Genomic DNA, 57489 nt, shown 5'->3' with positions numbered 1-57489 from the left:
CAGATAGCGGCCGCCGCCGATCACCCCGGCCACGGCGGCGAACACCGACAGGGTCTGGGCCCAGATCGGCAGGTGAGCCACCAGGCTGCCCTCGCCATGGCCGCCGCCGCCCGCCGCGTGGCTCGCCGCGCCCGTGGCCAGCAGTGGCAGCAGGGCGAACATCGGAATGACCGCCAGGTCCTGCAGCAGCAGCACCCCGAAGGCGGCGCGCCCGACGGGGCCTTGCCGGAGCCCCTTCTCGTCCAGGGTCTGGAGTACGATCGCGGTCGAGGACATGGCCAGGACCAGGCCCACCGCCAGGGCCGTCTGCCAGGGCAGGCCCAGGGCGTAGGCGGCGGCGGCGATGGCCAGGGCCGTGCCCAGCACCTGCGCCCCGCCCAGCCCGAAGATGGCCTTGCGCATGTCCCACAGCATCGAGGGCTGCACCTCAAGGCCGATCAGGAACAGCAGGATGACGACGCCGAACTCGGCGAACTTCATGACGTCGGCCTGGTCGCCGACCAGGGACAGCGCGAACGGGCCGATGACCACGCCGGCGATCAGGTAGCCCAGCACCGAGCCCAGCCCCAGCCGCTTGGCGATCGGCACCGAGACGACGGCCGCGCCCAGATAGACGAGAGTCTGGGTGAGGAAGTTCTCCATGCGCCTTACGCCTCCGCCTTGCCCGAAACCCGCGGCGCCGGCAGCAGCGAGGCCACCCGCGCCTTGTAGCGCTCGGCCTCGGCCTTCAGGGCCGCGTCGTCCTTCACGGAGGCGCCGTGCACGACGAACGGCGTCTCCCATTCCATGCCGCACAGGTGGGCGGTCTGCTCCAGCGGTCGCAGGAACTCGTCCATGCTGAACCGGTTGTAGCCATGCATGTGGTAGGCCTTGGCGCTGGCGCCGGTGGAGCAGGCCACGAACAGCTTCTTGCCCTTCAGCGCGACGCCGTCCTCGCCATAGGCGAAGCCGTGCAGCCAGACCAGGTCCAGCCACTCCTTCATCAGGGCCGGGGTCGAGTACCAGTAGAGCGGAAACTGCAGGGCGATGACGTCGTGGGCCAGCAGGGCCGCCTGCTCGGCCTCGATGTCGACCGCGAAGTCCGGATAGATCTCGTAGAGATCCTTGAAGGTGACGCCCGAGAGGCCCTTGGCCGCCTTGGCCAGGGCGCGATTGGCGCGAGACCGTTCAAGCGCCGGGTGGGCCAGCACGAGGAGCACGCCAGAGGTGGCGGGCGTCATCGAGCCGGTGCTAGCGTCGGTCATCAGGCGACCCTTCCGGAAAATAATTCATCAAGGGTTGAATTTTTTCGCGGCTCGGGCGACACGGTTCGCCAAGAGCCAAACAGGTGCGGCGAGGCAGCCTTTTCATCCGCTACGGATAAACAGGCCGACCCCGTTCGGGATAGCCCGCGAGCTCGGGAATAGGGAGACACCATGGTCGACAAGGTGAAGAAGGACGCCGTCGAGGCCCTCGCCGGGCTGTTGTTCGACGGCATGACCATCATGGCCGGGGGCTTTGGCCTCTGCGGCATTCCGGAGAACCTGATCGCGGCGATCCGCGAGGCGGGGACGAAGGATCTCACGGTCATCTCCAATAATTGCGGCGTCGACGGCTTCGGCCTGGGGATTCTCCTCGAAAACCGTCAGATCAAGAAGATGGTCTCGTCCTATGTGGGTGAGAACAAGCTGTTCGAACAGCTCTACCTCAGCGGCGAACTGGAACTGGAGTTCAATCCGCAGGGCACGCTGGCCGAACGCATCCGTGCGGGCGGGGCGGGCATCCCGGCCTTCTTCACGCGCACCGGCTACGGCACCCTGGTGGCCGAGGGCAAGGAAGTGCGCGAGTTCGACGGCGAGATGTATGTGATGGAGCGCGGCCTGACCGCCGACCTCGCGATCGTTAAGGCCTGGAAAGGCGACGCCGAGGGCAACCTGATCTACCGGAAGACCGCCCGCAACTTCAATCCGATGATGGCCACGGCCGGCCGGAAGACCGTCGTCGAGGTCGAGCAGCTGGTCGAGATCGGCGCCTTGGACAAGGACGCCATCCATACCCCCGGCATCTATGTCGATTTCATCGTCACGGGCGCTAGGTTCGAGAAGCGCATCGAGCGGGTGACCACCCGCCCCAAGGAAACCGCCGCCGCTGGAGTTGAAGTCTGATGGCCTGGACCCGTGACGAAATGGCGGCCCGCGCCGCCAAGGAGCTGCAGGACGGCTTCTACGTGAACCTGGGGATCGGCATCCCGACCCTGGTGGCCAACTACATTCCCGAGGGCATGTCGGTGACGCTGCAGAGCGAGAACGGCATGCTGGGCATGGGCCCCTTCCCCTACGAGGGCGAGGAGGACGCCGACCTGATCAACGCCGGCAAGCAGACGATCACCGAGCTGGACTCGAGTTCGTATTTCAGCTCGGCCGACAGCTTCGCCATGATCCGCGGCGGCCACATCGCCCTGTCGATCCTGGGCGGCATGCAGGTGTCCGAGACCGGCGACCTGGCCAACTGGATGGTGCCCGGCAAGATGGTCAAGGGCATGGGCGGAGCCATGGACCTGGTCGCCGGCGTCAAGCGCGTGGTGGTGGTCATGGACCACTGCGAGAAGTCCGGCGCGCCGAAGCTTCTCAAGCAGTGCTCGCTGCCGCTGACCGGCGCGGGTGTCGTGGATCTGCTGATCACCGAGCTGGGCGTCTTCGAGATCAACCGCGGCAAGACGCCGGTGAAGCTGATCGAACTGGCCCCAGGCGTCACCGTGGACGAGGTCAAGGCCAAGACCGAGGCGGCGTTCGAGGTCGCGGTCTAGTCGCTCTGAGATCCCCATCCCCGCCAAGGGGGGCGTAGCCGCTACCGAGGCTTCTTCGGCTCCGGCGGCAGGCCCGTCACGGGATCCCGGGGCAGGGGCGCGAAGCCCTCCGCGATGAACAGGTCGATGCGCCGCGAGCGCTTCTTGTCGAGGCGCACGCGGCTGATCTGCATGCCGGAGGTCGCCTTGAAGTCCTGCTCGATCTCGGGCCGGTAGCCGCCTTCCAGGCTGACGATCAGGGCGCGACGGCCGTAAGATGCGTCGAGCGGCGCCTCGGTCTCGGCCTGGTTCTGCGGCTGGGCCTCGTGCACCCACATGCGCAGCGGCGGCGCGCCGGGCTGGCCGAAATAGTCGCGGCCGTAATAGGCGGCGGCGTTGTAGACGAAGCGGTCGTCCATCGCGACGGCGCTGAGCGGGCCGCGCAGGGCCTGCTCCTCGCGCGAGCGCTCGATGATCGCCTGAACGGTCTGATCCCAGCCGCGCACGCGCTTGAAGCCGTTCGACAGGCCCACGGCGTCGGCGGCCTTGGGGTTGACCATGCAGACCATGAAGAAAACGGCGAACAGGGCCTCGAAGACCAGGCCCGCGATCAGCCAGCGGCGGGCGTTCCAGCGCAGCAGCCAACCGGCCGACAGCACGGAGCCGGAGACGAAGGCGGCTCCGGCCCAGTTGGCGTTGGCGCGCGAGACGAAGGCCTCGCCGGCCACGATGATCAGCGGCGGGGCGCAGAAGCACAGCAGCAGAAGATCCGGCGACTGAAGCTTCTTCTTCACGCCCAGCCAGACCGAACCGCCCAGCAGCACGGCGAACGGCACGGGACCGAACACGCCGAACTGGGAGGCCACGAACTCGATCAGCTCACGGAAATTGAACAGCTGGTGCGAACCCCAGTTGGCGTTCGAGGCCGTGTGCTTGACCGTCGCGAAATGGTGGCTGGCGTTCCAGGCGAAGTTCGGGGCCAGGGTCAGGACGAAGGCCGTGACGAACAGCACCGCCGCGGCCGGGCACCAGCGCTTGCGGGCCTCCTTCGAGATGGCGAAGTGGATCACGATGCTGCCCAGGGCGTAGACCGCCGCGTATTTCGACAGGAAGGCCAGGCCCAGGGCCACGCCCATGCCCGCGGCGACGAAGTAGCGGCGCGGCGCGGTCTCCTCGGCCAGGGCGACATAGGCCCAGATCGTCAGCGACAGGAAGAACAGCAGCGGCGCGTCGGTGGCCATCAGGCCCGACGATAGCACCACGCCCGGCATCAGGCTGTAGATCGCCGCCGCGACCAGGCCTGCCCAGCCGCCGTAGAGCTTGCGGGCGATGCGGTGGACCACCAGGGCGGTCGCGCCGTGCAGGAGCGGCGCGGACAGCCGCACCCAGGCTTCGGCGTCGCCGCCGACATGGGTCGTGGCCCAGATCAGCCAGGCGATCATCGGCGGCTTGGAGAAGTAGCCGAACGCCAGCTCGCGCGACCACAGCCAGTACTGAGCTTCGTCCGGGTACAGCTCAAGCGGCGTCGAAAACAGGGCGATCAGTCGCGCCAGCGTGAGCGCGGCGACCATCATCAGCGTCAGGCGCCAGGCGCGGGACTCGATCGAAATTCTCGAAGATTCGTGTGCGGTTGCCATGACGCCTAATTAGCCAAGTAAGAAAAATATGACCAATTCTTCCGCGATATCCGTCCTTTATGACAGTTTGGGAGAGGGCGTGGCCTTTCCGTCACCAAACCTTCTAAAACTTTCGCTAAACGGCCCTCAACGATGCTCATCCATGCCGTCCGCGGCAGGCGTGTCGAATAATGAGGGGATCTTCAAGATGAATATGAGAAATTTCGCCCTGGCGACGACCGCCCTGGTCGGTTGCCTGGTGGCCGCCAATGGCGCCATGGCCCAGTCGACGGGCTCGCAAGCTAACGAAGTCGAAAACGTCGTCGTCACCGCCGCTGGCCAACGCGCTATCGCCGGCCAGATCGTCGAGACGCTGCCGAAGTCGCGCGCCTCGGTGGACGCCGCTTTCCTGGCTTCGCAATCGACCGGCCAGAACGTCTTCCAATCGCTGAACCTGCTCCCCGGCGTCAGCTTTACCAACAACGACCCGTACGGCTCGTCGGGCGGCAACCTGCGCCTGCGTGGCTTCGACGGCAACCGCGTCTCGGTCACCTTCGACGGCGTCCCGCTAAATGATACCGGCAACTACGCCGTGTACCCCAATCAGCAACTGGACGCCGAGCTGATCGACCGCGCCAGCGTGAACCTGGGCACGACCGACGTCGACAGCCCGACCGCTTCGGCCACCGGCGGCACGATCAACTACGTGACCCGCAAGCCGGGCAACGAGTTCGGCGGGATCGCCGACGTGTCGATCGGCGAGAATAACTATCGTCGCGGCTTCCTGATGCTGGACTCGGGTCGCTTCGGCCCGTGGGGCACCAAGGCCTTCGTGGCCGGCTCCTGGCAGAAGTACGACAAGTGGAAGGGCAAGGGCACGCTTGAAAAGAAGCAGTTCAATGCCCGTATCATGCAGGACCTCGGCGACCGCGGCGACTTCATCAGCCTCGCCGCGAACTACAACGAGAACCGCAACAACAACATCCGTTCGCTGACGCTGGCCGACTTCCGCAACTTCGGCAAGAACTACGACTTCGACAGCGTTTGTAACCCGGCCGCCGTCAGCGGCGTCGTCGTTCCAGGCAACTGCTCCAACTACTATGGTCGTCAGGTCAACCCGTCGAACACCGGCAGCATCCGTGGCTCGGCCTTGTTCCACCTGGCCGACAACGTTCGCCTGACCGTCGACCCCTCGTTCCAATATACCCTGGCCGACGGCGGATCGCAGTTGGGCACGATCTCGGAGACCGACGGTCGCGTGCGCGGGACGAGTGGGCTTGCCGGCAAGGACCTGAATGGCGACGGCGATATCGCCGACACGGTCGCGTTCTTCGCGCCGAGCGTCACCAACACCCGCCGCTACAGCGTCACCAGCTCGCTGATCTGGGATCTGAATGACGATCACCGTATCCGCGTGGCCTACACCGGCGACTACGGTCGTCACCGTCAAACCGGCGAGTTCACGACGCTGGACGCCCAAGGCAACACGACCAACGTGTTCGGCGGCAAGGACGGCCACGGCGTCAAGGTCGCCACGGCTGACGGCAGCTTCCTGCGCAACCGCGACCGCTTCTCGATCGCCCAGCTGAATCAGGCCGCGGCAGAATATCGCGGCAAGTTCATGGATAGCCGCCTGATCGTGAACCTCGGCGTCCGCGCGCCCTTCTTCAAGCGCGAGCTGAACCAGTACTGCTACACTCTGAACGCCTCTTCGCTGGCTGGTGTGGTCTCGGGCTTCAACGTCAGCTGCACCACCCAAACGCCGGTCGTCACCAACGCCGACGGCAGCGTCCAGTTCGTCACCGGCACGGCTGCGAACCTGAAGTACATCAAGCCGTACAGCTCCACCCTGAAGTACGACAAAGTTCTGCCGAACGCGGGTGTCAGCTACGATCTCGGCGCCGGCAGCACCGTCTACGCCAGCTACGCGGAGGGCTTCTCCTCGCCGCGTACCGACAACCTATACACCGCCACTCTGGTGAACGGTAAGGGCGAGCCGGCCGACACCCGCCCGGAAACCACCAAGACCTACGATCTGGGCTATCGCTTCTCCAGCCCGACCCTGATGGCCACGGCCGCTCTGTGGAAGACGGACTACGCCAACCGCATCGTGCAATCGTACGATCCGGACCTTGGCATCAGCATCGACCGCAACGTCGGCGCAGTGAAGGCCTATGGCTTTGACTCTCAAGCCGCCTGGCAACCGGAAGAGTATCTGACGGTCACCGCTTCGTTCTCGTACAACAAGAGCGAAATTCAGCAGGACCTCGTGAATGGCGCCGCCGCCGGCAACGTGATCCCGCTGAAGGGCAAGCAGATCGTCGAAACCCCGAAGTACACCTTCGGTGGCCGCGTCGATTGGGACATCACCGAGGCTCTGAGCGTTGGCGTTCAAGGCAAGTACACCGGTCAGCGCTTCTCGACCGACGTGAATGACGAAGTTGCTCCGCGCTACACTGTGTGGGACCTCGAACTGCGTTACGATCTGCCGTTCGCCAAGAGCACGTACGCTCAGCTGAACGTGAACAACCTGTTCAATGAAACCTACTTCGGTTCGATCAGCTCGCGCACCAACGCGCTGCCGATCGCCGGCGTGACCGGCACCGGCGCTCCGACCTACTATATCGGCTCGCCGCGTACCGTGCAGTTCACCCTGCGCACCGAGTTCTAGGGACTAGGCGCTGGGAACAGCGAAAGATTGGACGAGGGCGGCCCGATCGGGCCGCCCTTTTTCTTTGTCACGTAGGTTTGCTAACTAGGCGGCGCTTGACCTCGGGCTTCCGAGGGGCCATCTGCGCCCCCTTTCGTTTTTCCCCGTCTCCATTGGGCCTTCGAATGACCGTCACCGTCCCCGCCGAATGGGCTCCGCACCGCGCCATGTGGGTGGGTTTTCCCAGCCACGCCGAGCTGTGGCAGGAAGACCTGGAGCAGGCCCAGCAGGAAGTGGCCGACCTGGCCCGCGCCCTGGCCGGCCCGGGCGGCGAGCGCGTGCGCCTGATGGTCGTCGGCGACGAGGCCGAGGCCGCCGCCCGCGCCCTGCTCTCCGACACCACGGTCGAGATCGTCCGCGGTCAGTTCGGCGACATCTGGCTGCGCGACACCGGTCCGATCTTCGTCGACCGCAACGGCTCGGCTTCCGCGGCCGGCTTCCAGTTCAACGGGTGGGGCGGCAAGTACAGCCTGGAGGGCGACGACATTGTCGCCGAGCAGATCGCCGCCGCCTCGGGCGCGCCGCTGGTCCGCAACACCTTCATCCTCGAGGGCGGCGCCCTCGACCACGACGGCCTGGGCACGATCCTGACCACGCGCCAGTGTCTGCTGAACGCCAACCGCAACACCGGCTGGAGCGAGGCCTCGGCGACGACCGCGCTCGCCGACGCGCTCGGCGCCAAGAAGGTGCTGTGGCTGGGCGATGGCCTGCTGAACGACCACACCGACGGCCACGTCGACAACCTGGCCCGCTTCGTCGCGCCGGGCGTCGTCGCCTGCCCGATGGCGTACGGCGCCAACGATCCGAACGCCGAGGTCTATGCCGAGACCGCCAGGCTGCTGGCCGGCATGACCGACAGCCGCGGCTCGCCGCTGCAGGTCGTCCGCATCCCGTCGCCCGGCCTGATCCTGGACGAGGATGGCGAGCCCATCCCGGCCTCGCACATGAACTTCCTGATCGCCAACGAGGCGGTCATCGTGCCGATCTACGCCGAGGAGTCGGGCGCCTTCGCCGTCGAGGTGATCAAGGGCGTGTTCCCGGAGCGTCAGGTCATCGGCCTGCCGTCCACCGCCATCTTGACCGGCGGCGGTTCGTTCCACTGCATCAGCCAGCAGGAGCCCGTCTAATGGCCCGCACGCTCAGCGTCGCCGCGATCCAGACCGCCTACGGCATGGACCTGCAGGCCAATATCAGGAAGACGGAAGCCTTCATCCGGGAAGCCGCCGCCAAGGGCGCGCAGGTCATCCTGCCGTCCGAGCTGTTCCAGGGCCCGTACTTCTGCGTCGCCCAGGAGGAGCGCTGGTTCGCCGAGGCGCATCCGTGGCGCGAGCACCCGGTGGTGAAGGCCATCGCGCCGCTGGCCGGCGAGCTGGGCGTGGTGATTCCGATCTCGATCTTCGAGCGCGAGGGGCCGCACTATTTCAACAGCCTGGTCATGGCCGACGCTGACGGTTCGCTGCTGGGCGTCTATCGCAAGAGCCATATCCCCGACGGTCCGGGCTATATGGAGAAGTACTACTTCCGGCCCGGCGACACCGGCTTCAAGGTCTGGGACACGCGCTTCGGCCGGCTTGGCGTCGGCATCTGCTGGGACCAGTGGTATCCGGAGGCCGCCCGGGCCATGGCCCTGATGGGCGCCGAGGCCCTGTTCTATCCGACCGCCATCGGCAGCGAGCCGCATGACGCGAGCCTGGACACCGCCCTGCCTTGGCGGCGGGCCATGCAGGGCCACGCGGTCTCAAACGTGATCCCGGTGGTCGGCGCCAACCGCATCGGCTTCGAGCCGTGGGACGGCTATCCGAACGGCGGCCAGACCTTCTACGGCTCGTCGTTCATCGCCGACCATCGCGGCGACCTGGTCTCGGAACTGGGACGCGCCGACGAGGGCCTGGTCAACGCCACCTTCGACCTGGACTTCCTGACGACCCACCGCGCCGCCTGGGGCTTCTTCCGTGATCGTCGCCCGGAGTTCTATGCCGCCCTGGCCACCGGCCGCCCGGCGTGATCGCGACCGACCGCCTGGTCCTGCGCCCGGCGGTCGACGCCGACCGCGACGCCATCGCCGCGCTCAACGCCCATCCTCGGGTGGGAGAGTGGCTGGGCGGCGTGCGCGACCGCGCCGAGAGCGACGCCTTCGTCGACCGCGTCCAGGCGCATCAGGCCGAGCACGGCTTCGGCTTCTGGGTGGTCGAACGCCCGGCGGACGCGCGCGTCGTGGGCATGACGGGCATCTGGTGGGTTCCGGAAGAGATGGCCATGGGCCGGATCGTCGAGATCGGCTGGCGGTTTCTTCCAGACGCCTGGGGCCAAGGCTACGCCACCGAGGCGGCCAAGGGGGCGCTCGCCCACGGCTTCGAGGCCTTGGGGCTGCCCGAGATCATCGCCTTCACCGCGCGCGCGAACCTGGCGTCCCAGAGCGTCATGCGTCGGATCGGCATGAGCCATGATCCGACGCGCGACTTCGATCATCCCGGCCTGGCGGAGGACCACCCCCTCCGTCCGCACGTCGTCTACGTCGCCAGACCCTAGCCCACGCAGCCCGTCGGCGCGCCCTTGGCCTTCGACGCCGCCACTTCCGCCCGCGCCTTGGCCAGATCGTCCATGAAGCCCGGATCGTCGTGCAGGCGCGTCACCAGCGCCGAGCCCAGGTAGCGCCCGGCCTCGACATCGCTCTGGAAGTGGACGCCGCAGACAATGCGGCTGTCGCCGAACGCCTTGCCGCGCGCCAGGATCGGGCTGGCCTTTTCCGGCACGAGCTCGGCGATCACCGAGGCCCAGGCCCAGCCGATCAGGCCATGGCCCGAGGGGTAGGAGCCGTCCGTGTTGATCCAGGCCTCGCGCGGCGCGCAGATCGGCGCGGTGTTGCCGACCGGCGGGCGGGGACGCTGATAGATCGACTTGGCCGGCTGGTAGATCTTGGCCGCATCGTCGGTGAGGCGCAGCAGCATGTTGGCCAGGGTCGGGGTCGCTTCGGCGCTGAGCGTGACGCCGGCCGCGCATGAGAAGGCCTTCATGCCGTTCTTGCCCGATAGATCCGCGTCGGCGATCGCCTGGCTCCAGGCATCGGTATTGGCCAGCTTGCGGGTCTCGTCGAACTGGGCGCGCTCGGCCTTGGCGCGCGCGCTGTCAGGGGCCGGCGGCGGGCCGATGATGGTCGCCGCGTCGATCGCGCCGGCGGGCAGGTAGCCGGGGGGCGGCTTCACCCAGCCGGCCGAGGGCGCGGTGGTGGCGACTTGCGCCGACCCTGGCGTCGCCGCCGCCGCGCCGTGCGGGAAGGGATTGGGCAGGCCGTCGATGGCCGAACAACCCGCCAGGGCCAGGCCCAGGGCGGCGGCGACGATGAGCGAAAAACGGGTCATCGGGTGCATCCGTATGGTCATTCGCCCACAGAGCGGCGGGAAAGTCGCGCGTCAAGCGAAAGCGGATTGACGAATAGATATGTTATTTCATAACACTTCTTGCGGCCGCTCCCCCGGCCAAGTTTCAGTCGTTTCAGGACCGCCCATGCTCCGTCGCGTCGCCTTCTCCGCCGCGAGCCTCATCGCGCTCGCCGCCGCCGTTTCCGCCCACGCCGAGGCTCCGGCCGCCGCGACGCCGCCTTCGGAAAGCGACCAGGCGGCCAATCAGGTCGACAAGGTCGTCATCACCGCCGCGCCCTATGCGGTGTCGCTGGACACGGTGACCAGCAGCGTCAACATCGTCACCCGCGACCAGCTGGACGTCGCCCCGCCCGCCGGCCTGGGCGACATGCTGAACGGCCAGCCGGGCCTGCGCTCGACCTTCTACGGCCCCGGCGCCAGCCGCCCGGTGATCCGTGGCCTGTCGGGCCCGCGCGTGATGGTGCTGCAGAACGGCGTCGGCCAGGTCGACGCCTCGTCCCTGTCGCCCGACCACGCGGTGGCCTCCGATCCGGGCGAGGCCTCGCGGGTTGAGGTGCTGCGCGGTCCCTCGACCCTGGCCTATGGCGGCTCGGGCATCGGCGGCGTCGTGAATATCATCGACGACCGGGTGCCGTCGTCGGCCCCGGCCAACGGCTTCGAAGGGCGCCTGGCCGGCTCGGTCTCTTCGGTCGATGACGGCAAGTCGATCAACGGCTCGGCCAAGTTCGGCAAGGGCCCGCTGGTGTTCGCCATCGACGCCGATCACCGGGAGAGCAGCGACTACGACGTCCCGACCGCCCCGGTCTCGGCCCGTCTGGCCAAGGCCGAAGGCCTGACCGTCGATCCCGACAAGACGGTCAAGAACAGCGACGTCGAGGTCGACGCCTATGGCGCCGGTGTCAGCTATGTTCACGACAGCGGCTTTTTCGGCGTCTCGGTCAAGAAGATCGATACGACCTACGGCGTGCCCTACGAGCAGATCCTGGCCCCGATCGATCCGGACGCCGAAGGCCCGGTGTCCATCCACCTGCAGCAGACCCGCTATGACGTGCGCGGGGAGCAAGACGTCGATCTGGGCCCGTTCGACAAGGTCCGGCTGTCGGTCGGCCACGCCAAGTACGAGCACGCCGAGATCGGCGTCGACAGCGGCGAGGTCGGCACCCGCTTCCTGTCCGACGGCACCGAAGGCCGAGTCGAGCTGGTGCAGAAGGAGCGCGACGGCTGGCAGGGCGCGGTGGGCTTCCAGGCCCTGAAGCGCCACTTCGAGGCCATCGGCGACGAGGCCTTCGTGCCCTCGACCGACATCAAGGAATACGGCGTCTTCACCCTGCAGCGCCTGGACAAGGGCGCCTGGGGCGTCGACGCGGGGCTGCGCTTCGACAGCCGGCAACTGAAGACCAGCTTCGCCGACAAGACCTTCGACAATGTCTCGGCCTCGCTGGGCGTGTTCTACAAGCCGGCCGAGCACCAGTTCGTGGCCCTGACCGTGTCGCGCAACGGCCGCGCGCCGACCGAGGCCGAGCTGTTCGCCGACGGCCCGCACCCGGGCACCGGCGGCTATGAGGTCGGCGACGCCGACCTGAAGTCCGAGAAGGTGGTCTCGGTCGAGGCGACATATCGCTACACCGGCGATCGCCTGCGCGCCGAAGCCCACCTGTGGGGCGCCCAGTACGACGGCTTCATCGAGGAAGCCCGCACGGGCGCCGTCGAGGACGGCCTGCCGGTGTTCCAGTACAGCCAGACCGACGCCAAGTTCCACGGCGCCGAGGCCGAGGCCTCCTACGTCGCCTGGCGTAGCGGCGAGCGGTCGCTGAAGCTGGAAGGCTCTTACGACTGGGTGCGCGGCTCGACCGATCTGGGCGTGCCGGCCCGCGTGCCGCCGTGGGCCGTCACCGGCCGCGCCATCTGGAGCACCGCGCGTCTCGAGGTTCAGGGCGAGGTCCGCCGCGTGGCCAGCCAGAACCGCGTCGCCGTCTTCGAGCTGCCTACCGACAGCTACACCCAGGTCAACGCCATGGTGACCTACAAGCCGATCGCCGACTCCGGCCTTCGCGTGTTCATCGACGGCCGCAACCTGACCAACGAGACCATCCGCGAGCACGTCTCGTTCCTGAAGGACTTCGCGCCCTCGCCGGGCCGATCGGTTCGCGCCGGTTTCGCCTGGCGCTTCTGATCCTCGAAGCGTCCCGGGCGGCGAAGCCGCTCACACGTTCGCCTGGCGCTTCCAGCCCAGCCGAAGAGCGGGCCTCTCAGCCAGCCCCCAGAGAGGTTCCGCCGTGGTCCGGAGCCTGGCGCCTTGCGCCGGGCTCCGGATAGCGTCTCGCTCCGCGAGGCGGATATCAAGCTTAACCGCTCCCGCGCCCGGTGAATAACGGTCGTCGCGTGTCGCCATGACCGCGGTCCAGATTGCCGGTTCTCCTCGGATCGGCTAGAACGCCGGACCCTTTGCGGTCGTCTTGAAGCGTTCGAGCGTCCGTTTCTTATTTTGTCGCAGAGCTCTTCATGGAAACGACCCAGTCCGCCGGCCAGATCTCCGGCAACGTCCTGTTCTACAATTCGCCGGAGCCGCTGAACCGCGAACAGCACGCCAAGCTGGCCCTGGTCCATAAGGACAAGCCGTACGCCTTCGCCGCCGCCGGCACCGCCGTGCCGCTGACCGTCTCGGAATTCGGTCCGGCCGCCCTGACCTTCCCGGTGATCTTCGCCGGCGAGGACCGCGTGCCGCTGGCCGTGATGGGCCTGAACAACGCCGAGAACCTGTTCATCAGCGCCGACGGTTCGGTCGAGCCGAACGTCTATATCCCGGCCTATATCCGCCGCTATCCGTTCGTCCTGGCCAATGACGACACGCAGGACCGCCTGATCGTCTGCATCGACCGTGGTTCGGAGCTGCTGAGCGAGCAAGGCCAGACCCCCCTGTTCGACGCCAAGGGCGAGCCGACCGAATACACCCAGCAGTGCATCAAATTCTGCGATGATTTCGAGCTGGAGCGTCGCCGCACCGACTCGTTCATCGCCCTGCTGAAGGAGCTGGACCTGTTCGAGCTGAAGAAGGCCACCTTCCAGCCGCAGGATGAAACCGGCGCCGCCGCCGGCGAACCGGTCACCGTCGCCGAATACTACGGCGTCTCGGAAGAGAAGCTGAACAAGCTGTCGGCTGAAAAGCTGAAGGAGCTGCAGGAAAACGGCGCGCTGGCCCAGATCTACGCGCATCTGGTGTCGCTGCTCGGCTGGGACCGTCTGGTCAACAAGACCATGATGCGTCAGGTCGAAGCCGAGACCGCCGCCGCGGCCGCCGCGAACCTGAACTAAGGTTCGGCGAACGCTGAAGACAAGAGGGCGGCGGGGCTTCGGCTCCGCCGCCCTTTTTCTTGGCTGAAACTACCGCGCGAAGATGCTGCGGGTCAGGCAGGAAAAGACCAGGCGGCCGGCCTCGTCGAGCAGGTCGTGCTGGGCGATGACGATGCCCTTGCCCTCGCCGACAGGGTCCTTGCCCATCACGGTCATGCGACCGCGCAGCAGCTCGCCGACCGGCGGGTTACGCATCCAGCGCAGCGCGTCGACGCCCAGGCGCTTGGTCTGCGGCCAGGCGGCGCTGGCCTCGGTGTCGAGTCGCGTCCAGATCGCGAAGACCATGCCGTCCGGCGCGCCATTCTCGACCGGCCAGCCGGGGGTGAAGGCGGCGATGAAGGCGTCCAGCGCCTTGCCGTCCACGGCCCGCGAGCCCAGGTTCACGACCTGGCCGATCTCGATGTCGTCGAACGCGGCGGGCATGGGTCTCTCCGGGTGATTCCGTATTCGACTGTCGGCTGCGTCTTCGCCATTGTCGAGCCGGCTAGGCCGGGCCATGTGTTCGTCCGCAGACTTTTCCTCCCGGACCCGCGCATGTTCCTCAAGAGAGCCGTCCTCGCCCTGCAAGCCTTGCTGGCCGCGAGTCTTCTGGCCGGCGCCGCCCTGGCCGGGCCGGTGGTCAATTCCGGGCATATCCAGTCCGAGCTGGTCGCCCAGGAGACGGGAATCGCGCCGGGTGGCACGGTCTATGTGGCCCTGCGCCAGAAGATCATTCCCGGCTGGCACACCTATTGGCGCAATCCGGGCGACGCGGGCGAGGCGACCAAGATCACCTGGACCCTTCCGGCCGGCTGGAAGGCCGGCGACATGGTCTGGCCGACTCCGAAGACCGCCAGGCTGGGTCCGTTGCTGGACTACGCCTATGAGGGCGAGGTCTTTATACCCGTGCCAATCACCGCGGCGGCGAACGCCCAGGTCGGGACGACGATCAGCCTGACCGCCGACGTCTTCTATCTGGTCTGCGAGCAGGTCTGCGTCCCGGAGGAGGCCAAGCTATCCCTGTTGTTGCCGGTGGTGGCGGCGCCCGCCGCAGATCCCAAGTGGGGGCCGGTCGTCGGCGAGGTGCTGGCCAAGGCCCCCAAGCCGGCGGGCCTGAAGGCGGTGTTCAAGCTGGATGGTCAGACCCTGAAACTGGCTGTCACCGGCGGCCCGCTGAGGGGCGCCGACATGGCCGGGGCCTATTTCTTTCCCTATTCGCCCAAGGTCATCGAGCACGCCGCCGACCAGGTCGTCGATCGCGGTCCGGAGGGCCTGACCCTGTCGCTGAAGCCGGGCTACGACTTCGTCGGCGGCGGGACCGCGCCGACCGAGATGGCCGGGGTCATCGCGACCCAGGCCGGGGCCTGGGAGATCACCGCGACGCCGGGCGAGCCGCCGGCGACCGCCGCGGGGATGGGGCCGCCCCCCGCCGAGAAGGCCGCCGCCGACGGCAAGGCCTCGGGCGGACTGGCGGGCGCGCTGCTGTTCGCCTTCGTCGGCGGGCTGATCCTGAACCTGATGCCGTGCGTCTTCCCGGTGCTGTCGATGAAGGCGGCCAGCCTGGCCGGCCATGCCCACGACGCCGGCAAGGCCCGCCTGCAGGGGCTGGTGTTCCTGCTGGGCGTCGTCTCGACCTTCCTGGCCCTGGCCGGCCTGCTGCTGGTGGTGCGGGCCGGCGGCGCGGCGGTGGGCTGGGGCTTCCAGCTGCAGTCGCCGTTGGTCATCGCGGGCTTGAGCCTGCTGATGCTGCTGGTCGCCCTGAACATGTCGGGCGTCTTCGAGATCGGGACCTCGGTGCAGAACGTCGGCTCGAGCGCCTCGGCCCAGGGCGGGGCCACCGGGGCGTTCTTCACCGGCGCCCTGGCCGTCGTCGTGGCCGCGCCCTGCACCGCGCCGTTCATGGCCGGCGCCCTGGGCTACGCCCTGACCCAGCCGCCGGTCGTGGCGCTGGCGGTGTTCCTGGCCCTGGCTCTGGGCTTCGCCGCCCCGTTCGTGGCGGTGGCCTTCATCCCGGGTCTCCTGAAGCTGCTGCCGCGTCCCGGCGCCTGGATGGACGTGCTGAAGAAGGGGCTGGCGTTCCCGATGTACGGCGCGGCCCTGTGGCTGGCCTGGGTGTTCGCCCAGCAGTCGGGTCCGATCGCCCTGGGCCAACTGCTGGCCGCCGGCGTCCTGGCCGCCTTCGGCGCCTGGCTCCATGGCGTCGCCCAGAACCGCCGCGCGGCGGGCAAGGGGGGAATGGTCTCGACGATCATCGCCTTGCTCGCCGTGGCCGGCGCCATCGCCCTGGCCGCTTCCGGCGCTCTGGCCGCCCAGCCGCCGCGCGCCGCCGGCGCCGGTGAGGCCGCGCCCTCGGGGCCTGGCCTGACCGCGGAAGCCTGGTCGCCGGAGAAGGTGAAGGCGCTGCAGGCCGAGGGGCGGCCGATCCTGGTCGACTTCACCGCCGCCTGGTGCGTGACCTGTCAGGTCAACGAAAAGGTCGCCCTCTCCGGTTCGAAGGTCGCCGAGGCCTTCAAGGCTCGGAACGCCGTCTATCTGAAGGCCGACTGGACCAATCGCGACCCGATCATCGCCAAGGCCCTGGCCGAGTTCGACCGGGTCGGCGTGCCGCTCTACGTGGTCTATCCAAAGGGGGGCGGCGCGCCGGTCATCCTGCCCCAGTTGCTGACCGAGGGCCTGGTGATCGAGGCGATCGAGAAGGCGGGGGCCTGAAGCGTCCTACTTCTTCTTGTCGTTTCCGAACGGCAGCCTGTCCTTGACCTTGTCCAGCGGGGTCTTGGTGACGACCACCGGCGGCGGGATCACCGGCGCGGCGGTCTTGATCGGGTAGGCGCGCCAGCCGGTCTGGATCAGGGCGCCGAACCCCTGGCACTTGGGCAGGTATCGGACCATGCCGGTGCGCGGCTTGGCGAACGGGGCCGGCTGCACGAGATCCTGGCGCTTGGGATCGACAAAGCGCCAGTCGGTCGGCAGGCCGTAGCCCTTTTCGCCGCCCAGCCGCACCGCCTGATAGGCGAGATTGGCCTGGAAGGGCGTGACGCCGTATTTCAGCATCGCCCGCAGGAAGATCTGGTCGGCCTCCTCGCGCTTGCCCGGCTCGCCGATCGTGTAGAGCCAGTCGTGGACGATGGCGGCGCGGGCCGTCGGTCCCTGCGGATCGACGAAGCCCTGGCCGTACCAGGGCACGCTGGCGAAGTCGGTGACGTACCAGCGCGGCACCACGATCACCTTGCCCGTCTCGACGTCGCAATAGGGGAACTCGGCGTCCAGGGTGAACAGCTTGCGGCCGTCCTTGGTCTGGTTGAACAGCATGATCGGCTGCGGCGTCAGCGAGCTGGGAAGCACCGGCGCTACGACCGGCACGAAAACGGTGGTGTTCGTCTCGCTGGCGCAGGCGGCGAGGAGCAGTCCGGAGCCGAGGACGGCGGCGAGGGTCTTGGTGCGGGACATCGAGCCGGGGAGAGCAGGGAGGATCAGGGCGACTTCTGAGCGCCCGGCGGTCAACTATCAAGCGACCGTGGCGAAGTTTCGACCCTTGGGCCGCCAGCTCCTAGGCGGCGGGTTGGGGCGGGGCGGTGATCACTTCGACATTGTCGTTCAGCAGATAGACCATGTCGCGCAGGGCCAGGTCCTGGGCCTTGATCGTCGTGGCCGCGCCGACGGCGGCGAGCTTCTCGGGCAGATCCTGGCTGATGCCGCGCAGGATGCATTTGAGATCGTCGACCGCGCCGCGTTCCTTGAGGGTCACATGGCCCTTCATGTCCAGCGCCGAGAGGTCGGCGATCCGGGTGGAAAAGGCGTCGAAGCGCTTCAGTTTCGGGGCGTTCCCCGCCGGGTCGGCCTTGGCCAGCGCCTGGCGATAGGCCTCGGTCTCGGCCTTCAGCTGCCTGGCGCGCTTGACGATGTCGAGGAACAGCGGCTCGCCGGCCACGGACTGCGGGGCGGCCGGCTGCTGCAGCACCGCCGGAGTCGGTCCAGCGGCCTGCCCCGGATTGAACGAAGCCATCCAGAGCATGGCGGAAAAGGCGACGGCGTCACAGGACATGGGGACTCCCGCAAAAAACGTCATTGGTCTGCCATGACGTGGCGGCAGGCGTTTGATAAGCCCGGTTTCGTAAACGCCGATTTACCACGTTCGAAAGAAGGACTGCTCATGGCCGATCTCGACGCCGCCTGGACCCGCCTGGAAACCGCCGCCAAGGCCGCTGGCGAACAGCGCATCGTCGACTTCTTCGCGGCCGAGCCGGACCGCCTGGATCTCCTGACCCTGGACGTCGCCGGCCTGCACCTGGATCTGTCCAAGCAGGCCTGGGACGAGGCCGGTCTGGAGGCCGCCCTCGATCTGGCCCACGCGGCCGATGTCGAAGGCGCCCGGGCTCGGATGTTCGGCGGCGAGGCGATCAATTCGTCGGAGGGGCGCGCCGTGCTGCACACCGCCTTGCGGGCTCCGGCCGACTCCGACTTCAAGGCCCTGGGCCAGCCGGTGATGGCCGAGGTCGAGGCCGTCCGCCAGCGGATGAAGGCCTTCGCCGAGGCCGTCCGCTCGGGCCAGATCAAGGGCGCGACCGGCAAGCCGTTCAAGGCGATCCTGCATATCGGCATCGGCGGGTCGGACCTGGGGCCGCGGCTGCTGTGGGACGCCCTGCGGCCCGTCAAGCCGAGCATCGACCTGCGCTTCATCGCCAATGTCGACGGCGCCGAGTTCGCCCTGACCACGGCCGACATGGACCCGGAAGAGACCCTGGTCATCGTGGTCTCCAAGACCTTCACGACGCAGGAGACCCTGGCCAACGCCGGCGCCGCGCGCGCCTGGCTGGTCGAGGCCCTGGGCGAACAGGGCGCCAATCAGCACCTGGCCGCCATCTCGACCGCGCTGGACAAGACCGCCGCCTTCGGCGTTCCCGACGAGCGGGTGTTCGGCTTCTGGGACTGGGTCGGCGGCCGCTATTCGCTGTGGTCGTCGGTCAGCCTGTCGGTGGCCGTCGCGGCCGGATGGGACGCGTTCCAGGGCTTCCTGGACGGCGGCGCGGCCATGGACGCCCACTTCCGTTCCGCGCCGCTGGACAGGAACGCGCCGGTGCTGGTGGCCCTGGCCCAGATCTTCAATCGCAATGGCCTGGACCGCCGCGCCCGCTCTGTCGTGCCCTATTCGCACCGCCTGCGCCGCCTGGCGTCGTTCCTGCAGCAGCTGGAGATGGAGTCGAACGGCAAGTCGGTCGGTCCCGATGGCCAGCCCGCCCGACGCGGCACGGCCACGGTGGTGTTCGGCGACGAGGGGACGAACGTCCAGCACGCCTATTTCCAGTGCATGCACCAGGGGACCGACATCACGCCGATGGAGCTGATCGGCGTCGCAAGGTCCGACGAGGGGCCGGCCGGCATGCACGAGAAGCTGCTGTCGAACCTGCTGGCCCAGGCCGAGGCCTTCATGGTCGGTCGGACCACGGAGGATGTCGTCGCCGAGCTGACGGCCAAGGGCGTGCCGGAGGCGCAGATCGCCACCCTGGCCCCGCAGCGGACCTTCGCCGGCAACCGGCCCTCGACCCTGCTGCTGCTGGAGCGCCTGACGCCCCAGACCTTCGGCGCCCTGATCGCCCTCTACGAGCACAAGACCTTCGTCGAAGGCGTGATCTGGGGGATCAACAGCTTCGACCAGTGGGGCGTCGAGCTGGGCAAGGTGATGGCGAACCGCATCCTGCCCGAGCTGGAGAGCGGAACGACGGGCCAGCACGACCCGTCGACCACGGCCTTGATCCGGCGGCTGAAGAAGTAGCCGCCGCCGCTAGAACGTCTTCCTCACCCGCAGGCTGACGAAGGTCCGCGGGTTGATGGCGCGGTCCTCGACATAGGCCACGGCCCGTTCCGGCGCGCGGTTGGCGAACACCGTGCGACGGATGGTGAAGTCGTCCCAGAGGTTCAGCTGGGCGCGGATCGCCAGGGTCGGGGTCGGCTTGTATTCGGTGAAGAGCTCGTAGTAGTTCGCGCCGCGCCAGACGTTGGTCTGGTCGACGTCGTAGGTGCCCTGGCCCAGCAGCGGCAGCCAGTTGATCCCCCACTGGATGCGATGCCTGGGCAGGTCCTGCTGGAAGCCGATATTGGCCTGGGTCGGGCGCACCTGGGTGATCGGACGATCCTTGCCGGTCGTCGGATCCTTCACATGGGTCTCGTTCCAGTCGTTCTTGAACGTGAACCGGCCGCCTTTGATACCCAGCTTGTCGGTCGGCACCACGATGTTCAGCGACAGGCGGTCCAGGGTGCCGTCGCCGATATTGCCGGTGGCCGACAGGTTGTCCGGCAGCGGCAGGCGGTCGATCACGCCGATGATCTCGTCGTGGCGATAGGTGATCGAGACGACGCCCTCGCCCCAGAAGCGGCGCTCGTAGCCGATCTCGCTGATCCAGCGCTGCTCGGGCTTGAGGTCGACATTGCCGCCATAGACGGTCTCGTCCTCCAGGTCCGACGAGGCGGCGAAGTCCTCGAAGTCCAGCTGGCCCAGCTCGCGCTCGAACCGCACGCGCAACTGGTTGTTGGCCACCGGCGTCCAGGTCGCCAGGAAGCGGGGCTTGGCGTAGAAGAAGCTCTTCTCGTTGCTGGCGTCGCCCGACTGCTTGATCGTCGACTTCTCCAGCCGCAGGCCGCCTTCCAGCGTCAGCTTGGGGTTCACCCGCCAGGTGGCCTTGGTGAAGGCCTCGCCGCGCAGCTCCTCGACCTTGACCGAGGCGCTGGGCAGGGGCACCGGGGTTCCGCCGACCGAATAGGCCTGCTTCACGTCCAGCATGTTGTAAGCGACTTCCGCCCCGGCCTCGATCGTGATGGCCTTGTTGTAGTCGTGGCGCAGCAGGCCGCGCAGGATCGACTCGGAGTCGTCGCCGTCGGCGGTGAAGCGCTGCTGCGGATTGGCCGCGCCGTTCAGGGTCTCGTCGCTGGTCGAGGCGTTGTCGAAGTTCTCGAACGAGTACATCGCCCGGGTCTCGAGGATCCAGCGGGGCGCCAGGGGGCGGGTGTAGGTCAGGCCCAGCTCGCCCGAATGGCTCTCCTCGGCATAGTCGCTGCGGCGCAGGGCGACGGGCGAGCTCAGCTGCTGCCACTGCTGCCAGTCGTTGACGCCGAAGCGGGCCGTGGTCTCCAGCTTGCCGCCCTTGAACGGGGTCGACAGGTTGCCGCGCACCGAGCGCCCGCCGCCATAGCCGTCGTTGAGGAATTTCTCGTCGCGGATCAGCTTGCCGGTCCCGTCGTGGCGCACATTGGTGCCCGGGCCGTTGCTGTCGCTGCTGCCCATGCCGTCGCTGAGCGTCACGCTCCAGGTCTTGTCGCCATTGGTGGCGGTGAACTGGTAGCTGCCGCCGTAGATGTCGTGGCCGCCGTCGAACAGCATGGCGTTCCAGGTCAGGATCGACTGCCGGCTGACGCCCTTCTTCAGGATCACGTTCACGATCACCGAATAGCCCTGCATGTCGACGCCCGGGGCGCCGCCGCGGATCAGCTCGATGCGCTCGACCCGGTTGGCCGGGATGCGGCCCAGCACGTTGGAGCTGGTGTCGTTCTTCGAGGCCGGGCGGTCGCCGTTGATCAGGATATTGCCGACCGCGCCCTCGAAGCCGCGCGTCCCGGCGCCGTCGTTGATGATGAAGCCCGGCACCCGGTTGACCATGTCCTGGGCGGTGTTCGGACGCTGGGCGGCGAAGAACTCCGGCTGGAACACCAGCACCCCGCGCTGGCTGGCGTCGTCCAGCGGCGCCTTGTCGGTCGGGCCCGTCGGGACCGGGTTCTGGGCGGCTTCCTGTGTCGCCGTGGGGCCGGTGGGCGCGGTGGTCGCCTTGTCGGCGTCGCCGGCGTGAGCCGCACTGGCGATGCACAGCATGGCCGCGGTGGCCATCAGCATGGTCTTGGTCATCAACGGTTCCCCTCAGTACGGGAAGCTGTGACGGCGTAGGATCTTCATCTCAAGTTACAAGACCGAAAGGTGCATTACTTCGCGGTTATATTACAGCGCGTTCATCTTTCTATACCGGCGGCCCGTGGGGATAAATCTGGCCGCGCCCCGTGTTCCACTTAAGAAATCATTTACAGGACGGGGGCGGCTCGAGACTGAACGGCGATTACTTGGCCCGTTGGCGCGCCTCGGTCGCCAGGCGATCCAGCACCGGCGTGCGGCTGGGGGCCAGCAGCTCGGCCCGGCCCTCGGCGAAGATCCGCCGGTTCTCGGCGCAGGTCGCCCGCATGATCGCCAGCTCCGCCGGCGGGACCTTGTCGGCCAGCGCCTCGGTCTCGCGCTCGGCCTGGGCCGTGATCCGCTCCAGGTCGTCATAGAAGTCGAGCAGCGACCGGGTGCGCGAGACGACGTGACGGGGGCGCTTGCGACGCGGGGGCTTGGACTTGGGCATGGGGTTCTCCTGTCTCTTGCTGCTCCGCCCCTTGCGGGGGCGGACGACCGCGCGGCGGTCAGGTGGGGGCAAGGGGGATCGGCTTCACGCGGCCGGGCCGCTGAAGGCGTGTGGGGAGGCGACGGAGCGGCCGGGCGAACCCGGGGACCGTGAGGTTTGTTTTTGTTTCGGCTCGCTGACCGCTCCGCCAGGCTGTTCTTGCCCGTGAGGTCGGGAGGCGTGAGCGTTGTCTGCTCGGGTCCCCGTTTACCCCCGGACGGGCGCGGACCAAGTCGATCGGCTACATCCGTCTCGACCCCGACGATCCACGATAGGCGGCTTATACGATCACCGCCCTGTCGATCCGCTGATGGCTTTGGCCGCGGAGACTGCCCGTTCGCCAGCCGATCCGCCTAAAGAGTACGGACGGGGCGACTTTCGAGCCTCCGGGAACCGCCAGCGGCCCCGCTCAACCTACCCCCGCCGCCGTATTGGGCCGGATCCAAACGCCCTCCCCCGCGACGGGGATGGCTTTGATTATCGCGGTGGATTCAACGCGGATCATTCAGCGGCGCGTAAAATCGACAAGTCTTTGATTTCGTGGGGTTCGATGTCGCGAACGCCGGGGATAGAGCCCCCTCAATCCCCGTAGATCCTCCCCCGCGTTGCGGGGGAGGTGGCCCAGAGGGCCGGAGGGGGCCAGCTGGACCTATGCCGCGCTAGCCCCCTCAGTCGCTTCGCGACAGCTCCCCCGCATCGCGGGGGAGCATCTGGGGTGCCCGCCCTCTTCCGCCCCTCGCCGCCGCCCGACCCCCGAGGTCGGAGCCATCCTTACATCTCACGGCGAGACGATCGCAGGGCTGTAGGGGTTGCTCAAGGACGACGCTGCGCGTCGCCGCGCGCGGCCGCCGGAGGCGGTCCTTGACCAACCCCTACAGCCCTGCACGCTGCAGCCTCCAAGAGATTTAAGGATCGCCCCGACCAAGGTCGGCTGGCGACGGGCGCGGAAAGCCGCCGGAAGTCTCCGCGCTCCTCCCCCTCTTGGGGGAGGGGGACCGGCGAACGCCGGTGGAGGGGGCTGGCGCCCCGCGCCGCCTCGCCACCCCACCCTCGTCATTCCCGCCCTCGTGGCGGGAACCCCTCTGTCCGCCGCAGGTGCGGAGATGTGGCGGGCCAGCCCGCCAAGGCGTCTCACGTGTCAGCTCAACCAGAGGTTCCCGCCACAAGGGGGGGGAGGGGGGCTACCTACGGACACGTTTTGGCATTGTCATCTCAGAGGCTGGTTAACCATAGGAGGAAACCCAATGGGTGGTACCAAGCGACTGATGGAAGAGCGCGAGGAAGACGAGTCCTATGGCACAGGCCTGCTTGTGAATGCTGGCGCGGCGAAGCGTTGTGAAGTTCACGGGTATCTTCTGGACAGGGAAGACTCGGGTGCCGCCGAGGAAGTTGTCGAGGAGTTTGCGGAAGAGCGCGGGCGTGATGAGGCTGAAGAGCGTGTGAAAGCGGCGCTAGCGAATGCGGGGATGGAGTGTCCCGGCTGTCATCGTAAATAGAGCTTCTGAAGCTGCGTAATTATTGTTCCGTTACGCCGCAGAGCTTGAAGTTGGTGCGGCGATTTTCTCGCCGCACCTTTATAAGAATTCGTTATTTTGCCTCGATGTGGGGGGCAATTTGTTTCGGAACGAGTGCTGCAATGGCCTGTTGGGCTTTCAAGCCGCCGACTGATCCATCGGAAAATTTTGAACTCAGATATTTCGGCAGCTTTTCGGGTAGATATGTCTTGCGAACCCAGGAGCGAAATTCAGGTAAAGCCTCATCGGGATATACCCAGGCATCTTGTGGATTTGATAGGGCTTGTGGGAAATTTGAAGGATAATAGTGTGGTACTTTTGTGCGCGGCCCATAGACGTTATCTAGATTTCCATTTGACCAATGTCGCCCCCAATGCTGGCCAAGGCTAATATCTGGGATAAACTTGTCGCCGAGCTCAACGCCTTGCTTGATGAGCACTACGATAATGTCGGAAATCTCTTTGAATACGCTGAAATACCCATCGGGAACCTGATGGTAATTTAGTGTTACTCGGTCGTGGAATTGTTTCCAGGCAACTTTCGAGGTGCCATCCGGATTGTAGCCTACTTGAGCGTATACAAAATCGTTGAACCCTTTGCGGGCCAAAACGCGGTAACTATTTGCTGCATGGTCGTTCTCGCCTCGGGCCTCGAAGGCGTAATACTCTAGTACTGCCATGCAGACCGGTCCGGGAACGATGTGATGGATCGTTCCGGCTCGGGAAACGGCATGAAAGGCTACGCTGTCATCTACGCCTTGAACGCGGACGAGTTCGCGGATTTTTGCTTCGCGTGGCTTAAGCGGGGAGGCGTCCCAATCATTTGTGATGCGAACGATCTGTGAGTGATCGACGCCACACATCGCGGCTAGGCCGCGAAGATTGAGGTATGGTGTGCCATCGGAAAGCACTCCCATACCTACGCCATTAATTTCCTGCTCTACGGCGACCTCAAGACGAAGCTCGAGCTGCGTCTCGCCGGTGTTGAGTGATGAAAAATTTGTCATATTGTCCTTTGAATTCAGTTGCTTGAGGTGGTGTTCAACTGAACTGGACGAGGGTATAACCCGACGATAGGTTGGGCTTGCGAAATACGACTGCCCAGTTCAGGATGCAGGGGTTGCAAGGTTGCGACTCTGGCATCCTGAAAACCTTACCAAAAATCGTTGTTATGCTCAAGTTGCCCGTCGGTTTGACGTGCAAGAGCTTGTTGCTTTGAGCTGAGCGTTGTGAAGGCGTGCATACCCCTTCCCCCACCGCCCCTCATCCGCTACACCCCCACCCGCAATGACCCGCCCGCCGCACCATCACGGCCGCCACCACCATCCGACCTCGCCTCGCGGGATCGGCCGGGTCCGCGCGCTCTAAGCCGAGCGACCCAGCCAGAGCCCCGCCTAGCGGATGGGGCTTAAGCGCAAGCGCCATCCGTCGAAGCCTTGAAGACTAAGGACCGACGATGACCGACGACTCTGTGAACACCCCGCAAGACTTCCGCCCCGAGGCCCGCGCGCCGCGCGGCTTCGCCGACAAGCGCGCCCGGGACCTGCGGGCCGAGCGGGCGATCCTGGAGGCGGTGTCGGCGGTCTATGAGCGCTACGGCTTCGAGGCCCTGGACACCGGGGCGTTCGAATATGCCGACGCCCTGGGCAAGTTCCTGCCCGACAGCGACCGACCCAACGAGGGCGTGTTCGCGCTGCAGGACGACGACGATCAGTGGATGGCGCTGCGGTATGATCTGACCGCGCCGCTGGCCCGGTTCGCGGCCCAGCACTGGGAGACCCTGCCCAAGCCGTTCCGCCGCTACGCCTTCGGGCCGGTGTGGCGCAACGAGAAGCCGGGGCCGGGGCGCTTCCGCCAGTTCATCCAGTGCGACGCCGACACGGTGGGCTCGGCCCGTCCGGAGGCCGACGCCGAGATCATCGCCATGGCGGTCGAGGGGCTGGAGGCGGCCGGCCTGCCGCGCGGGGCGGCGGTGCTGAAGATCAACAATCGCAAGCTGCTGAACGGCCTGCTGACCTCCGCGGGGGCGGAAAGCGCCGGCCAGAAGCTGGCCGTGCTGCGCGCGGTCGACAAGCTGGACCGCCTGGGCGTCGAGGGCGTGCGCCTGCTGCTGGGCGAGGGACGCCTGGACGAGAGCGGCGACTTCACCAAGGGCGCGGGGCTGAAGGGCAAGGCGGTCGACTCGGTGCTGGACTTCGTCCAGGCCGGGGCGGGCGGTCGTTCGGCGACCCTGGACAATATCGCCAAGGTGATCGGCGGCTCGGCCGAGGGCGACGAGGGCCTCCTGGAGCTGTCGCGGATCGACGCGGCCCTGACCAGCCTGGGGATCGCCGACGACCAGGCCTTCATCGATCCGTCGATCGTCCGGGGGCTGGAATACTATACCGGCGCGGTGTTCGAGGCCGAGCTCTTGCTGCAGACCACGGACGAGAAGGGCAACAAGGTCTCGTTCGGCTCGATCGGCGGCGGCGGACGCTATGACGACCTGGTGGCGCGGTTCACCGGCGCCGTGACGCCGGCGACGGGCTTCTCGTTCGGCGTCACCCGCCTGGCGGCGGCGCTGCGGGCGGCCGGACGCGAGCCGGGCGGCGCGGCGCGCGGCCCGGTGGTGGTGATCGCGTTCGACCAGGCGCACATGGGCGAGTACTTCTCCGTGGTCGGACAGTTGCGCGGGGCGGGCATTGCGGCCGAGGTCTATCTGGGGACCTCGGGCATGAAGCCGCAGATGAAATACGCCGACCGCCGGGGCGCGCCGGCCGTGGTCATGCTGGGCGGGGACGAGATCGCCGCCGGCACCGTGACCATCAAGGACCTCGACGCCGGCCGCCAAGCCGCCCAGGGCCTGGCCGACAACGCCGCCTGGAAGGCCGAGCGTCCGGGCCAGCAGACCATTCCGCGCGATCAGCTGGTCGCCGCGGTCCGCAAGATCATCGAGGGCTAGTGATGAGGCTCGAGCGTTCCATTCCGGCGGAGGCGCTCGACGCCATCCGCGCGCCGCTGCTGGCCGCCGGCGCGGCCCTGACCGACGCCCCGGTGCTGCAGCCCCTGGGCCTGCTGCTGGACCTGACCGGCGAGGCCATGCGCTCGCGGCTGTTCGTCGTTTCCGGCGACGGCGGCGAGGAGGCCTGCCTGCGCCCGGACTTCACCGTCGCCGTGGCCCGCCAGCACTTCGAGAACGGCGGCCAGCCCGCGCGTCGCCGCTACGAGGGCAAGGCCTTCCGCGTCGCCCCGCGCGGCTCGGACCGGGCCGAAGAGTTCCTGCAGATCGGCGTCGAGGCCTTCGAGACCGGCGACCCCGTGGCCGCCGACGCCGAGATCGCCGCCTTGGCCTGGGCGTCTTCCGCCGCTGGCGGACGCTCGGACCTGTCCCTGATCCTCGGCGACGTGTCGCTGTTCGCCGCCTTCGTCGACAGCCTGGACCTGGCGCCGCCCCTGGCCGCCCGGCTCAAGCGCGCCTTCGCCAAGCCGCGCCAGCTGAAGGCCGAGCTGGACGGCGACTCGTCGGCCCTCTCCAGCGAGCAATCGCGCATCGCCTCCCTGCTGGCCGGCCTGCCCGAGACCGAGGCGTCGGCCGTGCTGCAGGAGCTGTGGTCCCTGGCCGGGATCGAGCCCGTCGGCGGTCGGCGTCCGGCGGAGATCGCCCACCGCCTGGTCGAGCGCGCCGAGGCCGCCAAGGCCGGTCGTCTGGACGCGGCGCAGGCCGACAAGGTCCGCGCCTTCCTGGCCGTCTCGGATCGTCCGGACGCGGCGCTGGACGCCATCGCGTCCCTGGCGGGGCCCCATGACGGGAGCCTGAAGGCCGCTATCGCCGCCTGGCGCGCGCGCCTGTCGGGCATGGTCGAACGCGGCGTCCCGCTGGACCGGGTCACCCTGGCCGCCGCCTTCGGCCGGGCCTTCGGCTATTACGACGGCTATCTGTTCGAGGTGCATTCGGCCGCGCTGGGCGCCGAGCGGCCCGTAGCCGCTGGCGGCCGCTATGACGGACTGCCCCTAAAACTAGGAATGGCCAAGCTGGGCGTCTCCACCAACACCGGCGCGGTGGGCTGCATGGTCCGTCCGGCGCGCGCCTATGCGGGAGGCGGCGAATGAGCGCCCCCCAAGAGAAGAACGAGCCGATGATCTTCGCCATCCCTTCGAAAGGCCGCCTGAAGGACCAGGTCGAGGCCTGGCTGGCCGACTGCGGTTTCCGGCTGGAGATGACCGGCGGCGCGCGCGGCTATTCGGCCGAGCTGGCCGGCCTGCCGGGCGTCTCGGTGCGTCTGCTGTCGGCGGGCGACATCGCCGCCGGCCTCGACAGCGGCGACCTGCACCTGGGCGTCACGGGCGAGGACCTGCTGCGCGAGCGCGGCGACGACATGGACAGCCGGGTCATGCTGCTGCGGGCCCTGGGCTTCGGCCGCGCCGACCTCGTCGTGACCGCGCCCAAGAACTGGCTGGACGTCGACACCATGGCCGATGTCGACGAGGTCGGGCACCTGCACCTGGCCAAGACCGGCCGCCGCCTGCGCGTGGCGACCAAGTACGTCACCCAGACCCGCGCCTTCTTCGCCCGCCACGGCGTCGCCGACTACCGCATCGTCGAGAGCAGCGGCGCCACCGAGGGGGCGCCCGCCGCCGGCGCGGCCGAGCTGGTGGTCGACATCACCACCACCGGCGCGACCCTGGCCGCCAACGGCCTGAAGATCCTGTCGGACGGCGTGATCCTCAAGAGCCAGGCCCAGCTGACCGCCTCGCTGATCGCGGCGTGGTCGCCGTCGCAGCTGGACAGCCTGAAGCGGCTGCTGGCCGTGGTCGAGGCCAAGGGCCGGGCCGGCAAGCTGGCCGCGCTGGTGTGGCCGGCCGAGCAGGACGCGGCGGGCCAGGCGGCCGTGGCCGACTTCGTCGCCAGGGGCGGTTCGCGCCGGGCCAACGGCGCCCTGCTGGCGACCGCCGACCTGTTCGACGCCGCCGCCGCTCTGGCCGCCGCCGGGGTCGAGCCGGTCACCGTGTCGCGTCCGGACTATGTGTTCGAGTCGCGCTCGGCCGTGCTGGATCGGTTCGTTGACGTACTCAAAAGTCAGTTTTGACGAAACTGTAAAAATAGAACATCGATTCACGGCGTAAAATCGACTTTCCGGTCCAAACTACGTCGCTCGCGTCAAAAATTCGGCGAAACCTTTGCGAAAAAGGGATTTGCCGCGTTGACACCGTCATGAATTTGACGTTTCTAGACGATGCAAGGACGAAACGAGCCCAACAGAGAGCTCCCGTTCTTCGGCGTTTCGGGGAGGAAACGCCCGCCTAGATCGAATGATCGAGAAAATAGCCAGCCCGTCGCGATTATCCCCCGCGGCGGGTTTGGTGTATCTGGGCCCCGGTTATAAGTTTTGACGCAAGAGTTAAAACTTATTCGAAAGCCTGAAAGCGCTTCCAGATGCTCCGGACGCGGGAAGCGTCAATGCCCCACCCAGCAGCCCCGCCTTGCACGGATCAAGGGGTCAACCGCGCGCCGGATGCCGTTCGGCCATGTAGCGGCCCGGTGACGCGCCAAGCGCCTTTCGAAACATGGTCACGAAGCTGGGCGTGCTCTCATAGCCAAGGTCGGCGGCCACCGCCTGGATCGAAGCGCCCTCGGCCAGCCACTTCACGGCCAGCACGACGCCGAGCTGCTGGCGCCAGCGGCCAAAGCTCATGCCGGTTTCCCGGGCGATCAGGCGCATCAAGGTTCGGCCGCTCAGGCCGGCGCGTCTGGCCCAGCTGTCCAGGGTTCCGCGCGCGGCCGGCGCGGCCATCATCGCGTCGACGATCTTGCGCAGGCGAGGGTCGGTCGGCATCGGCAGGTGTAGGTCCTCGACCCTGGCGTCGGCCAGCTCGTCGAGCAGCACGGCCACCAGTCGCGAATTGGCGCCGCCTTCCTCGTACAGGTACGGCAGATGCGCCGCGCGGGTCAGCAGTTCGCGCAGCAGGGGCGTCACCGACACCGTGCAGCATGTCTTGGGCAAGGCCGCGCCGACGTCCGGATCGATGAAGGCGTTGTAGCCGACGAGGGCGCCGCTGGCCTTGATGGCGTGCAGCGCATCGCCGGGGATCCAGATGGCGCTGCGCGGCGGCACGATCCACAGGCCGCCCTCGACCTCGCAGCTGAGCGCGCCCTGCTGCACCAGGATGATCTGTCCCTTCCGGTGGCGATGATGGTCGATCTCGACCTCGCCAACGCCTTCCATCGCCGCGCCAAAGGCCACGATGGGACGCGGCACGTCGTCAGGCTCGATCCAGTCATCTTCCGCGTCCGCGTCCGCGATGTTCAGGATCGGCATGTCGCGCGTCCGGAGCGAATATCGCCGATGGCGGGATTGGATAACATTCTGTCCATCCTTCGGAATGACGCCAGACCCGCTCCCGGCTATCCGATCAGCCAGGAGAAGTCGAGACCACGTCGGCTTCGCGGATCGCAAGGGAATCATCGTGACCACACTGGCCAGCGAACGGGTCGCCAAGCTGTTGACCCAGCTGCATGGGGACGCCGAGGCTTCCGACCGCGAACATCTCGAAGCCATGATGACGACCCTCGGGGCGCCGGGCGCCTCGATGGAGGACCTGATCGCCGGCCTGCTGGCCGAAGAGCGCTCCGACTACCGGGCGGTCTATCATCGCTATGCCGGCAACTATCTGGCGGTCACCCCCACCTACGGGCGGTTTCTCTACGCGATGGCGCGCGTGTGTAAGGCGACCCGCATCGTCGAGTTCGGCACCTCGATGGGGATTTCGACGATCTATCTGGCCGCCGCCCTGCGCGACAACGGCGGCGGACGGCTCGTCGGGTCGGAATTCGAGCCCGGCAAGGTGGCGCGCGCCCGCGCCAACCTCGAGGCCGCAGGCCTCGGCGACCTGGTCGAGATCCGCGAAGGCGATGCGCGCGAGACGCTTAAGGACGCCGGCGGCGAGGTCGACCTGCTGCTGGTGGACGGCGCGTTCTCGCTCTACCTGCCGGTCCTCAGGCTGGTCGAGCCTTACCTGCGGCCCGGCGCCGTCGTCCTGGGCGAGAACGCCTTCGACCCGGACTATCTCGCCTATGTCCGCGACCCCGCCAACGGCTACCTCGCCCAGACCCTGCCGCTCGACGAAGGTCGCGGCAACGAGCTCGCCGTGAGGGTGGGCTGATGGCCAAGATGGTCTTGTCCCTGCGCCCGAAGCCCAAGCCGCCCGGGCGGCTGAGCCAGGCGCTGACCCGCCTTCTGATGAAGCGCGCGACCGTCAGCGCCGTCGAGCCGCTGGCCCCTCGCTTCCGGCTGATCACGCTGGAGGGGCCGGCCCTGGCGGGCGTGACCTGGACGCCGGGACAGAAGATCCAGATCGCCATGGGCTCGGCGTTCGTGGCGCGCACCTATACCCCGATGACCTGGGACGGCTCGCATGGGCGCGCCCGGCTTCTGGGCTACGCGCATGGCGACGGGCCGGGAAGCGCCTGGCTCGAAGCGCTCGAACCCGGGGCCGAATGCGACATCTTTGGTCCTCGCCCCTCGCTGGATGTCGCGGGTCTGGCGGGGCCGATTGTCGTCTTCGGCGACGAGACCTCGATGGGCCTGGCTCACGCGCTGGCCGCGCGGGACGGCGCCGGAACGCTTTCATGCGTCTTCGAGGTCGGCGACGTCGATCACGCCAGGGCGGTCGCCACGCGCCTGGACCTGCCCGACGCCGCGCTGTTCAAAAGAACCCCCGATGACGCGCATCTGGAGGCGATCGCCGCTGGGTTCGCGTCACGAGCCGCCTCCGGCGCGTCCTTTATTCTGACGGGAAGGGCCGGCGCGATCCAGAAGCTGCGCCAGGGCCTGAAGCTTGAGGGAGTCCCGCCGGGCCGTATCGCCACCAAGGCCTATTGGGCGCCGGGCAAGACCGGTCTGGATTGACGCCGATCCCGCCAGGATCGGTGGAAACCCCGGCTCGAACGCCAAAGGGGCCAAGGGCGGCTCTGGCGTTTCAGGTCAAGTCGCCCCTCCGAACCTCGCCCGGCTCTGGCCTCGCGACCCTAGGCCTCGCGATCCTATTCGCAGGCCGCGCAGCGCGCGTCGTCGTGTCGGCGGCGCCAGTTGGCCAGGTGCGCGCCGGCCAGAAGGATCCCGCCCACCACGGTCAGCGCGCGCTCGTCGGCGGCCGATGGAAACTCCAGGGCGCCGGCGATCATCAGGGCCAGGCCCAGGATCGCCACCGTCGCCAGGCGCCAGGAGCGCGGCCGACGCTTGGACAGGTCGACGAACGACAGCGCCGCGACCGGGGCGGCGACCAGCACGAAGGCCACGTGCACCCACTCGGCCTGCGCCCACAGGCCCAGCACCGGCAGCAGCAAGGCCAGCGCCGGCAGGGCCAGGCAGTGGACCAGGCACAGGGCCGACAGCCCGACGGCGGACGCGTCGAGCGCCCTGGCGAGGGTGGGGGTCATCAAGGCGCTCCTGAATCTACGCGTCGCGGGACAATCAGGCGCGACCTCCGCCGACGCCGGGTCCCGCCCGATGGCTCCTATCTAGTGGTGATATAATATAACACAAGACGGGCGGCGCGCGGTCGACGGATTCGTCCACGGCGAGCGGCGGCCGTGACGCCGCGGCTGCTGTTCCTGTCGCCGCGGCCTGAGCCCCTTAGTCTTCCTCGACCACCGAGGTCAGGGTGCGGCCCTGGCGGGCCTCGAAGCGCTGGTGGGCCAGGTCGACCATGGCCTTCAGCGCGCTGAGGAAGTGGGTCTGGTCGGTCATCACTCGACAGCGTTCCCGCTGCGGTTCGCGCCAGGCGTCCAAGGCTCCGGGCGTGTCGATCAGCATCGCCAGGCGCGCGAAGTAGTCCTCGGGATCCTTGGCCCGATGCTCGGGCGGGGCCATGGAGGCGACGTCGCCGTCCTTCGTGGTCAGCAGCACCGCGCCCGCCGTCAGGGCGATCATGGCGCTGTTGCCGCCGCCCTGGCGGAACGGATTGGCGAACACGTCGACCGTGGTCATCAGCCGGGCCAGCTCCAGGTCCTGGTAGATGTAGCGGAACTGATCGCCCAGAATCGCCTGGCAGGCGTCCAGCAGATTGTCGGGCAGGCCGCCGACCACCAGCCAGATGCAGTTGGGACGGTCGCGCAGGATCTTCTCGATCCCGGTGACGAAGGTCTCGTCCAGGTCCACCGCCAGGCGGTTGCCGACCGTGGCGATGACGAAGGCGTCCTGCGGCAGATGGACCTCGGCGCGGGCGCGCGGGGCGGGCGGACCCTCGTCGTAGAACGGCCCGGACAGGCTCTGGACGTAGTTGCGGATGTAGCTGGCCGGCGCGCCGCGGCGCTTCCAGATCGGCGCCATGTGCTGGGGCTCGTGGAAGTACCAGAAGACGTCGGCATACTGGGGCGGCGGCTCGTCGCCGCAGGTGAACATCACCGTCGGGCCCAGGCGGCTGGCGATGGTGATCTGCGGGGCCATGATCGGCTCGCACCAGAAGTGATAGGTGCAAGGCCCCTTGCGGATCGCGTCGACCAGGTAGTCGGGGTTCTCCTGGGTGGAGATCAGATTGAGGCCCCGCTCGGGCGGGACGTCGCCCAGGCGCTCGTCGATATAGGCCTGCATATTGTTCTTGATCTCGCCGCCATGGTGCAGGTCGATCCGCTCGACCGTCGGGTCCATGGCCAGGGCGGCGACATAGTCGATCGCCCCGCGCGACGGCGAGTGAAACGGACCGGCCAGGTCGCCGGCGAAAACCACGTGGGCGCGCCGAGCGGCGCTGAGCGGAATGTCGCGGGGCGGCAAGGTCAGGGCGTCGGCCCCGCTCAGGTGCAGGCGGCGCGCCAGGGCCGCCACGCGCCCGGCGTGGCCATCGCTCAGATGCGGGCCGCGCCACCAGGCGATCGAGCCGAGGTCGGAGATCACCTGCAGGATGAAGTCGGCCCGGTATTTGCCGCTCTCCAGCAGGCTGATCACCCTCTCGGCGAAGGTATAGTCGTTGACGCCGTCCAGGGCGTCCTCGCCCAGCATGATGTCCCAACGCTCGGCGATGATCTTGATCGAGGGCAGGTACCGCTCTTGGGCGCCCTCCTGGAGGAAATCGAACAAGGCCATCAGGGCAGGTCCTCTTGCTGGGTCATCGCCGTCAGGATCGCGTGCAGACGCGCGACGCGGGCCTCGCCGGGCGCGAACACCCGGTCGGCGGAGGTCAAGTCATAGTGGGGGCTGACGCGGGCGCAGATCGCGTGGTCCTCGTCGAAGATCTGGCGATTGACCCGGGCGCTGGAGTCGAGGAACGCCGCGACGGCGGCCTCGTAGCCGGGCTTGATCTTGCTGGCCAGCAGGCGGCTGCAGAAGTGCGACCGGCGCGGCGCGGCCGACGGCAGGAAGGTCTGCAGCGAATAGGAATAGCCGAAAGTCGAGGAGACCATGGCGAACGGGAAGACATAGATCGTCCAATAGCCCGGATAGGCGCCGTCGACGTCGAAGAAGCGGCTCAGGGTCTTGAGGCCGCGCAGCGTGCGGCTGTCGGTGACGTGGCCCTTATAGGTGACGTTGAGGCCGTCATGGACGGTAGCCTCCTCCTTCAGCCCCAGCTGCGCCAGGGTGTGAGGGTGGACGGCGTTGACGTGGTCGGTCTCCAGGGCGTTCTCGACCGCCACGCGCCAGTCGGCCTGGAACGCGAAGGCGTTGAAGTCGCGGCGGCCGGCGATATGGCCCGAGACCTTGGCCAGCGGCGCGAAGGCGCCGGCCAGCTGGGCTTCCAGGGTCTGCGTGGGCGCGATCCCGACAAAGAGAAAGTCGCCGCACCAGGCGGTCTGGAAGCGGCGCAAGGCCACCTTGTCCAAAGCGCCGGGCGGGAAGGTCTTGGCCAGAGGCACGCGCACCTGGCCGCCGCGATAGCTCCAGCCGTGATAGGGGCAGACGGCCCGGCCGACGCCGTGGTCCTCGACGAAGAACCGCCCGCCGCGATGCGGGCAGACATTGTCGAAGGCGACGATCTGGCCCTCGTCATTGTGCAGGACGAGGTCGCCCAGGGCCCAGTCCAGCCGCAGGAAGGCGCCCGGCTCGGCCAGCTCGCTGCGGTGGGCGACGAGGTGCCAGAAGCCGTTCAGAAGGGTGGTGTCGAGGGGACTCAAAGCCGCCTCGCCGGCGCCGCGTAGAGGGTCACCCCGTCCTCGCAGCCGCGCACCACGACCGCGCCGGCCCCGACCGTGCAGTCGGCGCCGATCGACAGGCGCGGCAACACCCGCGCGCCCGAGCCGAAGAACGAGCGCGGGCCGACCGTGACGCCGCCGGTCAGGTCGACATAGCCGCTGAGGGTGACGAAGTCGCCGAGGCTGGCGTCGTGGCCCAGGCCCGAATGGGCGTTGATGGTGACGAGGTCGCCGGCCCGGCTGTCGGCCGAGACATCCGCGAACGGACCCACGACCACGCCGCGTCCGAGCCTGGCCGAGGCCGAGACCCAGGCGCGCGGATGCAGCAGGGTGGCGAAGGCGTCGGGGCCGCCCAACCGTCCGGCCAGGGCGACCTTGCCGGCCGGACCGGCGACCGCCATCACCAGGCGCTGGTTGGGGGCGAGCGCGTAGGCCCTGGTGTCGCCCAGCTGCGGCAAGTCGCGGCCGAAGGCGGCCATCGGCCGGTCGCCGTCGTCCAGATAGCCAACGAAGCGGTCGCCCTCGGGCAGATCCGGCGCGAACCAGTCGTGGATCTCGCGGGCGAAGGCCCCGCCGCCGACCAGCACATAGTCCGTCATCGCGCGCCTTCCCCTCAGCTGGCCAGGTAGCCGCCGTCGACGGCCCACACCGCGCCGGTCACCCAGCGGGCGGCGGGCGACAGCAGGAACACGGCGGCGCCCGCGACGTCGTCGGGCTGGCCGAAGCCGAGCGGGTGCTGGGCCTCGTAGGCGCTCATGCCGGCGTCGGAGAGGCCCCGGGCCAGGCGCGCGTGCATCTCGGTCTCGACCCCGCCGGCGGCGATGGCGTTGACGCGGACCGCCTTCGGGGCCAGCTCGCAGGCCAGGGAGCGGGTCAGGCCCTCGATCGCGGCCTTGGCGGCGGAATAGGCCATCATGCCGGCGCGACCGCGGTGGGCGGCGGCCGAGGACATCAGCACGATCGACGCGCCGGCCTTCATCACATTGGCCTTGCCGGCCGCGCGGCCGAGGCCCAGGGCGCCGTGCACCGCCGCCCCGAACACGCCGTCGATCTGCTTGGACTTGGTCAGACGGGCCGGCAGGACCAGCTCGCTGCCGGCCGAGTGGAACATGCCGTCGAGTCCGCCGGCCTCCGCGGCGATGGCGCTGATGCGGTCGGCGACCGCGTCGGCGTCGTCGAGCTCGGCGGCGAAGGCGGTGTGGCCCTCACCGGGCAGGACCTCGAGGGTGGCGGCCAGGCGGGCCTCGTCGCGACCGGTGGCGATCACCCGGCCGCCGCACCGGGCGATCAGGGCGGCCGTGGCCCGGCCCAGGCCCGAGGAGGCGCCCGTGACCAGGATGGCGCGATCCTTCAGCGCGTCAGCCGAGAAGGTCATGCGGCGATCACCTCGGCGCAGGCCAGCGGCCCGAACTCGGCCAGCACCGCGCCCCAGGAGAGGCCGACCCCGAAACCGACCAGCATCAGCCGAACCGAGCCCGTGGTCAGGCGCTGGGCCATGTCGTCGGCCAGCAGCAGCGGAATGGTCGCCGAACTGGTGTTGCCATAGCGGTCGATGTTGATCGGCAGGCGCTCAGGGTCGGTGGCGCCGATCTTCTTGCCGATGTGGCGCAGCATGAAGCGGTTGGCCTGGTGCAGCAGGTAGGCGTCGACGCTGTCGCCGGTCATGCCCGCGTCGGCCAGGGTGTCGGCCACCAGCTTGGGCACCTCGCGCAGGGTGAAGGTGAAGACCTCGCCGCCGTCCATGTGCAGGCGGCTCGGGTCCAGGGTGAAGGCGCGGTCGGGATCGACGGGGCGGAAGCCGCCTTGGGGCACCATCAGCGCGCCGGCCCCCGAGCCGTCGGAGCCCAGGCGGAAGCGCATCACCGGCGCGGCGGGATCGTGCTCGATAGCCGAGGCCGAACCGGCGTCGCCGAACAGGACGGCCGTGCCGCGATCGTTGGGATCGACCAGGCGGCTCATGGTCTCGCCCGCCAGCAACAGCACGCGCCGGCAGCCGGACTGGATCAGGCTGGCCGCCAGCCACAGGCCGTAGACATAGCCCGAACAGCCCAGATTGACGTCGAAGGCCTGGCAGTCGGTCGCCAGGCCCAGGCGTCCGTGCAGCAGGCAGGCGCTGGCCGGCAGCGGATGGTCCGGGGTCTGGGTGACGAAGATCACGGCGTCGACGCTGTCGGGGTCCCAGTCCAGCTTCTGGAGCAGATGCCGGGCGGCCGCGAAGCAGAGGTCGGCGGTGGTCTGGTCCGGGGCGGACCAGTGGCGGGTCTCGACCCCGATCATCTTGACGACGTCGGCCACGGCCTGATCGCCCAGGGTCTCGGCGATCACGGCGTTGGGCACCGGCGCGCCGGGTACGGCGCAGACCACGCCGCGCAAGGCGACGCCGGACAGGGCGTAGCCGCCCCGACGCGGACGCTCACCGGCGGCGGACGTGGCCGTCGTCATGCTCAGGCCGCCTGGGCCTGCGGGATCAGGGCGACGATGTCGGCCACCGTCACGCACTCGGCCAGGGCCGCGCCGTCCAGCAGTTCGCCGCGGATCTCGTCGACCAGGGCGATGGTCGAGACGATGGCCAGCGAGTCCCAGTTGTGGTTGGCCAGGACGGTGTCGGCGTTCACCTCGGCGGTGTCGGTCTCGAAGATCTCGGCCAGGCCGGCGTACAGCTCTTGCATCACGGTGCTCCTAGAGAAAGGCCTGGGCGGCGGCCCAGGAATAGCCGACGCCGAAACCGACCAGCAGGACGCGGCGCGGACGCCCGTCCCTGACCAGCGGCTCCAGCGCCATGGGAATGGTGGACGAGACGGTGTTGCCCCACTCGCGCAGGGCGATCACGAAGCGGTCCTCGGGCACGGCTAGCTTGCGGCGCAGGCGGTCGAGGATGAAGGCGCTGGCCTGGTGCAGCACGACGGCGTCGTAGTCGTCCAGCGCGACGCCGGCGCGGGCCAGCAGCTTGTCGATCGCCGCCGGGACCGCGCCCAGGGTGAAGGTCATGATCGCCGCGCCGTTCATATAGAGATGATCGGCCGAGCGCAGATTGCCCGAGGCGTCTTCGGTGACGACGGCCGTCTCCGCCGTGCGCGGCTGGCGGAACCCTCCGGCCGGCACGATCAGGTTCTCGGCTCCCGATCCGTCGGTGCCGAACACGAAGGGGCCCAGGGCCGGCGCATCGGTCTCGACCGCCTCGATCAGCGTCGCGGCCGCGCCGTCGCCGAACAGGCTGCGCACGCCGCGGTCCATCGGGTGGATCAGCTTGGAATAGGTGTCGGCGGTCAGCAGCAGCACGCGCCGGGCCTGGCCGCTGGCGATCAGGGCCTGAGCCATGGACAGGCCGTAGACGAAGCCTGAACAGCCGAGGTTGAAATCCAGGGCGCCGATGTCGGTCCGCAGCCCCAGGCGTCGCTGCAGAATGCAGGCCGAGGTCGGCAGGATGTGGTCCGGCGCCTGGGTGCAGAACAGCAGGTAGTCGATGTCGCCGGGCGCGACGCGGCCCTGGGCGAACAGAGCCTTGGCGGCGGCCTCCGCCAGGTCGACGGCGGTCTCGTCGGGGGCGGCGATATGGCGGGTCTGGACGCCGGTCTTGTCGAGGATCTTGTCGGCGGGCCAGCTGGGATACAGCGCGGCCAGGTCGTCGTTGCTCAGCACCCGCTCGGGCAGGTGGCTGGCGATCGCGACGATTTTTCCGCTGGTGCCCACCTGACTCGGACGCTCCTCAACCGACGGCTGAGACTAGGGTTCCAAGTTCTAAAGACCGGTTAACCATAAGCATCCCGCCGATGCGGCGCGGCGTCGCAGAGCGGGCTCAGGCCAGGGCTTGCGCGAGGCTGAGGCCGACGCGGTTGACCTGGTCCAGCGCCATGTCGGCGAAATAGGGCAGGCCCAGGGTCGCCGACGCCAGGCGGGCGGTGACGGGCAGCGGATCGGCCGGGCAGGACGCGAAGGCCCGGCTGGTGTGACAGCCCGCGCCCCACCAGCGGCGGGTGTCGACGCCCTGCGCGCGCAGCGCCGCCTCGACGGCGTCGGCGGAACCTGCCGGCAGCTCGACCACGCAGGTGCTGGACACCCACTCCGGGCCCCAGCCCGGCTGGAAGATGACCTGGGGCGTGTGCAGCAGAGCCATGCGCAGGCGCTGGGCGGTGGCGGCGTAGGCCGTGCGGGTCGACGGCCACTGATCCAGGGCGGCCAGGCCGACCGCGCAGGTGTACTCGCTGAGCTTGGCGTTGTTGGCCGGGAACCGCGCCTCGCGGTCGCCCATGAAGCCGAAGCTGGTCAGGGCCCGGAAGCGGGTGATGAAGGCCGGATCTTCGGAAGCGATGAAGCCGCCCTCGCCGACGCCCAGTGACTTGGTGGCGTGCAGGCTGACCATGGTTGGGACCGGGGCGGCGCTGACGCTGTCGAACGAAGCGGCCGCGTCGATGACGACCGGCAGGCCGGTGTCTTCCCGCAGCCTGGCCCACGGCGCGGGGTCCAGCGGCCGGCCGAACGAAGCCACCGGGATCACCGCCGAGACGGGGCCCGGCGCGTGCGCCAGGCGCTCGCGGACATGGTCGGCGTCCAGCACGCCGGTGACGGGATCGACGTCGACGAACCAGGGAACCAGTCCCGCCTGGAGGGCGGCGTGGGCCGTGGCCACGAAGGTCCAGGCCGGCATGACGCACAGGCCGCCCGGCTTGGCGTCCAGCGCCGCCAGCGCCAGGGTCAGGGCCTGGGTGCCGTTGGCGGCGGTGCAGGCCAGGGTCGGACGCGCGAACCGCGCCGCCAGGCGCGCTTCCAGCTCGATCAGCAAGGGGCCGAAATTGGAATACCAGCGCTTGGCGTCGATCCTTTGCAGGTAGGGCAGGATCGCCTCCGCCGCCGGCATGAACGGCCGCGCCACCGGAACCGGAGCGTCCAGGGGCGACGGAACGTGGGCCGAGAGGAGAGCGGACGAATGCACGAGAAGCGGATCGCTCAAGGTTGCCGGAATGACCGAGTAAGCGCCACGATGGTTAATCGAGGGTTGCGGGCGGCGTCTCCAGGGTGCGACCGACTGACGCCGCCGGCCGCTACGGAACGAACACTTCGGCGGTGTCCATCCGCACGGTGCGCAGGACGCGGGTGGCCGTGTCGGCGGCCCGGTCGGCCTCCGGCCGGAAACTCAGCAGCAGGGAGCGGCGTCGCGCGCCGACCTGGTTGCGGGTGGCCCCGTGCGGCAGGTCGGCGTCGAACACCAGAATGTCCCCCGCCTCGCCGGCCAGGATCTGGGCCAGGGACTCATCCGGCGCGCCGAGGTCGAGCGGGCGCGGGACCACGCGGGTCGCGCCGTTGTCCGGGCCGTAGGCGTCCAGGAAGATCAGGGCGGCGACGCAGTGCTTGCCCAGGCCGTCGCGGTGCAGGGGCTGGTGGCCGGAGCCGGGCAGGGGCTCGCGGCCCTCGACCTGGCTGAAATAGAAGGGGCCGCCCACCAGCCGCCCGGCCGCCGCCAGCAGGGCCGGCGCGCGGCACGCCCGTCGCACCCGGGGATCGAGATCGACCAGGGCGTGGCGCCAGCCCGGCCCCTTGGGCGCGCCCCATTGGTCCGGGGGACCGACCCCGGCGTCGAACGCGTCGCGCAGGCCTTGGCGCCAGGCCTCGGGCACGGCGCCGCGCAGCAGCAGATAGCCGTCGCGGTCGAGGACGGCGGCCTGTTCCACGGGCAGCGGCTCGACCGGGGTGGGCGTCGGGGCGCCGGTCATGTCGCCGCTAGAGCCCGCGCAGCCAGGACAGCAGCTTGTCGACCTCGGACTGGCCGGCGACCTCGACCGGGCGGCGGCCGTCCTGGCCGAAGCTGCGGGCCTCGCCCGGGCGCATGTCGAAGCGGGCGCGGAAGGCGCGGCTGAAATGGGCCTCGGACTGGAAGCCGTGGGCGTAGGCGATCTCGGCCAGCGAGGCCGCGGGGGGCGCATGCTGGGCGATGGCGCTGAAGGCGCGGTCGAGGCGACGTTGCTGGATGTAGCCCGCGACGCCGTGCTTGCCGTCGAACAGGCGGTAGAGCGTCCGGCGCGAGACGCCCAGATGCGCGCCGACCGCGGTCGGGGTCAGGTCGCGGCTGTCCAGTTGGGCGTCGATATAGCGGCGGGCGATGGCGAACAGCCGGCCCTCGACGGGACCGTGTTGGGCTGGATCCAGGTCGGTCCGGCCGCCGATCAGGCCGGCGGCCAGGGCGCAGGCCGCGTCGGCGGCGGCCGCCGCCTCGTTCGGGGTCAGTTCGGGCGCGGCCCGGGCCAGACCCTCCAGGTGGGCGACCAGCAGCCGGGTAATGGCGGCGCCGTCGGGAAAGACCAGGCCGTGGGCGTCGCGGCCGCCCGCCGCCGCGTCCAGCCGCTCGCGGGCCAGGCTCAGCTCGATCACCTCGCCGTCGCTCTCGGTCACGCAGAAGGGCCGGCCCATGTCCAGCATCCGGATCGCGCCCGGGCCGCCGCCGATCTCGCGCCCGTCGAAATCGCCCTGGAATGTCCCGGACAGCTGCAGGGCGACGTGCATGGCGTCGACGCCGTCCAGCCGGGCCAGCGCGCGCGTGCGGGTCAGAATGCGCGCCGACGACCGACGGCGGACGATCACGGCCGAGCCCAGGTGATAGCCCCGCAGATGATCGTGGAAGCCCCCGTCGTCGGGCAGCGCCACGTCGGTCAGCGGCGCCATGCCGGTCCGGTAGCGCTCCGCGGCCTGATGACCCGACAGCATCCACTCCACGCGCCGCGCGGAGGTCTCGGACGGCGTGTCCGTCTCAAGGCGCGCGGCGGGGCCGGGATACGGCGTCGGAGGAGAATATATCGCCATGGTTGCATCCAATATATCATCAACCGGCAGTCTGGCACGCTGGTGCAAGATTCGTGGCACGTTCAGTCAAAGACGCCGATGTAGTTTCGTAGCCAAAATGCGCGTGGCTGGGCAAAAGTCTCAGACGTGCTTTGACTATGGCAAGAACATTCCGCGCGCAAGAAAGCGAAATTGCGATTGAGAATGGAAAGCCGGGTGTCGAAATCACGACACATGGGTGGGAAGAGCCAAGGACCTTTGGAATCGCGAACGGAAAGAACGGCGCCGATCTGGTATCAGTATCAAACATTCGCCAATTAAGTGTGGTGAATATCTTGGGTTACGTAAGTCGCGGCAAACGAAAACCCAAGGTTGAACAGTACATCGGCCCGGAGATTCGCGTGACGAAGTGAACATTGTTCTTGGGGCAAGCGCGTTTAGCGGCTGCCCCCGAGAATCTTCGCCATCCAGGACAGCCCGATAGTTTTCAAGGCGCCGTGCCGTGCGCCTGCTCAAATTCGAGGCTGAATCCATGGCGCAGCTAGACACCAACGGTGACGACAACACCGACAATGGCCCGCAACGGTCGGGTGGCGCGGCCCTGACGGGTCAGCTTTGGGTGTTCACCGAGGGCGGCGACTCCGACACCCGCCTGTACCGGATCAACAGCGACGGAACCAGCCAGACCACGGTCGCCAGCAATGGCGTGGGCGGCGCGGGCGACGACCAGTTCAGCTCGTCGTTCACGTCGGACATCGGCGTCGATACGGCGGCGGGCTTCTACTTCGCGGTAATCGGCAGCCAGAACAACGACAACGCCGTCCTGGTGCGCGGCCAGATCGGCAGCGCCGCGGCGCCGACCGTCGTCGTGACCTTCCCCACCAATATCATCGTCAACACGATCGAGGTCGATGCGGTCAACCGGAAGATCTACGCCGGCTATCAGGACGGCACGATCCCGCCGGACGGCAGTCAGAGCGGCATCCGCGTCTACAGCTATGACGCGGCCGGCGCGGTGACGGACAACGGCTTCCTGACCACGGCGGTGAGCGACAACCGCGCCGATGAGAGTGGCTACTATGTCCTCGATCCGCAGGACTTCGCGCTCGATTCCTCGATCGGCCGCCTGTTCTATACCGAGCGGGTCGACGGCCTGGCGGCGGGCGTCTTCCGTCTCGATCTGTCGAACCCGAACATCCATACCCAGCTGGTCGCCCAGTCGCAGTTCCCGGACGGGGGCAGCTATTTCGGTGACATCGAGGTCGATGAGAGCACCGACCTCGTCTACTTCGTGACCCACTCCCAGAACCCGTCCGGCGGCGGCAACTACACGGCCGCCGAGAACGCGCTCTGGTACATCAGCGAGAACGCCTCCAGCGGCACGGCCACGCAGGTGACCCTGGTCGGCATGCCGGGCGGTGGCGCCTTCTATCCCGGCGACATGACGTTCGATCCCAACCTGCGCCAGCTCTATATCGAGAGCGAGGAAACCAACGGTTCGGACGCGGACGACGTCATCTACGTTTTCCAGCTGGACGGCGCGGGTACGACGGCCACCCTGATCGACAGCCTCTCGCCGGGCTTCACCCATTCCGGCGCCAATATCGAAGGCCTGACCTTCGCGCAGCTGCCGGTGCTGAGCGGCCTGACCGGCGCGGGCGTGGCGGCGGTCGAGCAGGCGGCGACCAAGACCACGCTGCTGGCTGGCGCGCCGACCGTCTCCGACAGCGACGGGGGCTACCTGACCGGCGCCACGGTGCAGATCACCGGCGGCACGTTCGCGACCGGCGAGACCAGCGCCGCCGACGACCACCTGGGCTACGGATCGTCGGGCCAGATCACCGGCACGATCAGCGGCACCAGCATCACCGTGTCGTGGAACGCGGCGACCGAGACCCTGACCTTGTCGGGCTACGACACCCTGGCGCACTACCAGACGGCCCTGGCCGGCGTCAGCTATTGGGCCACGGGAGACGACCCGACCAACCACGGCGCCAACACCAGCCGCACCATCACCTGGACGCTGAACGACGGCACGCCCGACATGGCCGGCTCGACGGTCAACACCGGCGCGACCACGCTCAACATCAGCGGCGTCAACGACGCGCCGGTCAACAGCGCGGTCACCAGCGCCACGGGCGCCGAGGGCGCGAACATCGCCATCACCGGCCTGCAGATCAGCGATGTCGACGCCCCGGCGTCGCAGACGATGACGATGACGCTCGGCGTGTCGGACGGCGTGCTCACCCTGCGGACCAATGTCGCCAGCGGCCTGACCGCGGGCGACATTGCCGGCAACGGCACGGCCAGCGTTACGATCACCGGCACGCAGGCGGCGATCAACGCCACCCTGGCGGCGTCGAACGGCCTCGTCTATCTCGGCGACAACGGCTTCAGCGGGACGGATTCCCTGTCCGTCGTCACCAGCGATGGCGGCGGCTCCGGCACGGGCGGCGTGAAGAGCGACAGCGACAGCTACGCGATCACCGTCGTCGGCGTGAACGACGCCCCGACCGTCGGCGGAGACGGCGGCGAAACCCTGGGAGCGACCGACGAGGACGTCTCGCCCACGACCCTGGTCAACACGGTTACGTCCCTGTTCGGCGGCCAGTACAGCGACACCGATCTGGACGCCTTCGCCGGCGTCGCCATCGTCGCCAACGGCTCCGCCGCCGGCGCGGGCCAGTGGCAGTACTGGAACGGCGCGACCTGGGTGAACGTCGGCGCGGCCTCGAGCTCGGCGTCGGTGCTGCTGGCCGCCTCGACGGCGATCCGCTTCGCGCCGGCCGTCGACTTCAACGGTCCGGCCCCGACCCTGACGGCGCGGGTCGTCGACGCCAGCGGCGGCGCGCTGACCAACGGCGCGACCGTCGACACCACCACCAACGGCGGCTCGACGGTCTACAGCGCCGGAACGGTGGTGCTGGACCATGGCGTCACGGCGGTCAACGACGCGCCGGTCACCACCGGCGGCGCGGCCGTCACCCTGACCAGCATCGTCGAGGACTCCGCCCCGGGCGCGGGCCAGACGGTGAGCTCGCTGTTCAGCGGCCACTTCTCGGACGCCAAGGACACGGTGTCGGGCGGCAGTTCGGCCAACGCCTTCGCGGGCGTGGCGGTGACGGCCAACACGGCGTCCGCGGCGCAGGGGGTCTACCAGTACTATGACGGCGCGGTCTGGCATGACCTGCCGGCCGTCTCGACCGCCTCGGCCTTGATCCTCGACGCCAGCGCCCTGGTGCGTTTCGCGCCGGCGGCCGACTATGCGGGCGCGCCGCCCAGCCTGACCGTCCACATGATCGAGGACTCGGCGGGCGCGGTGACCACCGGCGCGACGGCCGATCTGACCATCACGGGCGGTTCGAGCCCGTATGGCTCGGCCATGACGCTGGGCGTCACGGTCACCGGGACCAACGACGCCCCGATCCCGACCGGCTCGGCCACCCTGGCCGCCGTCGACGAGGACACCGCAGACCCCGGCGGCCAGAGCGTCGCGACGATCTTCGCCGCGCACTTCACCGACATCGACGGCGGCGACACCCTGGCCGGCGTGGCCATCACCGGCAACGCCGCCGCCAGCGAAGGCGTCTGGCAATATTTCAACGGCGCCTGGGTCACGATCGGCGCGCCCACCGAGAACGCCGCCCTGGCGCTGGCGGCCGGCACGCTGGTCCGCTTCCTGCCCGCCGCCGACTACAACGGGACGACGCCCGCCCTGACCGCCTATCTGATCGACAGCTCGGGCGGCGCGGTGACGGCCGGCGCGCTCCTGGACGTCAGCGTCAACGGCGCCCAGACCCGCTTCAGCGACGCCAGCCTGACCCTGACCACCACCATCACGCCGGTCAACGACAGCCCCGTCGCGCCGGCCACGGCGACCGCGGTCGGCGCGACCGAGCAGACGGCGGCGACGCTGCTGGGCGCGCTGGCGGTGTCCGACCTGGACCTGGACGCCCGCAACGGCGGCGATGGCGACTATGGCGGCGCCAGCTTCACGGTGCAGCGCGCCTCGGCCAACGCCGCCGACAGCTTCGCCTTCGCCAGCGGCGGATCGTTCACGGTCTCCGGCGGCGACCTTCAGGTCGGCGGGCTGACGTTCGCCACGTTCACCAATAGCGGCGGCGTGCTGACGATCAGCTTCACCAGCTCGGGCGCATCCGCCACCACGGCGCTGGTCAATGACGTCATCAACCATATTACCTACGCCAACGGCAGCGACGCCCCGCCTGCCAGCGTGACGCTCAACTATCTGCTCGACGACGGCTCGCCCGGCGGCGGTCAGGGCTCGGGTCCCACGGCCCAGGGCGGCGGCGCGGTGATCGTCAACATCGCCAACGTCAACGACCTCCCGACCGGCGCGGTCACGATCACCGGCGCGACGACCGAGGACCAGGTGCTGACGGCCAACACCACGGCCCTGGTCGACGGCGATGGCCTGGGGACGCTGCACTATCAGTGGCAAAGGTCCAATGGCGCCGGCTACGACGATGTCGGGACCGACCAGGCGACCTATGCCCTGGGCGACGCGGACGTCGGCAAGGCCATCCGTGTGGTGGTCAGCTACACCGACGCCAAGGGAACGGCCGAGACGGTCAACGGCGTCGCGACCGCGAACATCGCCGGGGTCAATGATCCGCACACCGGCGGAGCGTCGATCACGGGTGCGGCGACCGAGGACCAGGTCCTGACGGCGGTCTCGACCCTGGCCGACGTCGACGGTCTGGGGACGCTGCACTACGACTGGCAGCGCGACACGGGCGGCGGCTATGTCAGCATCGGCGCGACCGACCAGGCGACCTATACGCTGGGCGACGCCGATGTCGGCGCCACGGTGCGGGTGGTGGTCAGCTACACCGACGGACAGGGCTTCTCGGAATCGGCGACCAGCGCCGCCACCGCGACGATCGCCAACGTCAACGACCTTCCGACCGGCGCGGTGGTGATCACCGGCGCGGCGGTCGACGGTCAGACCCTGACGGCCGGCAACACCCTGGCCGACGCCGATGGCCTGGGGACGATCAGCTATCAGTGGAAGGCGGACGGGGCCGACATCGTCGGCGCGACGAACGCCACCCTCGCGCTCACCGGCGCCGACGTCGGCAAGGCGATCAGCGTCGTGGCCAGCTATACCGATGGGCGCGGGGCGGCCGAGGTCGTCGCCTCGACGACGGTCACGGTCGGCAGCAGCACCCCGCCATCGACCACGACCGGCACGGTGATCGACGGCGCGCCGGTGGAGGTGACCAAGACCACCAACGCCGACGGCTCGGTCACCCAGACGACGACCATCGCGCCGGTCACCCCCTCGGCCACCGACCAGACCGCCGACATTCCGCTATTTACCGAGAACGGCCAGTCGCTGTTGTCGGTGTCGGCGCCGGTGGGCTTCAGCATGACCGTCACTGGCGGCGACAGGCCGGAAACGGCGGGAAGTTCCCTCGACAACCTGGTCACCGCCATCGTGGCCGCGGGCGGAAACAGCAGCCAGACCGGGGCGGGCGGCGATTTCCTTTCCAGCCTGACCAACGACTCGCGCATCCTGGTGCAGTCCGTGACCCCGACCGTGTCGCCGGGAGCCCCGTCGAACACGCCCCTCACCTTCGACGGCGGCGCGCCCACGGACGGTGTCTTGACGGCCCTGGTGCTCGACGTCACCAAGCTGCCGTCCGGCACGATCATCAATCTCAACAACATCGACTTCGTGACCATCGTCGGCGCCACCAAGGTCGGCGGCGGCGAGGGATCCCAGGTGGTCTTCGGCGACAACCAAAACCAGTACATCGTGCTGGGCGCCGACGACGATGTCCTGCACGGCGGCGGCGGTGACGACACCGTTGGGTCGAAGGGCGGCAACGACAAGCTTTATGGCGACGCCGGCGACGACACGCTGTTCGGCGGCGAGGGCGACGACCTGATGGACGGCGGCGTGGGCGCCGACACCGTGCTGATGGGCGGCGACCTCAAGGACTACATCTTCACCCACAACGGCGCCGGCCTGCTGGCCACCAGCTTTGAGGGCGACGACACCATCCGCAACGTCGAGACGCTGAAGATGGTCGACGGCTCGACGATCACAGACCTCAACAAGCTGGTGGCCGGGACGACGTCGGTGGCGGTGATGACCTACGCGTTCTTCACCGGCAAGACGCCGACGGCGGCAGGGCTGGAGTACCTGCTGCACGCCCCGGAGACCGTCAACGCCAGCGACCTGAGCGACGCCTATTATCAGGCGTTCAACGTCGACAACCGCTACATCAACTTCGCGGTCAACCTGGCCTCGCCCCAGGGCCAGGCCCATGACTGGTTCGAGGCGAACTATGGCGCGCTGAACCCCGAACAGACCCTGACCAAGGCCTATAAGGAGATCTTCGGCGTCACCCTGACGGACGACAAGACGCAGCACCTGCTCTACGATCAGGTCGGTCAGGACATGACCCGCCTGCGCTATTTCGAGCTCGTGGCGGGCTCGGCGGAAGGCGCCAAGGCCGGGATCATCGGCTGGCTGCTGGCCGCCGCGGTGCTGGAGAACACCGGCCGCTACGCCGCGGCCAACACCGCCTTCCTCAACGACTTCGCCGACGGCGACGCCAAGCTCAATGTCGACCTTGTGGGCGTCTACGGCGACGGCCACGCCTGGGGGACGCTGACCTAGAGCATTTTCCGCCCCGTTGCTGCCGTTGCTGTCGGCGGGCAAGATAGGAGGATGATCTACACGCTACTGTTCGAGATTTGGGAAGATCCTGACAGCCACTCCTTCGAGTGGTCTGCGGTCAGCGAACATGGCGATGAACTGAGAAAGAAAGTCTCCCCCAATTCCGTGCTTCGTCACACGTTTCGCGCCAAATCAGACATTGAGGCGGGGCAGATCAACAACGAGTGGCATGGTTGGGGAGGGTACGAGCCAGGTCCTTGGCCAGAGCTTTTCGTCACCAGCCAGGACGTCGCCGTCCAAGAGCGGTACCTTGCCGTCCGGAGCTTGGGTTAGGGGCCGTGGACACTCGTCTTCGGATCCGAACCTAGCTTTCCTGAACCGCGCACTTGGCTGCTGGGATGTCTTTGGGGCCCGCGTCAGTTCACCACCCCGAACAGACCGTCGCCAAGTCCGCTTGCCAGCACGGCGCCCAATGTCCGGCGCCGGGCGCGGCGTTCCCGACCCTGTGTGGACATCCCCATTCCATCCCGCGCGGCGAAGCCGACCGGGGCCCGGACGATGCCCTCCCCCTAAATAGTCGCCCGCCTTCTAAAAGGCGCACGAGCTTCGCTAGACGATAGTCAGTCGCGGCATGTGAAGCGAGCATTGTATTCGGCGAGGGTGGTCAAGCCGACCTCGGCCCGTAGTTGATCGACCTTAGCGGAATCTTCGAGTGGAAACGTGAAGCGCCTGCCGTCGCGACATCCGCCCTGGGTGCCGTAGCGCTGAGGGCGCCCAGTATTGGTGGCGACCCGGTCATAGAGGTAGGCGTAGTTCTTTGGATCGGTCTCGCCCTTTGTCTGCAGTGCGTCGAGCCGGGTCAAGATTTCAGTCTGGAAGGTGACGTCGCCGTCGGCGTGCTGCGCCAGCAGCCAGGCGTCCTTCTCGGCCTCGCGTCCGTAGCGCGAGATCTCGAACCAGCCACGGCTTCGCACCTCGCGCTTGATCCAGGCGACATTGTCGGCGTCGATCCGGCAGGCGCGAACGGCTATCCTTTGGTTCGTCAGGCGCGCGGCTAACGGCGAAAGCGGACCTAGCAATGCCTGATTTCCGTATGCCCGGCGAATGGCCTGATCCTTGGCGACGCGAAGGGCTAGTTCGCGACCGCGAGCCGTCTTGTCTGTCCTGGCGCGGTTGAGAAAGGGCTGGATCGCGCGATCCAGCGCGACATCGCCACTGGAGTGGCCAGCCATCAGGGCGGCTAGGGCTTGGTCCAGCCGGCGGACCGCGCCGGCGGCGGCGTCGCGATCCTCTCGCCACTGCATGGAGGAGATAGCGCTCTCGACGCCCTTCAAGCCCGCCTGGACCTCGGTCTCGGCGTCGGTGAAACAACGCGTCTCGGGGACGTTCTCCTTCAGTCCCATGGCCGCATAGGAGAGGGTGCGCAACGGCGGGATGGCTTCGGGACCCCGGCGCTCCCGCAGTCGCCAATAGTCAAAGGTGCGGGCGGCGTCCGGATCCTTTAGTAGCCGCTGCAGGGGGAAGTCGGTCGGTCCCAGGCCAGCCGTCACGGCCAACGCCAAAGCTAGCACCGCCTTCATCGTCACCACACGCCGACTCCCGCACAATCAATTCAAGATTGTGATCTCGTTGGGGGCTGATGCAAGTTGTGAATTTGGCGTCGCCATCGCCTGCCTCATCTAGCCAGAAGTTTGGTCACGCCTGGTTCCGCAAGCCGGGCTTATTGGCACGACGCAATGTTGGGTGAGGCGCGTCTTCCATCCCCCCTTCGCCGCCACCTGGAACGACAGCTTTCCGGTTTTGGGCGGTCGTCTGCTTCGCTCACGAAAAAGGGCCGGCGTTTCCGCCGGCCCTTTCCATTTCCGCTGGATCGCGGGACCTACCAGATCTTCACGCGGTCCGCCGGGGCGACGTACAGCTTGTCGCCCGGCTTGACGTCGAAGGCGGCGTACCAGCCCGGCTGGTTCCGGACCGTGCCGTTGACGCGGTAGACGGCCGGCGAGTGCGGGTCGCTGGCGATCTGCTGCTTCAGCGCGTCGTCGCGCGACTTCTGGCGCCAGACCTGGGCCCAGCCCAGATAGACGCGCTGGTCGCCGGTGAAGCCGTCCAGCACCGGCGAGGGCTTGCCCTGCAGCGAGACATGGTAGGCGTCGAGCGCGAAACCCAGGCCCGACATGTCGCCGATGTTCTCGCCCATGGTCAGGTCGCCGTTGACGTGCATGCCCGGGAAGGGCTCGAACGCCGAGTACTGCTTGCCCAGCTTGACCTTCTGGACCTCGAACTTGGCGGCGTCCTCGGCCGTCCACCAGTCGCGCAGCACGCCGTCGCCGTCGGACTTGCGGCCTTGGTCGTCGAAGCCGTGGCCGATCTCGTGGCCGATCACGCCGCCGATGCCGCCGTAGTTGACGGCCGGATCCGCGTCCGGATGGAAGAACGGGGCCTGCAGGATGGCGGCCGGGAACACGATCTCGTTGTTGACCGAGTTGTAGTAGGCGTTGACCGTCTGCGGGGTCATACCCCACTCGGTCTTGTCGACCGGCTGGTTCAGGCGCTCGACGTCGTGGCGGTAGTCCCAGGCGGCCTCGCGCAGGGAATTGCCGTAGGCGTCGCCTTCCTTGATCTCCAGCTTGGAATAGTCACGCCACTTGTCGGGATAGCCGATCTTGACGGTGAACTTGGCCAGCTTGTCCTGGGCCTTGGCCTTGGTCTCGGCGCCCATCCAGTCCGACGCGTCGATGCGGGTCTTCAGGACGGTGCGGATGTCGCCGACCAGGGCGACCATCTTGGCCTTGGAGTCCGGCGGGAAATAGGCCGCGACATATTCCTTGCCGACCGCCTCGCCCAGCAGGCCGTTGACCTCGGCCACGCCGCGCTTCCAGCGGGGCTTCTGCTCGGGCTGGCCGGCCAGGGTCTTGTTGCGGAACTCGAAGCTGGCGTCGACGAAGCGCTTGGACAGCATCGGGGCCGCGCCGTCGATCACCTTGAACGCCTGCCAGGCCTTCAGGGTCTCGATCGGGGTGTCGGCGTAGATCTTGGCGTATTTCGGGAACGAGGTGTTGGTCGTCACGATGACGCGGTCGATCTTCGGCAGTTCCGTGCCGACCAGGTAGCGGTTCCAGTCGTAGCCCGGCGTCTGGGCCTGCAGCTCGGCCAGGGTGGCCGGGTTGTAGGTCTTGTCGCGGTTGCGGCGCTCGACCCGGCTCCAGGAGGCCTCGGCCAGCTTGGTCTCGAAGTCGACCACGGCCTTGGCGTTCTGCGCCGGCTTCTCCCAGCCGCCCAGGGTCAGCATCTTCTCGACATAGGCCAGGTACGCCGTCTTCTTGTCGGCGAACTTGGCGTCCAGATAATAGTCGCGGTCGGGAAGGCTGAGGCCGCCGGTCGAGGCGTAGACGGCGTAGGCGTTGGGGCTCTTGGCGTCGGTCGAGACGCCCAGGCCGATCAGGGCCGAATAGGGCGTGGTCGCGCTCTTGCCCATCAGGGCGGTGAACTCGTCCTTGGTCTTGACCTTCTGCACGCCGGCCAGCCAGGGCTTGATCGGGGCGGCGTCGAGCTTCTCGATCGTCGCCTCGTCCATGAACGCGCGGTAGGCGGCGCCGATCTTGGCCTTGTCGCCGGTGGCGGCCTTGTCGGCGGCCGCGGCTTCGATCAGCGCCTTGGTGCGGGCTTCCGACAGTTCGGCCAGCTTGTCGAAATTGCCGTAGCGGGTGCGGTCCGACGGGATCACCGTCTTGGCGTCCCAGTTACCGTTGGCGAACTTGTAGAAGTCGTCGCCGGGCTTCACCGAGGTGTCCATGCCCGAGAGGTCGAAGCCCCAGGTCCCGTAGCGCGGCGACTCCAGCGAGGTGACGTCGCCCGAGGCCACGCCTTCCGCCCCGCCACCGGAAAGGAGGGCCGGGAGAAGCGATTGCACCGTGCAGGCGTCGTTGACGCAGGGGTGCTCCTCGTGGGCTTGCGCCCCGAAGGCCGACAGAGACAGCGCCGCGATCGCCGCGGCGCCGAACCAAACTCGTTTCATGGAAGTCGCATCCGTTGGTGTGGGCTGGAGCGTGGCGGCCGAAAGTGTGAGCGGTTTCGGCGGCCGCCACGCTCCAGGTGTTTGAGGCAGAGCCTGTCTATCCGTTTCCGATTTTCATCGGAAACGGACAGGCTCTGGCCGGCAATCTGCACGGGCGCGGAATATTTGCTCCCTTAAAAAAAGTTCATGTGGCCCATTTTCACAGTCGTCAGTGCTGGTGTCCGGACGCGGCCGGAGCCTGCCCGCCGGACGGCGGGGTCAGTTGCACGACCAGGTCGACCTGCGCCTTGCGGCCGTTGTCGAAGACCAGGGTTACAGGAACTTTTTGCCCCACGGTCTGCGCCGCCTTCAGCGACAGGATCATCAGGTGGTAGCCGCCGGGGGCGAAGGCGACCTGGCCGCCGGCCGGGATCACCACGCCCTTGTCCAGTTCGCGCATGGTCATGACGCCGCCGGCCATGGCCGACTGGTGGATCTCGACCGAGGCGGCGGCCGGGGTCTCCACGCGCTTGAGGGTCACCGGCGTCTTGCCGGCGTTGTCGATGGTCATGAAGCCCACCCCGTTCATGCCAGCCTGGGCCGGGCGGCTCCAGGGCTGGCGGATGGTCAGGGCGCCGAGCTTGTAGTCGCCGGCCCGCGCGAGCGGGGCGGCGACGGCGGCGGCCAGGATGGCGGTCAGGGCGATGGCGAACGGACGTGACATGGGGCGCTCCTTGTCAGTGATGGTGGGCGGCGGGGGCCGCATCGGCGGAAATCGGGGCGGGGATCAGGGTGACCACCGGGGCGGGCCGGCTCAGCTTTTCGTCGGGCCGGGCGGGGTCGGCCACTTCCGTCCACTGGCTCTCGCCCTTCTCGCAGGTCTGGACGACCGGGAAGACCAGGCGCTCGCCGGCGACGGGGAGTTTCATCAGCACGGCGAAGTCGTCGAAGGCCTCGTCGGGCAGGCGGCCCTCGAAGGTGATCGCCGTCGGCGCGGCTTTCGGATCGGGGCCGCGCTCGAGCGTGTAGGTCCAGCCCGGCTTCACCTGCGGCCGGGCCGAGGCGACGCCGTCCGGGATCTCGATGCGGACCTTCAGGGTCGCGTCGCCGGTCGCGCAGGCATGGCCGACGCGGAAGGCGATGGCGGCGTAGGCGCCGGCCCTGGCGGTGTCGGGCGCGGCCACGACGTGGGCGGCGGCCGGTGTCGCCACGAGCGCGAGAAGAGCGATCAGCGGGGTCTTCATCTGCATTCTCCTCAGAAGGTCACGGTGACGCCGCCGAACACCGAGCGGCCGTCGCCGGGCCAGAGGGTGGCGGTGGCGGCGGTCCAGGCGACGGCCGCCTGGGTGTTGGAGACATGGGCCTTGTCGGTCAGGTTCCGCGCGTCGACGAACAGCGACACGGCCGGGGTGACCTTCCAGCCCGCGTTGAGATTGACGATCGCATAGCCCGGGGCCTTCTTCGTGTTCTTGTAGTCGATCCACTGGTCGGTCGCCGACCACTCCAGCGACGGGGCCACGAACCAGCCGCGCGGATCGTCATAGCGGACCTCCGAGCGGTAGAAGCTCTTCGGCGCGATCGGCAGGCGGTTGTCGCCGAACTGGACGTCGTCCTTGAAGCGGAAGTCCGACAGGGTCCAGGTCTGGCGGATCCGCCAATGCGGGGCCACGGCCCAGTCCAGCGCCGCTTCGATCCCCTGGTGGACGGTCCTGTCGGCGTTGAAGGTCGAGGCCGGGATCGACGCGGTCACCGCGTACTGCAGCATCTCGTCCTTCAGCGCGGCGCGATAGAGGGTCAGGTCATAGGTGAACGGGCCGCGATGGCCGCGCGCCCCGACCTCGCCCGTCCAGGCCTTCTGGGCCTTCACGGGGGCGAAGCCGGTATTGGTCGGGCTCATCGAACTGAAGTTCGGCGGCTCGACCGAGCGGGTCAGGTTGGCGAACAGCTGGTCGCCCAGCTCGTTCTGCCACAGCAGGCCGACGCGCGGCGAGATCCAGTTGTAGGTCTTGGCGGCGTCCAGGTTGAACGTGCTCTTCACGCCCGGAACCGCGACGCTGACATAGTCGCGCTCGGCCTGCCCCCAGGTCGCGCCGCCGACGATGGCCAGGCGATCGGTGACGAACAGCCGGCCCTCGCCGAACACGTCCACAGCCTTGGCGTTCTGGTACGAGACCGACTGCAGCGCCCCGTGGGCGCCCCGGTTGTTGAGGTAGAAGTGCGAGTCGAGGTCGCCCTGGCGGTACCACGCGCCGAAGAAGGCGTCGGCCCGCTTGCCGCCGATCTGCCCGTCCCAGTCGAAGCGGCCGAAGGCGCCGTAGTTGCGGCTTTCCTGGTCGATGACCTGGAAGATCGGGTGATCCAGCTCCTTCCATACGCCATAGACGGCGCCTTCGAAGACCAGCTGGTCGTTCAGCCGCCAGGTGGTTCGCAGCGAACCGCGCGCGCCGCGCTGGTTGCGGCCCTGGTCGCCGGCCAGGTTGCCCGCCGCCGACTGGCGCGGATTGGCGTTGAACTGGGCCAGGGTCAGCGAGCCGGGGATCTCCTGGTTGATGTTCGAGCCGTTGACGATGAAGCGGACCTCGCGGTCCTGGCCGAACGACCGGCCGATATTCAGGCTGCCGAACTGGATGTTCTGCTGGCTCTGCGAGCGCCAGCCCTGGCCGGTCTGGTTGGTGGCGGCCGCATAGACATCCCAGTCGCCCGACTGGCGGGCGATGGCGACGTGCTCGCGGAGCAGGCCGTAGGAACCGCCGTCGACGCGGACCTGATTGGCGAAGCCGGCGTCCTCGCCCGTCGGCGTGACCATGTTGATCGCCCCGCCCAGCAGGGCGCCGCCGAACCGCAGGGCGTTGCCGCCGCGATAGACCTCGGCGTAGCGGGTGTTCAGCGGATCGGCCACCTGGCTGTCGCCATAGCCGTCGGCCTCGTTCAGCGGCACGCCGTCCTGGGCGATCAGCAGGCCGCGGTTGTGATTGGCGTTGCCGATGCCCGAGCCCCGGATCGAGATGCGGATGTCGCCGCCCCACTTGCGCTGGGCGTAGACGCCGGGGGCGTCGCGCAGCATGTCGTCCAGGGCCAGGGTCTGGCGATTGATGTAGCTTTCCTGGGAGATCACCGACACCGCGCCGGGGGTCTCCGACAGCCGCTTGCGGGCGTTGGCGACGACGGGCGGATCCTCGGGATTGGGGCGGGCGGTGACGATGACCGAGGAGACGTCGGTCCGGTCTTCGTTGGGGCCTTCGCCGTCCCATCCGTGGGCTTGGGCGGCGGCCGGCGCGAGGACGGCGAGCGAAAGACAGGCGAGCGAAAGACAGGCGAGCGAAAGGCAGGCGGGCGCGGGGGCGCCCAGCAGGGCGCGACGGAAGGTCGACATGACAAGAGGTATCCTGAAGGCGTGACGAGGCGCGCGGCGTCTTCAAGCGCGGCGCGGCGGCAAAAGGGTCAGGCGTTCAGGTTGGCGGGCGGGCCCTGGCTGGGCGGACGTGGCGGGGCGCGGGCGTGACCGCGAACGCCGAGGACGCGCTGGACCGGCGTCTCGAGATAGTCCGCGTACTGGACGGGGGTGATGGCCGGGACCGGCGCATCAACGGTGACCGCCAGGGTCGGGCCCACGCAGTTGGAGCATTTCAGCCCCATGAAGCCCTTGGCTGGGGCCGTGCTGACCTTGCCGTCCTTCTCGAGGATGACGACCTTGGAGCCCTCGGCCGAGCAGATGACCATGACCGAGCCGCTTTCGCGCAGGTCGTGGGCCATGGCCGCGGCCGGCGTCAGCGCCTGGACGAACACGGCCAGCATCGCCGCGAGCGCGGCGAGCAAGACTCGGAACTGTCCCGGACGGGTGGTCATGATGCGGGCAGACCTAGAAGCTGGCCGCTACGCGGTCAACGCGACCGCGTCTCGCCATGATCGCCCGTCGCTACTTAAGGGGGCTAATGACCCCCCGCCTGGACCGCCGGCTTCTTCTTCGGCGCGCGCGCCAGCATGCCGCGCGCGATCTCTTCCTCGCCGATCAGGGCGTGGGTGGCGCCCATCTGCTTGAGAAGCGCGACGTCGGCGTCGGTATAGGCCCGGGCGACGATCTCGCAGCTGGGGTTGGCGGCGCGGGCCTGTTCGATGATGCGGCTGGCCTCGAACGGGCTGGGCACGGCGACGAACAGGTGGGTGGCCTTGTCGAGACCGGCCTTCAGCAGCACCTCGGGCTTGACCGCGTTGCCGCCGATCGTCTCGTAGCCGGCCTTGCGCAGCTCCTCGGCGCGCTCGGGATCGTCCTCGATGACGACCAGCGGGGTCTTGGCCTTCAGGCCCTCGGCCACCAGCTTGCCGACGCGGCCGTAGCCGACCAGCAGGGCGTGCGGCTTGGCGGCGGCCAGGATCGGGGGTTCGCCGGCGGCCTTGCGTTCCTTGGCGATCATCTTGGGCAGCACGCGATCGAGGATGGCGAACAGCAGCGGGTTGAGCAGGATCGACAGGATGGCCCCGGCCAGGATCAGGTCGCGCCCCTCGGGCGGCAGCAGCTTCAGCGACACGCCCAGGCCCGCCAGGATGAACGAGAACTCGCCGATCTGGGCCAGGCTGGCCGAGATGGTCAGGGCCGTGCTCATCGGGCGGCGGAAGGCCAGGACGATGCCCAGCGCGAAGATCGACTTGCCGATGATGATGATCGCCACGGTGGCCAGCACGGCCAGCGGCTGCTCCAGCAGGACCTGATAGTTGAACAGCATGCCGATCGAGACGAAGAACAGCACGGCGAAGGCGTCGCGCAACGGCAGGGTCTCGTTGGCGGCCTGCTGGGAGAGCTCGCTCTCGGCCATGATCATGCCGGCGAAGAAGGCCCCCAGGGCGAACGACACGCCGAACAGCGCGGCCGAGCCGAAGGCGACGCCCAGGGCGATGGCCAGCACGCCCAGGCGGAACAGCTCGCGCGAGCCGGTGTGGGCGACGCGGTGCAGGATCCACGGGATCACGCGGCGACCGACGATCAGCATCAGGGCCACGAAGGCCACGACCTTGCCGATGGTGATGGCGAAGGCGCCCAGGACGCCGCCGCCCAGGAACCCGGAAGCGGCCTGGTTGGCCGGGGCCTCGCCGCCCAGCATGCCGGACAGGGCGGGCAACAGGACCAGCGCCAGCACCATGGCCAGGTCCTCGACGATCAGCCAGCCGACCGCGATCTTGCCGCGTCCGGTCTCGATCAGCCGTCGCTCCTGCAGCGCGCGCAGCAGCACGACGGTCGAGGCG

General features: G+C 68.4%; 47 protein-coding genes (2 of these 47 running past the window's edge). 18 read left to right on the top strand and 29 right to left on the bottom strand.

The genetic code is table 11. The features are described 5' to 3' along the window. Positions 1–642: the 5' portion of a monovalent cation:proton antiporter-2 (CPA2) family protein gene (locus tag EIK80_RS11270; protein ID WP_125157072.1), read on the bottom strand. 1263 nt of this gene lie to the left of the window's left edge; only the first 642 of its 1905 coding nucleotides appear in the window; the start codon lies at positions 640–642; the stop codon falls past the left edge of the window. A 5-nt stretch (positions 643–647) separates the two neighbouring features. Continuing rightward, positions 648–1244, bottom strand: coding sequence for an NAD(P)H-dependent oxidoreductase (locus tag EIK80_RS11265; RefSeq protein WP_125157071.1), 597 nt, complete (start codon positions 1242–1244; stop codon positions 648–650). 171 nt (positions 1245–1415) lie between these two features. Here EIK80_RS11265 and EIK80_RS11260 point away from each other — a divergent pair, with 171 nt between their 5' ends. Further along, positions 1416–2144 carry a CoA transferase subunit A gene (locus EIK80_RS11260; RefSeq protein WP_125157070.1) on the top strand — a complete coding sequence of 243 codons (729 nt, stop codon included), beginning with the start codon at positions 1416–1418 and terminating at the stop codon, positions 2142–2144. Continuing rightward, positions 2144–2785: a 3-oxoacid CoA-transferase subunit B gene (locus EIK80_RS11255; protein WP_125157069.1), complete on the top strand. Its 642-nt coding sequence runs from the start codon at positions 2144–2146 to the stop codon at positions 2783–2785. The genes EIK80_RS11260 and EIK80_RS11255 overlap by 1 nt, the downstream gene beginning before the upstream one ends. Before the next feature lie 41 nt (positions 2786–2826). Here the strand turns inward: EIK80_RS11255 and EIK80_RS11250 are convergent, their stop codons facing one another. Further along, the gene (locus tag EIK80_RS11250; RefSeq protein WP_125157068.1) at positions 2827–4401 is read right to left on the bottom strand and encodes a glycosyltransferase family 39 protein; all 1575 of its coding nucleotides are present in this window, start codon (positions 4399–4401) and stop codon (positions 2827–2829) included. A 187-nt stretch (positions 4402–4588) separates the two neighbouring features. Here EIK80_RS11250 and EIK80_RS11245 point away from each other — a divergent pair, with 187 nt between their 5' ends. The 4 genes from EIK80_RS11245 to EIK80_RS11230 all read left to right on the top strand — a co-directional run bounded on the left by EIK80_RS11245 (position 4589) and on the right by EIK80_RS11230 (position 9619). Beyond that, on the top strand, positions 4589–7051 hold the full coding sequence (locus EIK80_RS11245; protein ID WP_125157067.1) for a TonB-dependent receptor: 2463 nt from the start codon (positions 4589–4591) through the stop codon (positions 7049–7051). Between the two features lie 164 nt (positions 7052–7215). Further along, positions 7216–8217 carry an agmatine deiminase family protein gene (locus tag EIK80_RS11240; RefSeq protein WP_125157066.1) on the top strand — a complete coding sequence of 334 codons (1002 nt, stop codon included), beginning with the start codon at positions 7216–7218 and terminating at the stop codon, positions 8215–8217. Further along, entirely contained in the window at positions 8217–9095 is an 879-nt protein-coding gene (gene aguB / locus EIK80_RS11235) for an N-carbamoylputrescine amidase (protein ID WP_125157065.1), read from the top strand. The genes EIK80_RS11240 and aguB overlap by 1 nt, the downstream gene beginning before the upstream one ends. Further along, positions 9092–9619 (top strand): GNAT family N-acetyltransferase, encoded by a 528-nt coding sequence (locus EIK80_RS11230; protein WP_125157064.1) that lies wholly within the window; start codon positions 9092–9094, stop codon positions 9617–9619. Before aguB ends, EIK80_RS11230 begins: the two co-directional genes overlap by 4 nt. Here EIK80_RS11230 and EIK80_RS11225 read toward each other — a convergent pair. After that, on the bottom strand, positions 9616–10449 hold the full coding sequence (locus tag EIK80_RS11225; RefSeq protein ID WP_125157063.1) for a phosphatase PAP2 family protein: 834 nt from the start codon (positions 10447–10449) through the stop codon (positions 9616–9618). The genes EIK80_RS11230 and EIK80_RS11225 overlap by 4 nt on opposite strands. 145 nt (positions 10450–10594) lie before the next feature. Here EIK80_RS11225 and EIK80_RS11220 point away from each other — a divergent pair, with 145 nt between their 5' ends. Continuing rightward, positions 10595–12643, top strand: a complete 2049-nt coding sequence (locus tag EIK80_RS11220) for a TonB-dependent receptor (RefSeq protein WP_125157062.1) — start codon at positions 10595–10597, stop codon at positions 12641–12643. A 329-nt stretch (positions 12644–12972) separates the two neighbouring features. Beyond that, on the top strand, positions 12973–13782 hold the full coding sequence (locus tag EIK80_RS11215; RefSeq protein WP_125157061.1) for a SapC family protein: 810 nt from the start codon (positions 12973–12975) through the stop codon (positions 13780–13782). Positions 13783–13851: 69 nt separating this feature from the next. Here the strand turns inward: EIK80_RS11215 and EIK80_RS11210 are convergent, their stop codons facing one another. Beyond that, on the bottom strand, positions 13852–14244 hold the full coding sequence (locus EIK80_RS11210; protein WP_125157060.1) for an acyl dehydratase: 393 nt from the start codon (positions 14242–14244) through the stop codon (positions 13852–13854). Between the two features lie 111 nt (positions 14245–14355). Here EIK80_RS11210 and EIK80_RS11205 point away from each other — a divergent pair, with 111 nt between their 5' ends. Continuing rightward, a complete protein-coding gene (locus tag EIK80_RS11205) occupies positions 14356–16509 on the top strand; it encodes a protein-disulfide reductase DsbD (protein WP_125157059.1) in 2154 nt (717 codons plus the stop codon). A gap of 6 nt (positions 16510–16515) precedes the next feature. Here EIK80_RS11205 and EIK80_RS11200 read toward each other — a convergent pair whose 3' ends face one another. After that, positions 16516–17247, bottom strand: coding sequence for a DUF1353 domain-containing protein (locus EIK80_RS11200; protein ID WP_199743449.1), 732 nt, complete (start codon positions 17245–17247; stop codon positions 16516–16518). A 100-nt stretch (positions 17248–17347) separates the two neighbouring features. Then, positions 17348–17842, bottom strand: coding sequence for a hypothetical protein (locus tag EIK80_RS11195; RefSeq protein ID WP_125157058.1), 495 nt, complete (start codon positions 17840–17842; stop codon positions 17348–17350). 108 nt (positions 17843–17950) lie between these two features. Here EIK80_RS11195 and pgi point away from each other — a divergent pair, with 108 nt between their 5' ends. Next, positions 17951–19570: a glucose-6-phosphate isomerase gene (gene pgi / locus EIK80_RS11190; protein ID WP_125157057.1), complete on the top strand. Its 1620-nt coding sequence runs from the start codon at positions 17951–17953 to the stop codon at positions 19568–19570. A gap of 9 nt (positions 19571–19579) precedes the next feature. Here pgi and EIK80_RS11185 read toward each other — a convergent pair whose 3' ends face one another. Continuing rightward, entirely contained in the window at positions 19580–21694 is a 2115-nt protein-coding gene (locus tag EIK80_RS11185) for a TonB-dependent siderophore receptor (RefSeq protein WP_125157056.1), read from the bottom strand. 202 nt (positions 21695–21896) lie between these two features. Further along, positions 21897–22181 carry a hypothetical protein gene (locus tag EIK80_RS11180; protein WP_125157055.1) on the bottom strand — a complete coding sequence of 95 codons (285 nt, stop codon included), beginning with the start codon at positions 22179–22181 and terminating at the stop codon, positions 21897–21899. A gap of 1283 nt (positions 22182–23464) precedes the next feature. Between EIK80_RS11180 and EIK80_RS26390 the strand changes: the two genes are divergently transcribed. Next, entirely contained in the window at positions 23465–23716 is a 252-nt protein-coding gene (locus EIK80_RS26390; RefSeq protein WP_199743448.1) for a hypothetical protein, read from the top strand. A 91-nt stretch (positions 23717–23807) separates the two neighbouring features. On the opposite strand, the gene EIK80_RS11170 is transcribed toward EIK80_RS26390, so the two are convergent. Beyond that, a complete protein-coding gene (locus EIK80_RS11170) occupies positions 23808–24740 on the bottom strand; it encodes a hypothetical protein (RefSeq protein WP_125157054.1) in 933 nt (310 codons plus the stop codon). A gap of 449 nt (positions 24741–25189) precedes the next feature. Between EIK80_RS11170 and hisS the strand changes: the two genes are divergently transcribed. From hisS to hisG, 3 genes are read left to right on the top strand one after another with little or no spacing between them, the layout of a single operon-like run. Continuing rightward, positions 25190–26674: a histidine--tRNA ligase gene (gene hisS / locus EIK80_RS11165; protein WP_125157053.1), complete on the top strand. Its 1485-nt coding sequence runs from the start codon at positions 25190–25192 to the stop codon at positions 26672–26674. A gap of 2 nt (positions 26675–26676) precedes the next feature. After that, a complete protein-coding gene (locus EIK80_RS11160) occupies positions 26677–27822 on the top strand; it encodes an ATP phosphoribosyltransferase regulatory subunit (RefSeq protein WP_125157052.1) in 1146 nt (381 codons plus the stop codon). Then, positions 27819–28799 carry an ATP phosphoribosyltransferase gene (gene hisG / locus EIK80_RS11155; protein ID WP_125157051.1) on the top strand — a complete coding sequence of 327 codons (981 nt, stop codon included), beginning with the start codon at positions 27819–27821 and terminating at the stop codon, positions 28797–28799. The genes EIK80_RS11160 and hisG overlap by 4 nt, the downstream gene beginning before the upstream one ends. A 411-nt stretch (positions 28800–29210) precedes the next feature. Here the strand turns inward: hisG and EIK80_RS11150 are convergent, their stop codons facing one another. Beyond that, a complete protein-coding gene (locus EIK80_RS11150) occupies positions 29211–30029 on the bottom strand; it encodes a helix-turn-helix domain-containing protein (RefSeq protein ID WP_125157050.1) in 819 nt (272 codons plus the stop codon). A 148-nt stretch (positions 30030–30177) separates the two neighbouring features. On the opposite strand from EIK80_RS11150, the gene EIK80_RS11145 reads away from it, so the two are divergent. Together EIK80_RS11145 and EIK80_RS11140 are read left to right on the top strand one after the other, a co-directional pair. Then, positions 30178–30873 (top strand): O-methyltransferase, encoded by a 696-nt coding sequence (locus EIK80_RS11145; RefSeq protein ID WP_125157049.1) that lies wholly within the window; start codon positions 30178–30180, stop codon positions 30871–30873. Next, positions 30873–31619: a siderophore-interacting protein gene (locus EIK80_RS11140; protein WP_199743447.1), complete on the top strand. Its 747-nt coding sequence runs from the start codon at positions 30873–30875 to the stop codon at positions 31617–31619. Before EIK80_RS11145 ends, EIK80_RS11140 begins: the two co-directional genes overlap by 1 nt. Positions 31620–31753: 134 nt before the next feature. Here EIK80_RS11140 and EIK80_RS11135 read toward each other — a convergent pair whose 3' ends face one another. From EIK80_RS11135 to EIK80_RS11085, 11 genes are all read right to left on the bottom strand, one after another. Further along, on the bottom strand, positions 31754–32149 hold the full coding sequence (locus EIK80_RS11135) for a MerC domain-containing protein (RefSeq protein WP_125157048.1): 396 nt from the start codon (positions 32147–32149) through the stop codon (positions 31754–31756). Positions 32150–32345: 196 nt separating this feature from the next. After that, a complete protein-coding gene (locus tag EIK80_RS11130; protein ID WP_125157047.1) occupies positions 32346–33791 on the bottom strand; it encodes a hypothetical protein in 1446 nt (481 codons plus the stop codon). After that, positions 33791–34816: an aromatic ring-hydroxylating dioxygenase subunit alpha gene (locus tag EIK80_RS11125; protein WP_158624669.1), complete on the bottom strand. Its 1026-nt coding sequence runs from the start codon at positions 34814–34816 to the stop codon at positions 33791–33793. Before EIK80_RS11125 ends, EIK80_RS11130 begins: the two co-directional genes overlap by 1 nt. Then, positions 34813–35433 carry an acetyltransferase gene (locus EIK80_RS11120; RefSeq protein ID WP_158624668.1) on the bottom strand — a complete coding sequence of 207 codons (621 nt, stop codon included), beginning with the start codon at positions 35431–35433 and terminating at the stop codon, positions 34813–34815. Before EIK80_RS11120 ends, EIK80_RS11125 begins: the two co-directional genes overlap by 4 nt. A 14-nt stretch (positions 35434–35447) precedes the next feature. Continuing rightward, the gene (locus EIK80_RS11115; RefSeq protein WP_125157045.1) at positions 35448–36209 is read right to left on the bottom strand and encodes an SDR family NAD(P)-dependent oxidoreductase; all 762 of its coding nucleotides are present in this window, start codon (positions 36207–36209) and stop codon (positions 35448–35450) included. Beyond that, positions 36206–37276: a 3-oxoacyl-ACP synthase III family protein gene (locus EIK80_RS11110; RefSeq protein WP_125157044.1), complete on the bottom strand. Its 1071-nt coding sequence runs from the start codon at positions 37274–37276 to the stop codon at positions 36206–36208. The genes EIK80_RS11115 and EIK80_RS11110 overlap by 4 nt, the downstream gene beginning before the upstream one ends. A gap of 2 nt (positions 37277–37278) precedes the next feature. After that, a complete protein-coding gene (locus tag EIK80_RS11105; protein ID WP_125157043.1) occupies positions 37279–37503 on the bottom strand; it encodes a phosphopantetheine-binding protein in 225 nt (74 codons plus the stop codon). A gap of 10 nt (positions 37504–37513) precedes the next feature. Beyond that, positions 37514–38524: a 3-oxoacyl-ACP synthase III family protein gene (locus tag EIK80_RS11100; RefSeq protein ID WP_125157042.1), complete on the bottom strand. Its 1011-nt coding sequence runs from the start codon at positions 38522–38524 to the stop codon at positions 37514–37516. 106 nt (positions 38525–38630) lie between these two features. Further along, entirely contained in the window at positions 38631–39764 is a 1134-nt protein-coding gene (locus tag EIK80_RS11095) for a DegT/DnrJ/EryC1/StrS aminotransferase family protein (protein ID WP_125157041.1), read from the bottom strand. A gap of 109 nt (positions 39765–39873) precedes the next feature. Further along, on the bottom strand, positions 39874–40542 hold the full coding sequence (locus EIK80_RS11090; RefSeq protein WP_125157040.1) for a phytanoyl-CoA dioxygenase family protein: 669 nt from the start codon (positions 40540–40542) through the stop codon (positions 39874–39876). 7 nt (positions 40543–40549) lie between these two features. Beyond that, positions 40550–41626: a helix-turn-helix domain-containing protein gene (locus EIK80_RS11085; protein WP_125157039.1), complete on the bottom strand. Its 1077-nt coding sequence runs from the start codon at positions 41624–41626 to the stop codon at positions 40550–40552. Positions 41627–42137: 511 nt separating this feature from the next. Here EIK80_RS11085 and EIK80_RS11080 point away from each other — a divergent pair. Both EIK80_RS11080 and EIK80_RS11075 read left to right on the top strand, forming a co-directional pair. Then, the gene (locus EIK80_RS11080) at positions 42138–48257 is read left to right on the top strand and encodes a hemolysin-type calcium-binding protein (protein ID WP_158624667.1); all 6120 of its coding nucleotides are present in this window, start codon (positions 42138–42140) and stop codon (positions 48255–48257) included. 51 nt (positions 48258–48308) lie between these two features. Further along, a complete protein-coding gene (locus tag EIK80_RS11075) occupies positions 48309–48590 on the top strand; it encodes a hypothetical protein (protein WP_125157037.1) in 282 nt (93 codons plus the stop codon). A 287-nt stretch (positions 48591–48877) separates the two neighbouring features. Here the strand turns inward: EIK80_RS11075 and EIK80_RS11070 are convergent, their stop codons facing one another. From EIK80_RS11070 to ybaL, 7 genes are all read right to left on the bottom strand, one after another. Next, entirely contained in the window at positions 48878–49837 is a 960-nt protein-coding gene (locus EIK80_RS11070) for a DUF6624 domain-containing protein (protein WP_370450216.1), read from the bottom strand. 299 nt (positions 49838–50136) lie between these two features. After that, positions 50137–52272, bottom strand: coding sequence for a M13 family metallopeptidase (locus EIK80_RS11065; protein ID WP_125157035.1), 2136 nt, complete (start codon positions 52270–52272; stop codon positions 50137–50139). Positions 52273–52480: 208 nt separating this feature from the next. Further along, complete coding sequence (locus EIK80_RS11060) at positions 52481–52975, bottom strand: copper chaperone PCu(A)C (RefSeq protein WP_125157034.1); 495 nt, start codon at positions 52973–52975, stop codon at positions 52481–52483. Positions 52976–52988: 13 nt separating this feature from the next. Continuing rightward, positions 52989–53495, bottom strand: coding sequence for a YcnI family protein (locus EIK80_RS11055; RefSeq protein ID WP_125157033.1), 507 nt, complete (start codon positions 53493–53495; stop codon positions 52989–52991). An 11-nt stretch (positions 53496–53506) separates the two neighbouring features. Continuing rightward, positions 53507–55624, bottom strand: a complete 2118-nt coding sequence (locus tag EIK80_RS11050) for a TonB-dependent receptor family protein (RefSeq protein WP_370450214.1) — start codon at positions 55622–55624, stop codon at positions 53507–53509. Positions 55625–55692: 68 nt separating this feature from the next. After that, positions 55693–56097, bottom strand: coding sequence for a DUF2946 family protein (locus EIK80_RS11045; protein ID WP_125157032.1), 405 nt, complete (start codon positions 56095–56097; stop codon positions 55693–55695). 83 nt (positions 56098–56180) lie between these two features. Then, positions 56181–57489: the 3' portion of a YbaL family putative K(+) efflux transporter gene (gene ybaL / locus EIK80_RS11040; protein WP_125157031.1), read on the bottom strand. It continues 374 nt past the right edge of the window; only the last 1309 of its 1683 coding nucleotides appear in the window; the start codon falls outside the window, past its right edge; it ends in the stop codon at positions 56181–56183.

Origin of the sequence: Caulobacter sp. 602-1 (assembly GCF_003931565.1) — a bacterium.
Lineage (GTDB): Bacteria > Pseudomonadota > Alphaproteobacteria > Caulobacterales > Caulobacteraceae > Caulobacter.
The sequence above is the reverse complement of the archived record's forward strand: the minus strand, read 5'-3'. Positions and strand labels throughout refer to the sequence as shown.

What these genes read in the sequence shown, in the direction of transcription:
- EIK80_RS11060 (WP_125157034.1), bottom strand. Translation starts at nt 52,975, where the DNA reads ATGTCACGTCCGTTCGCCATCGCCCTGACCGCCATCCTGGCCGCCGCC.
- EIK80_RS26390 (WP_199743448.1), top strand. Translation starts at nt 23,465, where the DNA reads ATGGGTGGTACCAAGCGACTGATGGAAGAGCGCGAGGAAGACGAGTCC.
- EIK80_RS11265 (WP_125157071.1), bottom strand. Translation starts at nt 1,244, where the DNA reads ATGACCGACGCTAGCACCGGCTCGATGACGCCCGCCACCTCTGGCGTG.
- EIK80_RS11260 (WP_125157070.1), top strand. Translation starts at nt 1,416, where the DNA reads ATGGTCGACAAGGTGAAGAAGGACGCCGTCGAGGCCCTCGCCGGGCTG.
- EIK80_RS11090 (WP_125157040.1), bottom strand. Translation starts at nt 40,542, where the DNA reads ATGACCGGCGCCCCGACGCCCACCCCGGTCGAGCCGCTGCCCGTGGAA.
- EIK80_RS11135 (WP_125157048.1), bottom strand. Translation starts at nt 32,149, where the DNA reads ATGACCCCCACCCTCGCCAGGGCGCTCGACGCGTCCGCCGTCGGGCTG.
- EIK80_RS11205 (WP_125157059.1), top strand. Translation starts at nt 14,356, where the DNA reads ATGTTCCTCAAGAGAGCCGTCCTCGCCCTGCAAGCCTTGCTGGCCGCG.
- EIK80_RS11245 (WP_125157067.1), top strand. Translation starts at nt 4,589, where the DNA reads ATGAATATGAGAAATTTCGCCCTGGCGACGACCGCCCTGGTCGGTTGC.
- EIK80_RS11150 (WP_125157050.1), bottom strand. Translation starts at nt 30,029, where the DNA reads ATGCCGATCCTGAACATCGCGGACGCGGACGCGGAAGATGACTGGATC.
- EIK80_RS11180 (WP_125157055.1), bottom strand. Translation starts at nt 22,181, where the DNA reads ATGCCCAAGTCCAAGCCCCCGCGTCGCAAGCGCCCCCGTCACGTCGTC.
- pgi (WP_125157057.1), top strand. Translation starts at nt 17,951, where the DNA reads ATGGCCGATCTCGACGCCGCCTGGACCCGCCTGGAAACCGCCGCCAAG.
- EIK80_RS11120 (WP_158624668.1), bottom strand. Translation starts at nt 35,433, where the DNA reads ATGACGGACTATGTGCTGGTCGGCGGCGGGGCCTTCGCCCGCGAGATC.
- EIK80_RS11255 (WP_125157069.1), top strand. Translation starts at nt 2,144, where the DNA reads ATGGCCTGGACCCGTGACGAAATGGCGGCCCGCGCCGCCAAGGAGCTG.
- EIK80_RS11160 (WP_125157052.1), top strand. Translation starts at nt 26,677, where the DNA reads ATGAGGCTCGAGCGTTCCATTCCGGCGGAGGCGCTCGACGCCATCCGC.
- EIK80_RS11070 (WP_370450216.1), bottom strand. Translation starts at nt 49,837, where the DNA reads ATGAAGGCGGTGCTAGCTTTGGCGTTGGCCGTGACGGCTGGCCTGGGA.
- aguB (WP_125157065.1), top strand. Translation starts at nt 8,217, where the DNA reads ATGGCCCGCACGCTCAGCGTCGCCGCGATCCAGACCGCCTACGGCATG.
- EIK80_RS11140 (WP_199743447.1), top strand. Translation starts at nt 30,873, where the DNA reads ATGGCCAAGATGGTCTTGTCCCTGCGCCCGAAGCCCAAGCCGCCCGGG.
- EIK80_RS11080 (WP_158624667.1), top strand. Translation starts at nt 42,138, where the DNA reads ATGGCGCAGCTAGACACCAACGGTGACGACAACACCGACAATGGCCCG.
- EIK80_RS11250 (WP_125157068.1), bottom strand. Translation starts at nt 4,401, where the DNA reads ATGGCAACCGCACACGAATCTTCGAGAATTTCGATCGAGTCCCGCGCC.
- EIK80_RS11210 (WP_125157060.1), bottom strand. Translation starts at nt 14,244, where the DNA reads ATGCCCGCCGCGTTCGACGACATCGAGATCGGCCAGGTCGTGAACCTG.
- EIK80_RS11215 (WP_125157061.1), top strand. Translation starts at nt 12,973, where the DNA reads ATGGAAACGACCCAGTCCGCCGGCCAGATCTCCGGCAACGTCCTGTTC.
- EIK80_RS11170 (WP_125157054.1), bottom strand. Translation starts at nt 24,740, where the DNA reads ATGACAAATTTTTCATCACTCAACACCGGCGAGACGCAGCTCGAGCTT.
- EIK80_RS11085 (WP_125157039.1), bottom strand. Translation starts at nt 41,626, where the DNA reads ATGGCGATATATTCTCCTCCGACGCCGTATCCCGGCCCCGCCGCGCGC.
- EIK80_RS11115 (WP_125157045.1), bottom strand. Translation starts at nt 36,209, where the DNA reads ATGACCTTCTCGGCTGACGCGCTGAAGGATCGCGCCATCCTGGTCACG.
- EIK80_RS11200 (WP_199743449.1), bottom strand. Translation starts at nt 17,247, where the DNA reads ATGTCCCGCACCAAGACCCTCGCCGCCGTCCTCGGCTCCGGACTGCTC.
- EIK80_RS11055 (WP_125157033.1), bottom strand. Translation starts at nt 53,495, where the DNA reads ATGAAGACCCCGCTGATCGCTCTTCTCGCGCTCGTGGCGACACCGGCC.
- EIK80_RS11045 (WP_125157032.1), bottom strand. Translation starts at nt 56,097, where the DNA reads ATGACCACCCGTCCGGGACAGTTCCGAGTCTTGCTCGCCGCGCTCGCG.
- EIK80_RS11065 (WP_125157035.1), bottom strand. Translation starts at nt 52,272, where the DNA reads ATGAAACGAGTTTGGTTCGGCGCCGCGGCGATCGCGGCGCTGTCTCTG.
- EIK80_RS11195 (WP_125157058.1), bottom strand. Translation starts at nt 17,842, where the DNA reads ATGTCCTGTGACGCCGTCGCCTTTTCCGCCATGCTCTGGATGGCTTCG.
- EIK80_RS11130 (WP_125157047.1), bottom strand. Translation starts at nt 33,791, where the DNA reads ATGGCCTTGTTCGATTTCCTCCAGGAGGGCGCCCAAGAGCGGTACCTG.
- hisS (WP_125157053.1), top strand. Translation starts at nt 25,190, where the DNA reads ATGACCGACGACTCTGTGAACACCCCGCAAGACTTCCGCCCCGAGGCC.
- EIK80_RS11105 (WP_125157043.1), bottom strand. Translation starts at nt 37,503, where the DNA reads ATGCAAGAGCTGTACGCCGGCCTGGCCGAGATCTTCGAGACCGACACC.
- EIK80_RS11050 (WP_370450214.1), bottom strand. Translation starts at nt 55,624, where the DNA reads ATGTCGACCTTCCGTCGCGCCCTGCTGGGCGCCCCCGCGCCCGCCTGC.
- EIK80_RS11225 (WP_125157063.1), bottom strand. Translation starts at nt 10,449, where the DNA reads ATGACCCGTTTTTCGCTCATCGTCGCCGCCGCCCTGGGCCTGGCCCTG.
- EIK80_RS11220 (WP_125157062.1), top strand. Translation starts at nt 10,595, where the DNA reads ATGCTCCGTCGCGTCGCCTTCTCCGCCGCGAGCCTCATCGCGCTCGCC.
- EIK80_RS11075 (WP_125157037.1), top strand. Translation starts at nt 48,309, where the DNA reads ATGATCTACACGCTACTGTTCGAGATTTGGGAAGATCCTGACAGCCAC.
- EIK80_RS11240 (WP_125157066.1), top strand. Translation starts at nt 7,216, where the DNA reads ATGACCGTCACCGTCCCCGCCGAATGGGCTCCGCACCGCGCCATGTGG.
- EIK80_RS11110 (WP_125157044.1), bottom strand. Translation starts at nt 37,276, where the DNA reads ATGACGACGGCCACGTCCGCCGCCGGTGAGCGTCCGCGTCGGGGCGGC.
- hisG (WP_125157051.1), top strand. Translation starts at nt 27,819, where the DNA reads ATGAGCGCCCCCCAAGAGAAGAACGAGCCGATGATCTTCGCCATCCCT.